A 54,747-nucleotide genomic window follows, 5' to 3' on the forward strand; every position below is an offset into this window, starting at 1 on the left:
AGCGTTCCCATTTCGTCGGGGTGGGTCAAGCGGCGATGAGCGGCGACATGGGCGGCGAGCCGCTCGCCCGAAAGGGCGCGGGCCAGGACCTGCGCGCGGGGAGTGATGCCGAGGCGTTCGAGGAAGGCGCCCTGCGTGGTCGTCGGGGTCACGGCGGCGGGCGCGGCGGCCTGGGCCAGGGCCTCGAAATCCACATGGGCCGTCAGGTCGGCCTCGCCCGGAGCCTCCAGCGGGTCGGCGTAGGCGTGGCGTCGGACGGCTTGGAAGCTGTCGCCCGTCAGGTGCCACCCGCCGTAGTCCACGAGGAGCGCCGTGCCGCCATGGGTGGCGATCCGGCGCCCGACCTCGCCCATGATGCCGGGAAGGGCGGGACAGACCTCGATCACGTCGCCGTCCCGCGTGTCGGTCAGGCGGTCGGCCAGAGCGGGAACGGCGGCCGGAGGGGCGAGGCCCCAGGCGAGCCGGCCCTCGGCGAGGCCGACCACCCGTTCGGCCCAGAGACGACCCTGCCGCACGAACTGGCGGATGGGGAGGGCGTCGAAGAACTCGTTGGCGAGGAGGAACAGGGGCCCCTCGGGGAGGTCGGCCACGGAGTCGTGCCATGTCGCCTGCGGCACGCGCCTGCGCTGCTCCTCGCGCAGGGTGGGTGACGCCTCGATGAAGTGAACCGTGGCGGCCTCGGCGAGGCCCGGCACCTTGGCGGTCGCGCGCAGGACATCCGCCATGAGGGTCCCTCGGCCGGGGCCGAGCTCCGCGAGGACGATGGAACCGGGCGCGCCCTGGTCGAGCCAGGACTGGGCGAGCGCGAGGCCCAGGAGCTCTCCGAACATCTGGCTGATCTCCGGCGCGGTGGTGAAGTCGCCGGCGGCGCCCAGGGGATCGCGGGTCGCGTAGTAGCCATGGTCCGGGTGCAGGAGGCTCTCGGTCATGTAGTCGGCCACCGTCAGCGGCCCTGTCGCCGCGATCCGCTGGGCCAGGAGACGGGCGAGAGGGGTCACGCCCGGACGAGCCTTGGGCGGCGGGCCCAGAGGATCAGCAGCACCCCCGCAAGCAGGAGCGGGATCGTGAGCGTCTGCCCCATGGTCAGGCCCCAGCCGTTCCAGTGGAGCGCGAGGCCCAGGGGGTTCCCGGGCGAGACGAACTGCGCGTCGGGCTGGCGGACGAACTCCACGAGGAAGCGCGAGACGCCGTAGCCTAGGAGGAAGGTGCCGGTCAGCAGCCAGGGCCGCCTGAGCGCGCCGCCCCGGAAGGCCAGGACGATCAGGAGCACCCCGAGGAGCAGGCCCTCCAGCCCCGCCTCGTAGAGCTGGGAGGGGTGGCGGAAGCAGGTGCCGACGACGCCGGGGCAGTCCTGCGCGGCCTCGCCCGGGAAGGTCACGCCCCAGGGGAGCGAGGTCGGCCGTCCCCAGAGCTCGGCGTTGATGAAGTTGGCGATGCGGCCGAGCAGGATCGCGGGCGGGGAGGCCAAGGCGATGGCGTCGGCGACGCCGCCCAGGGGCAGCCCTTCGCGCCAGGAGAAGATCGTGATGGCGAGGAGGACGCCGATCAGGCCGCCGTGGAAGGCCATCCCGCCCTCCCAGAGGGCCGGGATCTCCCAGGGGTGCTGAAGGTAGTGGACCGGGCGGTAGAGCAGCACGTAGCCGAGCCGCCCGCCGGCGATGATCCCGATGATGATCCAGGTCAGCAGCGCCTCGAGCTGGGGCGGCGTCATGGGGGACGTGCCTCCGGCCCAGAGGTGGGGGCGCTTCAGGGCCGCGACGCTGATGCGCCAGCCGATCAGGATGCCGACGATGTAGGCCAGCGCGTACCAGCGGAGCGCGAGGTGGAAGCCGAAGACCGTGACCGAAAAGGCCTCGGGCGAGATGTCGGGGAACGGGATGCCGGTCATGGCGCCTTTCCTGCGGAGGGGCCGTGGCGCTGTCAACCTTGCGTGGGTGTCGCGGTCCGACCATATCAGCGGGCATCACAGCCCGGAGGCGGCACTATGCAGACCAAGAACAAGATCCTCGACGACATCTCGCAGATCATGAACAGCGCCATGGGCGTGGCGCAGGGGGCGCGGGACGAGGCGCAGAATGCGCTCCGCTCCGTCGTGGATCGGATGCTGGCCGACCGGAACCTCGTCAACCGCGAGGAGTTCGAGGCGGTCCGCGCCATGGTCCAGAAGGCCCGGGAGGAGAACGACGCGCTGCACGCCCGGCTCGCCGCCCTGGAAGGGCAACTGCGGGGTTCCGCGGCTGTCTCGGCGGACGAGCGCTCCTCGGGGCCGACGACGCCCAGCCTTTGACCGCCGGGGTGTCGCAGGCGGATCGTCCCTGTGGATGTTCTCGTTTGTCCCCAAGAAAGAGCTTTACAGACTCGCTGGCAGGCCCACCATGTCTAGTAGGGCTCGGAGGCAAGCCCACCGAGCCCTGGAGCAGGCAAATGCGACCGAGGGGACGAACCCATCGGCGCTGACCATAGGGGGCCGCGCATGACCGTTTCCGAGACCTTCCTGGACGAGGGCGAAATCCACCCCATCGACGTGGTGGAAACGATCGCCACGCATTACGATTGGGATTTCGACCGCGTGGCCGAGAACCAGATCGCGATGACGCTCGAAGGCCAGTGGCGCTCCTATGCCCTCACCCTGGCCTGGTCGCCGTCCGACGAGACGCTTCGCCTGCTCTGCACCTACGAGCTCGACCCGCCGGCGGATCGCCTGCCGGCGCTCTACGAGCTGCTGAACCGCATGAACGACCTCTGCTGGGCCGGGTCCTTCACCTGGTGGGGCGAGGAGAAGATGATGGTCTTCCGCTACGGCCTCGTGCTGGCGGGGGACCAGGTCGCCTCGCCGGAGCAGATCGACACCATGATCCATGCCGCACTGATGAGCGCCGAGCGGTTCTATCCGGCCGTGCAGCTCGCCATCTGGGGCGGGCGGGAGCCGGCGGCGGCCATGGATATCGCCATCGCGGAGGCCTACGGGCGCGCTTGAAGCGCGTGGAACGTCCCCCTAGGGTCGCGCCGACCTTTTAGGGGGACGGCATGGCACTGGACGAAGTGGCGGCGCGGGGGCTCGTGCTCCTGGGCTGCGGGAAGATGGGATCGGCGCTGCTGAGGGGCTGGCTCGACCGGGGCCTTCCGCCGGGTGCGGTCCATGTGATCGAGCCCCGGCCTTCGGAGTGGCTGCAGGGGACCGGAGTGGCGCTGAACGTGCCGCTGCCTGAGGCGCCGGCGGTGGCGCTGGTCGCCGTCAAGCCACAGATGATGGGCGAGGCGCTGCCTGCGATGACCTCGCTCGGCGGCGGGCGGACGCTGGTGGTGTCCATCGCGGCCGGGACGCCGCTGAGGGCCTTCGAGGCGGCGTTCGGGGCGGGGACGCCGGTCGTGCGCGCGATGCCGAACACGCCGGCGGCCGTCGGCAAGGGGATCACGGCGATCATCGGGAATGCCGAGGCCTCCGAAGCGCATCTGGCGCTGGCCGAGTCGCTGCTGTCGGCGGTGGGCGAGGTGGTGCGGCTGGAGAGCGAAGGGCAGTTGGACGCGGTGACAGGCGTCTCAGGGTCGGGGCCGGCCTATGTGTTCCACCTGATCGAGGCGCTCGCGGCGGCTGGCGAGGCCGAGGGGCTTGCGCCGGAGCTGTCGCTGCGGCTCGCTCGGACGACCGTGGCCGGGGCAGGGGCTCTCGCGCAGGAGACCGGGACGGACCCGGCGCAGCTCCGGCGCGACGTGACATCGCCCAACGGGACGACCCAAGCGGGGCTCGGGGTGCTCATGGACGAGCAGGTCGGCCTGGGTCAACTGATCCGCCGGACGGTGCGGGCGGCGGCCGCGCGGAGCGAGGAGCTGGGACGCGGATGACGGACGAGATCAGCTTCGACGACTTCCTGCGGGTGGACGTCCGGGTCGGGCGGATCGTCCGGGCGGAGCCCTATCCCGAGGCGCGGAATCCTGCGGTCAAGCTCTGGATCGATTTCGGGCCCGGGATCGGCGAGAAGCGGTCCTCGGCCCAGATCACGGTGCACTACGCGCCGGAGACGCTGGTCGGGCAGGAGGTGCTGGCGGTGGTGAACTTCCCGCCACGGCAGATCGGCCGCTTCGTGTCCGAGGTGCTGGTCCTCGGCCTCCCCGACGAGAACGGCGCCGTGGTGCTGGTGCAGCCGGGGCGCGAGGTGCCGGTGGGCGGGAGGCTCCATTGAGGCTGCTGGTCACCCGGAGGCTTCCGCCCGCCAACATGGCCTTTGCGGCGGAGCGGTTCGACACGGTGTTCCGCGACGGGGACCGGGGTCTCACGCCCGAGGAGGCGGGTGCGGCTCTCCGGGAATATGACGCGATCCTGCCGACGCTGGGGGACCGGTTCGCCGCCTCCGCCTTCGACGGCGGGCCGTTCCGGTGCCGTATCCTCGCGAACTTCGGCGTGGGGGTGAACCACATCGACGTGGCGGCGGCCAAGGCGGCGGGGCTGGTCGTGGCCAACACGCCGGGCGCGGTGACGGACGCGACGGCGGACATCGCGATGGCGCTGATCCTGATGACGGCGCGGCGGCTGGGCGAGGGGGAGCGGATGCTCCGGGCCGGGCGCTGGACCGGGTGGGAGCCCACGCAGATGCTGGGGACCCATGTGACCGGCCTGACGGTCGGGATCGTCGGCATGGGGCGGATCGGGCAGGCCGTGGCGCGGCGATGCCACTTCGGGTTCGGGATGGAGGTCGCCTACTTCAACCGCTCGCCCAAGGCGGTGGAGGTGCCGGCGCGGCAGGTGGGGTCGCTGGACGAGCTGATGCGGCTCGCGGATGTCGTGGTCGTCGCGGTGCCGGGCGGGGCGGAGACGCGGGGGCTGATCGGGGTCGCGGAGCTGGCGGCGATGAGGCCCACCGGGTTCCTCGTCAACGTCGCGCGGGGGGACGTGGTGGTGGAGGATGCGCTGGTCGCGGCGCTGGAGGCGGGGCGGATCGCGGGGGCGGGGCTCGACGTCTATGCGCGGGAGCCGGAGGTGCCGGCGCGGCTGCGTGCCTTGGAGAACGTCGTGCTGCTGCCGCATCTGGGGACGGCGACGCTGAGAGTGCGCGAGGCGATGGGGCGGATGGCGCTCGACAACCTCGTGGCCTTCGCGGAGGGGCGAGCGGTGCCGAACCCGGTCTAGTCAGGCACCCCGGGGGCGCTGCCCCCGGACCCCCGGGATATTTGGAGCCAAGGAATAGGGCTCAGCGGTCCCCGACCGCCGCGCGCCAGTGACGGCGGCAGAGGCTCTCGTAACGCTCGTTGCCGCCGATCTCGACCTGGGCGCCTTGGGTCAGGACCGAGCCGTCGGGGCCGCGGCGGACGACCATCGTCGCCTTGCGGCCGCAGAAGCAGATCGTCCGGACCTCTCGCATCTCGTCGGCGAGCGCCAGGAGCGCGGCGGAGCCGGGGAAGAGCTCGCCCCGGAAGTCCACGCGCAGGCCGTAGGCCATCACCGGCACGTCCAGGTCGTCGACGACGCGGGCGAGCTGCCAGACCTGGGTCGCGCTCAGGAACTGGGCCTCGTCGATGAAGATGCAGGCGCAGGGGCCTTGGGCGAGGCGGGCGCCGATCCTGGCGAAGAGGTCGTCGGCGGGGCCGTAGGTGTCGGCCTCGGCCTCGATGCCGATGCGGCTCTGGATGCGGCCCAGGCCCGCGCGGTCGTCGAGCCGCGCGGTGAGGAGGTAGGTCGCCATGCCCCGTTCGTTGTAGTTGTAGCTCGCCTGGAGGAGCAGCGTGCTCTTGCCGGCGTTCATGGTCGAGTAGTGGAAGTGGAGCTTGGCCATGCGCGGGGGAGTAGCGGGGGAGAAAGGGGGAGTCGAGCCGTCACCGGCGGCGCGTGGATGACCACGCCGCAGGTCGCGCCCGACGGCCTGCTCGGCCGGGGTTCCGAGGCCCGGTCGCGGCAGGAAGCGCGTGCTCGACGCGCGGCGGCTGGGTCTTTGCGGGGTCCGCTCCCCCTCCCAGTCAGGCGGCGCACGACGGACCTGTGGGTCCCGCCTGTCAAAGAGCTCTTGCCCAGGGGTGCGCGCCCGGGGCCATGGACGGACTATGGGTGGGAGCCCGTGCGGGGGCTGTTCATCCAAGGCGCCCCGCACGGGGGAGCGGCTTTCAGATGCCCCCGGGAACACCTCTCCGGCCTGCACCCGTGCGGGTGGTCTCTGGTCCGGGAGGATCGGCCGGGGGTGCCGCTCCTGATCTCGTGGCAGGGAGAGTGCCGGGGGCGGGTTAACGAGAGGTGAACGGGGCGTTCGGTGGGGGGAGGGGGCGACGCAACACTCCGGGATTAAGCGACTGATGTGGCTCAGAAACGCTGTTGGAGATGGTGTTGCGTCGCCCCCGTGGGGTGGGGTTTCATAGCACTGCGAATCGGCCCCGCCAGGAGCCGTCCGACGATGGTGGGGTCGATTCCCGCCCCGGACCCAGAGCGGGCCGTGAGGTGGTTGGAGCGACGACCGTAGGGGGGTGGAGCCCGCCTCGGCGGGCGCAACCCACGTGGCCGGCGCTTCCGTTCATGCGTTGTGAGAGGGTCGGGCCGGGGACTGGCCCGGCGCTCGGGGGTGCATGCGGCCGTAGCGCAGGAGATCGAGACGGAGTAGAGCGGAGGTCGGCGGACACGCAGAGGCTCGCGGAGGCGCTCGACGTGTTAGTGGATGATTTGGTTTCAGGTGCTTGCCAACGCACCTCTGCCTGTTAGGTCTGCGTATGAAGAGAAATAATTTCTGGTACAGTCTAACTGGTTCATCCGGCAAGTCAGGCTGCTTTTGGCGGCAGAGCGATCCCGGGCTGGCGTCGTGGCTGGTGCCGGCGCCGCCGGCCCCAGACGAACGGATGCCGGTGATCGTTCCAGTAGACTGTTGCCCGCTCCACCGCTTGCGCGATCTCCTCCCAGCTTTCAAACCGCCGGCCCTTCAGCGCCAGGGAGCGCAGCACCTTCCACCACGGCTCGATCAGGTTGAGGTAGGCTGCGTACTTCGGCTGGAAAACCATCTCCCAGCGCGGATGCGTCAGCAGGAACAGCAGCACGTCCGTGGCGCGATGCGTGCTCAGGTTGTCGACGATCGCGTAGATCCGCTCGGTCTCGGCCGGTAGCCAGAGTTCGACCTCCTCCAAGAACGCCACCCAACTGACGGTGCTGCGCCCGAGATAGGGCCGGGTGAAGGCTTCGCCCGTGGCCGGTTGGAAAGCGCCAAAGATGTAACCTTTGCCGCGCCGACCGTAATCGATCTCCAGCTTGGCGCGTCCGGGACGGTCCTGCGTCTCGACCACGGCTTGACCGGGGTAGGTCTTGGCGCTCTCCGGGCCCATCTCGTCGAGGCAGACGACTAGGCTGCCTTCGGGCGGCGTGGTGTAGAGCGTCTCGATTCGCCCCTTTTTTCGGCGAAGGCGGGATCGACCCGCTCGCCGAACCAGGTCTCGTGCCGGCGCCAGCGCAAACCCTCGGCCAGGAGGATCTCGTCGATCCGGCTGCGCTTGATCGCAATCCCCTCCTGCTCGTTGAGATAGGCAGCCAGCCGGTCCAGCGTCCACGACGCAAACGGCAGATCCAGCGTCTTGGGGTCGGTGAGCGCGGTGGCGATCACGGTGGCGACCTGCTCGGGCGCATAGGTCGGCGGCCGGCCGGTGCGGCCTCGGTCCGCCAGACCGTCTAGGCCAGCGACCTGGAAGCGGTGGATCCAGACGCGCACGGTATGGGCGGCAAGGCCAAGCTGCGCAGCAATGCGCGCGACGTCTTCGCCCCGGCTAGCGTGCCAGATGATGCGGGCCCGTTCGACCTGCCGAGCGGGGGCCGTCCGCGAATGGGCCAGCCGCTCGATCGCCACCTGCTCCGCATCCGCCAACGCACGCAGTCGCAACTGTCGCATGGCCTCTCTCCAGCAAAGCACCGCTCACTGTACCATGACTTGCCGGATGAACCACTAACTGGTTCTTTCACAATTGGACTCTTAATTTTCATTATCTGGGCTGTATGGCCATTTCTACTCGGGTTCCTGTTTCCTTGGGAGGACATCAACCCAGGAACCTCTGGCGATATGTTCGGGAGCTTGACCGCTCTTTTTTCCGGGCTCGCATTTGCTGGTTTGATTTCAACTCTGCTGATGCAGAGTCGTGAACTCCAGCTGCAACGAGATGAACTCACCCAGACGCGCGAGGTGTTCTCTGTCCAGAGATTCGAGACCACTCTCTTTGGACTGCTGAGACTACTGAACGACCATGTTGCATCCATAGAGGTAGACTCAACTGGCTGGGTTCGTCCCGGTGCTTCGAAGGAGGACAGCAGAGTCGGCCGCCTCGCTCTCGAAGTTATGGCAGAACGGCTCCCCACTCAGTTTGAAAGGCAAACCGAACGCGACAACGTAACTGGAAGACCTAAGGTCGTTGGCCAGACGCAACGAACCTTGGAACAAATAGTGGACAGCTACGAGAAAATCTATAGAGAGCGATTCGAGATCGCGTTAGGCCCATACTTCCGTTTGCTTTATAATATATTTCGACTGATCGAAGAGGCAAAACTATCTGAGCTCGAGCCTGAAAACCGTGCTGCGAAGAACGAATATGGGCGTATCGTTCGTGCTCAGTTGTCGTCCTCCGAGGTCAAGTTGCTGATGTTCAATGGGGCATCGACTTATGGTGTTAAGTTCAAACCATGGATCATCAAGTATTCGCTCCTGAAGCACCTGCCGTCGCTCGACAGACAGAATTGCGCAACCGTTTGTTCGGATTTTCCACCTCAGGCATTTGGCGAGCACTAATCACGCCTGCAAGCTCCTCACCCCCACTTCCCCTTCCTCCCGCGCCCGGATCGCCAGCGCGGCTGCGTGAGCCCCCGCCGCCGTCGTGAAATACGGGATGCGCTCGCTCAGGGCCGCCGCGCGAATGTCGCGGGAGTCGCTCACGGCCTGGGTGCCCTCGGTGGTGTTCATCACCAGGGCGACGTGGCCGTCCTTGAGGCGGTCCACGATGGTCAGGCCGCCCTCGTAGACCTTGTTCACCACCTCGGCCTCGATGCCGGCGTCGTTGAGCCAGGCGGCGGTGCCGCGCGTGGCCAGGAGCTTGAAGCCGAGGGTCGAGAGGATGCGGGCGGCGTCCAGCATCTCGCGGCCCTTGTCGGCGTCGCGGATGGAGACGAAGACCGCCCCCTCGCGCGGGAGCTGGACGCCGGCGCCCATCTGGGCCTTGAGGAAGGCGCGCTCGAAGCTGCGGTCCCAGCCCATGACCTCGCCGGTGGAGCGCATCTCGGGGCCGAGGATGGTGTCCACGCCGGGGAAGCGGGCGAAGGGGAGCACGGCCTCCTTGACCGAGAACCACGGCATCTCTGGGTCCACGAGGGTCATGGGGTCGGCGTAGGGGAGCGGGGTGTCGTAGCTCGCGTTCGGGTACGGCTCGCGCAGGGGGAAGGCGTCGAGCGTCTCGCCGGCCATGAGGCGGGCGGCGATGCTGGCGATGGCGGAGTCGGTGGCCTTGGCGACGAAGGGGACCGTGCGGCTGGCGCGGGGGTTCACCTCGAGGAGGTACACGTCGCCGTCCTTGACCGCGAACTGCACGTTCATGAGGCCCACGACGTGGAGCGCGAGGGCGAGGGATTCGGTCTGGCGGCGGATCTCCCCGATGATCCCGGGCGCGAGGGTGTGGGGCGGCAGGCAGCAGGCGGAGTCGCCGGAGTGGACGCCGGCCTCCTCGATGTGCTGCATGATGCCGGCGACGTGGACCCGGGTGCCGTCGCAGAGGGCGTCGACGTCGACCTCGGTGGCGCCGGAGAGGTAGGAGTCGAGGAGGACGGGGGAGTCGCCGGAGACGTGCACGGCCTCGCGGATGTAGCGGTCCAGTTGGGCCTGGTCGCGGACGATCTCCATGGCGCGGCCGCCGAGGACATAGCTCGGGCGGATCACGAGGGGGAAGCCGATGCGCTCGGCGATGGCGAAGGCCTGGTCGGGCGAGGAGGCGATGCCGTTGACGGGCTGCTTGAGGCCCAGGCGCTCCACGAGCTGCTGGAACCTCTCCCGGTCCTCGGCGAGGTCGATGGCGTCGGGGGTGGTGCCGAGGATGGGGATGCCCGCCTCCTCCAGCGCGTTGGCGAGCTTGAGGGGGGTCTGGCCGCCGAACTGGACGATGACGCCGTGGAGGGTGCCGGCCTCCTGCTCGACGCGGAGGATCTCCATGACGTGCTCGAAGGTCACGGGCTCGAAGTAGAGGCGGTCGGAGGTGTCGTAGTCGGTGGAGACCGTCTCGGGGTTGCAGTTGACCATGATGGTCTCGTAGCCGGCCTTGGAGAGCGCGAAGCAGGCGTGGCAGCAGCAGTAGTCGAACTCGATCCCCTGGCCGATGCGGTTGGGGCCGCCGCCGAGGATGACGACCTTCTTGGCGTCGGAGGGGCGAGCCTCGTCCTCGACCTCGCCCATCGCGGGGGCTTCGTAGGTCGAGTACATGTAGGGGGTCTGGGCCTCGAACTCGGCGCCGCAGGTGTCGATGCGCTTGAAGACGGCGGTGACGCCGAGGCGCAGGCGGGCGCGGCGGACCTGGCCCTCGTCCCGGCCGGTGAGCCTGGCGAGGCGGGCGTCGGTGAAGCCCATCATCTTGAGGTCGCGAAGGCCGGATTCGGTGACGGGGAGGCCGTCGCGCTTGATGCAGGATTCGGCGTCCACGATCTCGCGGATGCGGGCGAGGAACCAGGGGTCGTACTTGGTGACGGCGTTGATCTCGTCGTCCGAGAGGCCGTGGCGCATGGCCTGGGCGATGGTGCGGAGGCGGTCGGGGGTGGCCTTGGAGAGGGCGCCGACGATGGCGGACTTCTCGGGCGCGCCGGGGATCTGGACCTCGTCGAAGCCGGTGAGGCCGGTCTCCATGGAGGCGAGGGCCTTCTGGACGGATTCGTGGAAGGTGCGGCCGATGGCCATGGCCTCGCCCACCGACTTCATGGCGGTGGTCAGCTCGGGCTTGGCGCCGGGGAACTTCTCGAAGGCGAAGCGGGGAATCTTGGTGACGACGTAGTCGATGGTGGGCTCGAAGGACGCCGGGGTGACCTTGGTGATGTCGTTGTCGAGCTCGTCGAGCGTGTAGCCGATGGCGAGCTTGGCCGCGACCTTGGCGATGGGGAAGCCGGTGGCCTTCGACGCCAGCGCCGAGGAGCGGGAGACGCGCGGGTTCATCTCGATCACGACCATGCGGCCGTCGGCGGGGTTGATGGCCCACTGGACGTTGGAGCCGCCGGTCTCGACGCCGATCTCGCGCAGGACGGCGATGGAGCCGTTCCGCATCTCCTGATATTCCTTGTCGGTCAGCGTCAGCGCGGGCGCGACGGTGATCGAGTCGCCGGTGTGGACGCCCATCGGGTCCACGTTCTCGATGGAGCAGACGATGATGGCGTTGTCCGCGCGATCGCGGACGACCTCCATCTCGAACTCCTTCCAGCCGAGGAGGGATTCATCGACCAGAATCTGCCCGACTGGCGAAGCGTCCATGCCGGTGCGGCAGAGGTGCTCGTATTCCGCGCGGTTGTAGGCGACGCCGCCGCCGGTGCCGCCCAGCGTGAAGGCGGGGCGGATGATGGCGGGGAGGCCAATGTGCTCAAGGGCTTCCATGGCGAGGCGCAGGCCTTCCTTGAGGTCGCGCTTGCCGTTCCCGCCCTTGGGGGCGGTGATGATCTCGGCCTTGGGGTTCTCGATGCCGATGCGGTCCATCGCCTCGCGGAAGAGCTTGCGGTCCTCGGCCATCTCGATGGCCTCGCGCTTGGCGCCGATGAGCTCCACGCCGAACCTCTCCAGCACGCCCATGTCGGCCAGCGCGAGCGAGGTGTTCAGGCCGGTCTGGCCGCCCATGGTGGGGAGGAGCGCGTCGGGGCGCTCGGCCTCGATGATCTTGGCGACGACCTCGGGGGTGATGGGCTCGATGTAGGTGGCGTCGGCCATCTCGGGGTCGGTCATGATCGTGGCGGGGTTCGAGTTGACCAGGATGACCCGGTACCCTTCCTCGCGCAGGGCCTTGCAGGCCTGGGCGCCGGAGTAGTCGAACTCGCAGGCCTGCCCGATGACGATGGGGCCCGCGCCGATGATCATGATGCTCTTGATGTCGGTCCGCTTCGGCATTTGTCCCCACCCCTCGCGCAAATTGACGGCGCTTATACGCGGGACGACCGGGGCCGCAAGGCCGCTTCCCCTCCCGTCCCGGAACCGTAGGGCGAAGACCGGGTTGTGCCGCAGCGACGGCGCGCTCCGCCGCCGCCGGCCACGAGAGGGGAGCAACCATATGGGATTCATCTGGACCATCATCATCGGCCTGATCGCCGGCATCCTCGCCAAGCTGATCCATCCGGGGCGCAACGAGCCGCAGGGCTTCGTGCTGACGGCGATCCTCGGGATCGTGGGGGCCCTTCGTCGCGACCTGGTTGGGGCAGGCGCTGGGCTGGTACGGGCCCAACGAGGGCGCGGGGCTGATCGGCGCCACGGTGGGGGCGATCATCGTCCTCGTCATCTGGGGCGCGCTGGCGAAGCGCACCTGACGTCTTCAACGTCCAACAGGAAAGGCCATCGACATGGCACGCAGCGGATTTCCCTCGATGACGGCGCTTCTCGGCCTGCTGGCCGTGGCGGGCTACCAGAACCGGGACAAGATCCAGGGCTGGCTGAACCAGCAGCGGCAGGGCGGCATGGGCGGCCCCGGTGGGCAGATGAGCGGCCAGATGGGCGGCTTCGGCGGCCAGATGGGCGGGCAGACCGCAGGGATGCCCGGGGGCCTGGGCGGGCTGCTCGGCGGCCTTATGGGCGGTGGCGCCTCGGGCGGGCTGGGCGGACTCCTCGGCGGCGGGCTGGGGGAGCTGAACCAGCAGATGCGCCGGAACGGGCGGGGCGACGTGATGGATTCCTGGGTCGGCACCGGCCAGAACCGTCAGGTCGAGCCGCATGACCTCGAGGCGGCGCTGGGACCCGACGTGCTGGACGACCTGACCGAGGCCACGGGCCTGTCGCGGCAGGAGGTCCTGAGCCGGCTCTCGCGCGAGCTGCCCCAGGCGGTGGACCAATACACGCCGCAGGGCCGGCTGCCCGAGCCGCACGAGTTCGGCTGAACGACGAAGGGCCGGGGCGAACCCCGGCCCTTCACCATTGCGCCGGACGTGGATCAGGCCCGGTTGCCCATGGTGGAGCCCGGGGCCTCGGTCGCGGTCTCGCCCACGGCGCGCTCGGCGGCGGCGATGACGGCGGCGCGACGCGCGATCTCGTCCCCGATGGGCGGGCCCTTGAAGCGGCGGTTCTCGATCAGGACCCAGATGATCAGCGCCAGGATGATGAAGCCCACCGTGATCTCGAGCGCCCAGTCGTTCGGGGGCTGGATGCCGATGAAGAAGATCAGCGCCATGGCGACGATGGAGAGGACCGCGATCACCTTGTAGGCGCCGATGCCCATGTTCCAGGGGCCCATGACCGGCCACTTCGGCCCGCCGATGTTGACGAGGCCGAGAGCGATCGGGACGGTGAAGCTGAGGAACAGGAAGATCACCGTGCAGGACACGACGATGGAATAGGCCGGCGTTCCCGCGATGGTGATGGAGGACGTGAACCAGACGAAGAGCGTCGCGAGGATCGAGGCCGTCCAGATCGACGCGACCGGCGTGCGGTGGCGGGGGCTCACCGTCGCGAGCGGGCGGGAGACGAAGGGCATCCCGCCGTCGCGCGAGAAGGCGAAGAGCATCCGCGAGGCCGAGGTCACGGTGGCGAGGCCGCAGAGCCACTGGGACACGAAGATGGCGATGTAGAGCAGGACCTTCACCGCCGGGTTCACCTGGGGTGTCCATCGCCCAGAAGAACACGTTCCAGCCCTGCTTGGCCGCATCGTCCATGCTGGGGATCATCAGCACGAAGGCGCAGAGCATGATCCAGCCCGCGAAGCCCGACCACCAGACCGACGAGACCATGCCGCGCGGCACGGAGTGGGCGGCCCGGATCGTCTCCTCGGAGGTGTGGGCCGAGGCGTCGTAGCCGGTGATCGTGTAGATCGGGAGGAGGAGCCCCAGCAGGAAGGCCATGAGGCCGCTGACCGTCACGGGCCAGACGGCGCTCGCCCCTTCGGTGCCGGTGTAGTTGGCGAAGGTCCAGAGGCGGGACCATTCCCAGGTGTCGGCGGCGAGGAGGCAGACGACCGTGAGCACGGCGGCGGTGACGAGGATCAGGTAGCCCGAGAAGTCGGTGAGCCTGGCCGTCAGCTTGATCCCGTAGTGGTTCACCAGCGCCTGCGCGGCGGTGATGATCGCCATGAAGGCCACGCGGTTGACGAGCGTGTCCTCCATCCCGAACCAGGGTGCGCCGAAGGCCCCGAAGAAGAAGTAGTAGGTGCCGACGTTGATCGCGCCCAGCACGGTCACGAGGCCGAGCAGGTTCAGCCAGGCCGAGAGCCAGCCGGTGAAGCGGTTCCCGAGGATCGAGCCCCAGTGGTAGAGGCCCCCGGCCGTCGGATAGGCCGAGGAGATCTGCGCGAGCGCCAGCGCGAAGACGCCCGAGATCGCCGCGCCGATGGGCCAGCCGATGCCGACGGCCGCCCCGCCCGCGCCCGCAGTGGCCTGCCCGAGCGAGTTGATGCCCCCGGACAGGATGCAGATGATGGAGAAGGAGATGGCGAAGTTCGAGAAGCGGCTCATTGACCGCTCCAGCTCCTGCGCATAGCCCATGCCGTGGAGGACGTTGATGTCCTCTCGCCGGTCGTGGTCGGAATAGTCGCTCAAGTGAGACCCTCCTGTTGTCCTGCAAGCGGTATTGGCCTCCGCTCTGCCTCCAGTAGGCACGACGTTGACGCGTGCGGCAAGCGGAGTCCCGCCCATGGCTCGCTTTGCTTGGGCGGGCGGGACCGTTGAGTCGCAGGCCGGAGGTCGTGGTCGAGCACGGGCCCGGCGGGCGGCCCGCCGCCTTCGCGGGGCGGAGGAGGTCGTCGTCGCCTGGGAGCCCGGGCAGGTCGGCGCGGTGCTGGAGCGGCTCGACTCGCTGCGGAGGTCGGGGGCCTGGGTGGCGGGATGGATCGCCTACGAGGCGGGCGCGGCGTTCGAGCCGAGGCTGGGCGAGGTCTGGCGAGGAGGTGGTCCGCTCCTGGCCTTCGGCGCGTTCCCCGAGGGGCCGCGCGGGGTGGAGCTTGGGCGCCCGGGATCGGTGGAGCTGACCCGGCCCGAGCCGCTGATCTCGCGCGAGGACTACGACCGGGCCATCGGGCGGGTGCTCGACTACATCGCGGCGGGGGACTGCTATCAGGCGAACCTGACCTTTCCGCTGGAGGCGCGGCTGGAGGGCGAGCCCTGGGACCTGTTCCTGCGGCTGCGGGAGGCGCATCCGGTGGGGCATGGGGCCTTCGTGGACCTGGGCGCAGGGCCGGCCGTGGTGTCCATGAGCCCGGAGCTGTTCGTGCGGGTCGCGGACGGCGTGATCGAGACGCGGCCGATGAAGGGCACGGCGCCGCGGGACGCCGATCCGGCGCGCGATGCGGCGCTGGCGCGGGAGCTGCTCGCGTCCGAGAAGGCACGGGCGGAGAACCTGATGATCGTGGACCTGCTGCGCAACGACCTGTCGCGGGTCGCGAGGCCGGGCACGGTTCGTGTGCCGAAGCTCTTCGCCATCGAGGGCTATGCGACGGTGCATCAGATGACCTCGACCGTGACGGGGGAGCTGGACGGGCCGTCGTCGCTCTCGCGGCTGATGCCGGTTCTGTTCCCCTGCGGGTCGGTGACCGGGGCGCCGAAGATCCGGGCCATGCAGATCATCCGGGAGTTGGAGCCGCATCCTCGGGGCGTGTATTGCGGCTCGGTCGGGTGGATGGCGCCGGACGGGGATTGCGACTTCTCGGTGGCGATCCGCACGCTGTCCGTCGAGGGCGGACGCGTGACGATGAACGTGGGCGGCGGGATCGTGGCGGACTCCACGGCCCAAGGCGAATGGGAGGAGGCGCTGTGGAAGACGCGCTTCGTCGGGCCGGCGCTGAGCCGGGGCTGAGGCTGGTCGAGACGTTGGCCTGGGACGGCGAGCAGCCGGTGCGGGAGGAGCGGCATCTGCGGCGGATGGCGCGGTCGGCCGAGGCGCTGGGCTGGGGGTTCGACGCCGGGGCCGCGCGGCGGGCGCTGCGGGCGGGGCGGCGGCAACCGGCGCGGCTGCGGCTGACGATGGACGCGGTCGGCGACCTCGTGGCGACCGAAGGGCCGCTGCCCGGTCCGGCGAACCTCTGGCGTCTGGCGGTGCACCCGGCGCGGCTGTCGTCGGGCGACCCTTGGCTGCGGCACAAGACGACGCATCGCGCGCTCTACGACCTCGCCAGGACGGAGCTGCCCGAGAGCGTGGAGGAGTGGGTGTTCCTCAACGAGCGGGGCGAGGCCTGCGAGGGGACGATCACCACGCTGTTCTTCGACCGGGGCGAGGGGTGGCGGACGCCGCCGCTCGGCTGCGGATGCCTGCCCGGCATCCTGCGGGAGGAGATGCTGGAGAGCGGCGCGGCGCGCGAGGAGGTGCTGCGGGCGGAGGACCTGGGCCGGGTGCGGCTGGCCGTCGGGAACGCGCTCCGGGGCCTCGTGCCGGCGGCGCTGGCCTGAGGGCGGGCCGTCGTCGCCGGATCGCGCGTTCCGAGAGGTGACCCGGGCCCCGCTTGACTTCCCGGCCCCCCCGCGATGTATCGGCCCGACGTTTCCGGAGGACCGCCCATGCACGCCTATCGCACCAAGACCTGCGCCGAGCTGCGCGCCTCGGACGTAGGGGAGACCGTGCGGCTGGCCGGATGGGTTCACCGGGTCCGGGACCACGGCGGCATCCTCTTCGTCGACCTGCGGGACCATTACGGGATCACGCAGTGCCTGGCCGACCCCGACTCCCCGGCCTTCGCGGCGGTCGAGAAGCTGCGGGCCGAGTCCTGCATCCGCATCGACGGGACGGTGAAGGCGCGGGACGCTTCGCTGGTGAACCCGAAGATCCCGACCGGCGAGGTGGAGGTCTTCATTCGCGACGTGGAGGTGCTGGGGCCGGCGGGCGACCTGCCGCTGCAGGTCTTCGGCGACCAGGAATACCCGGAGGAGACGCGGCTGCGGTATCGCTTCCTGGACCTGCGGCGGGACGAGATGCAGCGGAAGATGACGCTGCGGTCGGACGTCGTGCGCAGCCTGCGCGAGCGGATGTGGGGGCAGGGGTTCCGCGAGTTCCAGACGCCGATCATCACGGCGTCCTCGCCCGAGGGCGCGCGCGACTTCCTCGTGCCGTCGCGGCTGCATCCGGGCAAGTTCTATGCGCTGCCCCAGGCGCCGCAGCAGTTCAAGCAGCTCCTGATGGTGTCGGGCTTCGACCGCTACTTCCAGATCGCGCCCTGCTTCCGCGACGAGGACCCGCGCGCGGACCGGTCGCCCACCGACTTCTACCAGCTCGACATGGAGATGAGCTTCGTCACGCAGGAGGACGTCTTCGCGGTGGCGCAGCCGGTCATCCAGGGGGTGTTCGAGGAGTTCGGGGGCGGGCGGACGGTCGATGCCGACTGGCCGCGCATCTCCTACCGGGATGCGGCGCTGTGGTACGGGACGGACAAGCCGGACCTGCGGAATCCGATCAGGATGCAGGTGGTGAGCGAGCATTTCCGGGGCGGCGGCTTCGGCATCTTCGCCAAGCTGCTGGAGCAGGACGGGACCGAGGTCCGCGCCATTCCCGCGCCCAAGGGCGGGTCGCGCAAGTTCGCGGACCGGATGAACGCCTGGGCGCAGAAGGAAGGGCTGCCGGGGATGGGATACATCTTCTGGCGGCAGGCCGAGGACGGGTCGGGTGTGGAGGCTGCGGGGCCCGTGGCCAAGGCGCTCGGACCCGAGCGGACGGAGGCGATCCGGACGCAGCTCGGGCTGGGCCTGGGCGACGCGGCGTTCTTCCTCGGCGGCAAGCCCGATGCCTTCGAGAAGATCGCGGGGCGGGCGCGGACCGTCATCGGCGAGGAGCTGGGCCTGACCGACAAGGACCGCTTCGCCTTCTGCTGGATCGTGGACTTCCCGATGTACGAGAAGACCGACGACGGGCGGATCGACTTCTCGCACAACCCGTTCTCCATGCCGCAGGGGGGGCTGGAGGCGCTGCAGGGCGATCCGCTGCAGGTCCATGCCTACCAGTACGACCTCGCCTGCAACGGCTACGAGCTGATCTCGGGCGGGATCCGGAACCACCGGCCGGACATCATGTTCAAGGCCTTCGAGATCGCGGGCTACGACCACTCCGAGGTCGAGAAGCGGTTCGGGGGCATGGTCAACGCCTTCCGCTACGGGGCGCCGCCGCACGGGGGCTGCGCGGCGGGGATCGACCGCATGGTGATGCTTCTCGCCGACGAGCAGAACATCCGCGAGGTCATCCTCTTCCCGATGAACCAGCGGGCCGAGGACCTGCTCATGGGCGCGCCCTCCGAGCCCACGCCGACCCAGCTTCGCGAGCTGGGCCTGCGGGTCGTCGCCGAGGCGAAGTAGCGCCGTATCGCCGCCGTCGCCGGGATCGCCTATATCAGGGGGGTCCCCGCGACGGAGCCACCCTTGCCCTTCGACCCGATCCTCGCCGCGATCCGCTTCGGCACCGGGCTGTCGCCCCGGGTCGCGCCGCCGGGGAGCGCCCGGGCCATGCTCGAGCGGCTGAGGGGGCCGGACGAGGCCGCCGCTGCCTGGCCGATTCCCACCTACGACTCCCTCCGCCCCCGCTTCGAGGAGTTCCTGGCGACGGGCCGCGCCGTGAACGAGGCCAGAAAGGGCGGAGGCGAGGCGCCGGTCGAGGTGCAGGAGCGGCTCGCCTCGCTGCGCCGGGAGGCCCATGCCGAGCGATCCGCCGAGTTCCGCGCCACCCTGGCGCGGCTGGCCTGCGCCGAGGACGGGCTGCGCGAAAGGCTCGTGCTGTTCTGGGCGGACCACTTCACGGTGCGGGGCAAGAGCGGCGCCTGGGACCGCTACATCACGCCCTATGTGGAGGAGGCGATCCGGCCCCGCGTGGCGGGGCGCTTCGGCGACCTGCTCTTTGCGGTGACGACGCATCCGATGATGCTGAAGTACCTGGATCAGGACAGGTCGGTCGGGCCGGGGAGCCGTGGCGGCCAGGCCCGGGGGCGCGGGCTCAACGAGAATCTCGCGCGCGAGCTCATGGAGCTGCACACGCTGGGGGTCGATGCGCCCTATCGGCAGCGGGACGTGCGGCAACTGGCGGAGCTGCTGACCGGGCTGACCGTCAACGGCGTGAGCATGGCCTATCGACCGGCCTGGGCCGAGCCGGGGCGGGAGACCGTGCTGGGCCGGACCTACTCCGCGGAGGCGGACCTGGGCACGATCCGCGCGGCGCTGGACGACCTGGCCCTGCATCCGGCGACGGCGGGGCACATCGCGCGCAAGCTCGCCGTGCATTTCGTGGCCGACGAGCCCGACCCGGACCTCGTGGAGGCGATGCGGCGGGCCTACGGGGAGACGGGCGGGCGTATCGGAGCGGTGGTGCAGGCCATGCTGGCGCATCCGGCCGCCTGGGCGCCCGAGAAGCGGAAGGTCCGGCAGCCGATCGAGTTCCTCGCCGCCTCCCTGCGGGCGCTGGGCGTCGAAGGGGCGTGGCTCCTCGGGCGGGACGAGGGTCAGACCGACGAGCTGTTCCAGACGCCCCTGGCCGAGATGGGGCAGGCCTGGCAGCAGCCTCCGGGACCCAACGGCTGGCCGGAGGAGGCCGAGGCCTGGATCACGCCGCAGGGCCTCGCGGCCCGGATCGACTGGGCCATGACGGTGCCCGAGCGCATCCTGGCCGAGCTTCCCGACCCCCGCGCTTTCGTCGAGGCGGCGCTGGGGCCCGATCTGCCGCGCGAGGTCTCGGTCGCGGCCCATGCGGCGGAGCGGCGGGACGAGGGCGTGGGCCTCGTGCTGGCCTCGGCCGAGTTCCAGAGGAGGTGACGCATGGCGATCCTGCTTGACCGGCGGCGCTTTCTGGGAGGCCTCGCGGTGGGCTGCTCGGCCGCCGCCTCTCCCTTGATGACGCCGGTCGTCTTCGCCAGCGCGCCCTGGGAGCAGCGGCTCGTGGTGCTGATCCTGCGCGGGGCGATGGACGGGCTCGACGTAGTGCGGCCGGTGGGCGACCCGGCCTATCGCGCGATGCGGCCCACGCTGGCGCAGGGGGGGCTGCCGCTCGACGGGTGGTGGGAGCTGCATCCGGCGCTGGAGCCCCTGCTGCCGCTCTGGGAGGCGGGAGAGATGGGGGCGGTCCATGCCGTCTCCACGCCCTACCGCGACCGGCGGAGCCACTTCGACGGGCAGGACATCCTCGAGGCCGGGACCGGCGAGGAGGGGCTGGCGGGGGCCAAGGACGGCTGGCTGAACCGGATGCTGCAGGCGGTGCCGGGCATCGAGGCGCAGACGGCCTATGCCATCGGGCGGGAGGAGCTGAAGATCCTCGTGGGGGCGGCGCCGGTCAGCAGTTGGTCGCCCGACGCGCGGCTGGAGCTGTCGCCCCAGGCGCGGCGGCTGCTGGAGGTGCTCTATCACGACGACCCGCTGTTCCGGGCGGCCTCGGCGGAGGCGCTGGGAATCGTGGACGAGCTGCACCGCGAGGGCCAGTCGGGGGGCGGCGAGCTGGCGGGGCACGTCCAGCTCGCGCAGTTCGCGGCGGCGCGGCTTCGGGGCGAGACGCGGATCGCCAGCTTCTCGCTCGGGGGCTGGGACACGCACGGCGACCAGAGGCGGACGCTGGCCCGGGCGCTGAGGACCCTGGTCGAGACCATCCAGGCGCTGCGGGAGGACCTCGGGCCGGTGTGGGGGCATACGGCGGTGCTCTGCATGACCGAGTTCGGGCGCACGGCGCGCGAGAACGGGTCCAAGGGGACCGACCATGGGACGGGGGGCGCGATGCTCTTCGCCGGGGGTGCGCTGCGCGGCGGACGGGTCGTGGGCGACTGGCCGGGGCTGGGCGACGGCGACCTCTATGCGGGGCGCGACCTCATGCCCACGAGGGACGTGCGGGCGCACGCGGCCTGGGTCATGCGGGGGCTCTTCGGGCTCGGCAGGGACGTTCTGGACGGGGCGGTGTTCCCGAGGCTCGACCTCGGGAGCGATCCGGGGCTGGTGCTGTAGGGCGGGCATCGGGGACTCCTTTCGGGGCCAGGATGCGACTCGGAGGTTAACGATCCGTTACACGAACGGGCGTTGCGTCCCCTGGGAGATTGCGCTTGCGGGTGTGGCCAATAGGCTGCGCCGCGCGAGGCATGGGGGACGGGATGACGGAGAAGCGATTCGGGGAGCCGGTGACGGGCTGGACGCCGCCGGCGCGGCCGGGGCCGGAGGCGATGGAGGGGCGCTGGGCGCGGCTGGAGCGGCTCGACCCCGCGCGGCACGCGGGGGAGGTCCACGCGGCGAACCTCGGCTCGGACGCGATCTGGGACTACCTGCCCTATGGGCCGTTCCGTTCGGAGGCCGAGTGGTCCGCCTGGGCCGGGAGGATGGCGCCGCAGGAGGACCCGTTCTTCTACGCGATCCGGGACCTCCGCACCGGCCGGGCGGCGGGCGTGGCGAGCTACCTGCGGATCGGCCCGGAGGCGGGGTCTATCGAGGTGGGGCACATCAACCTCGCGCCCGCGCTGCAGCGGACACCAGCGGCGACGGAGGCGATGTTCCTGATGATGCGATGGGCCTTCGAGGCGGGCTACCGGCGCTACGAGTGGAAGTGCGACGCGCTGAACCTGCCGTCGCGCCGGGCGGCGCAGCGGCTGGGGCTGTCCTACGAGGGGGTATTCCGGCAGGCGACGGTGGTGAAGGGGCGCAACCGCGACACGGCCTGGTTCGCGGCCATCGACAAGGAGTGGCCCCGGCTGCGGGCGGCGTTCGAGGCGTGGCTCGCGCCGTCGAACTTCGACGCGGAGGGGCGGCAGCGGGTGGCGCTGGCGGCGCTGACGGAGGGCATCCTCGTGGCGCGGGACCCGGCGCCGGCCTGAGCGGCTTGCGTTCGCCGCATGGGGGCGGCAGAACTCCGGCATGATCGGACGCCTGAACCATGTGGCCATCGTGGTCCCCGACCTTTCGGAGGCCGCCGCGCGCTATCGGGACGCGCTGGGGGCCGAGGTCGGGCCGCCGATGGAGCTGCCGGAGCATGGGGTGCGGGTGGTCTTCGTGACGCTGCCCAACACCAAGGTGGAGCTGCTGGAGGCGCTTGGGGGGGAGAGCCCGGTGGCCGGGTTCCTCGGCAAGAACCCATCGGGCGGCATCCACCACGTCTGCTACGAGGTCGAGGACCTGCTCGCCGCGCGGGACCGGCTGACCGCGAGCGGGGCGCGGGTGCTGGGGGGCGGGGAGCCGAAGGTGGGCGCGCATGGAAGCCGGTGCTGTTCCTGCACAAGGACTTCAACGGGACCCTGATCGAGCTGGAGCAGGTCTGACTCTGCGGCGTTCGGGCGCCTTGGAGCGCCGCGCGGGGCAGGCTATTCGAGGCGGGCCTGCGAGGAGCCGCCCATGACCATCACCGCCGCCATCGTCCTGTTCTCCATGATATGGTTCATGGTGTTCTTCGTCGTCCTGCCGTTGCGGCTGGTGACGCAAGGCGATGTGGGCGAGGTCGTGCCGGGAACGCATTCCTCCTCGCCGCATGACGCGCAGCTCGGACGCAAGGCGATCATCACCACGGCGGTGGCGGTGGTGCTCTGGTGCGGGGTCGCCGCGGTGATCGTCTGGGGACCCTGGGGGGTGCGCGACCTCGACTGGTTCGGGCGGATGCGGCCGCCGCTTCAGGCGGACTGACGCCCCTTCAGGCGGTGGTAGAGGTGCGTGAAGGTCGCGGCGCCCAGCGTCGGGACCAGGAGGTTCAGCACCGGCACCGCGAGAGGGGCCGCCATGAGGCAGCCCGCCAGCCAGACCCGGCCCTGGTTCGCCCGCAGCATCCGGCGCGCGCCCTCCGGTCCCTCGCGGCGGAGGGCGGCGACCAGGAAGTATTCGCGGCCCAGCAGGAAGCCGTTCAGCGCCACGAAGATCAGCGGCGCGAGAGGCGCGAGCAGCAGGTAGGCGACGAGGGCGACCGCGTTGGCGAGGAGGACGACGCCGAAGGCGCCAAGGGATTCGCGGAGGGCCTCGCCCCAGGACTGGGGGCGGACATGCGGCAGGCCGGGGTAGTGCCGGTCCTCCACGGCCTCGGCGACCTCGTCGAGGAAGAGCGAGGTCATGGCGGAGGCCACGGGCACCATGAGGAGCACCGACAGGACCAGTAGGACCGGCACGGCCGCCCATTCGGTGAGGTCGTCGATCCAGGTCACGGGGCCGACGAAAGTTAGGGTGAGCGTGTCGGGGAGCGCCCAGGCGAGGAGCCAGAGGAGCGCGGCCGAGGCGGCGGCCAGCAGGAGGAGCGCGAGGCCCACGCCGCGCCAGAGCACCCTCTGGAAGCGCGGGTCGCCCATCTGCCCCAGCGCGAGGGCGGCCTCGCGGATCACGCGGTGACCCAGGTCACGAGGCGCGAGAGGTCCGGGCGGGGTCGGTCGGGCGTCTCGGCGGTGGGGGTGCCGATGTGCACGATGCCGGCGACGGTCTCGCCGGGGGCGAGGCCCAGGCCCTCCTGCCGGAAGGTCTCGTCGTAGACGGGCCAGCCGGTGAGCAGGTTCGCACCCCAGCCGGCGGCGGTGGCGGCGTTGAGGAGCTGCATCAGGACGGCGCCGGTCGAGTAGGTCTGCTCGATCAGGGGGACCTTCTCGGTCGGGCGCGGGACCTGCACGACGACGATGGCAAGGTCGGCCATGGAGTATTGCGAGGCGGACTTCGCGATCCTCTCGGGCTCGACGCCGAGGGCCTGGCCGCGCTCCTCGACCAGCCGGGCGAGGCGGTCGGTGCCGGGGCGGGCGAGGACGAGGAAGCGCCAGGGCTCCAGCTTGCCGTGGTCGGGGACGCGGGTGGCGGCGGTGAGGAGCTCACCCACCTGCTCCTGCGTGGGCACGGGAAGGGCCAGCGTGCGCGCGGGGCGGGAGCGGCGCGAGAGGAGGAACTCGAGGGCGGCGCGGTTGGCGATGGTCATGGGTCGTCCTTGATGGCGGTGCCACCGAGGTAGCGATCCGAGCGGCGGGGTGAAAGGGGTGGGACGTCGGTCGCGCCTTGCTTTCGGCCGCTCGCCGACGGCGCGGCCGATCGGGGTTGGCCCAGGGGCTCGCCGGTGGGGCGGCCATCAGGCGGGCGAACGCGGCACGATGGTCGCGGCCGACATGGCGACGATCAACGGGGCCGCCGCAGGCGGGGAGGGGACCGCTCGGCAACCGGCGGGCTACGAGCAGGCGCAGTCCGGGGTGACCGACGGCACCCGGGGCGCGCGTGGGTGCCCCGGCGATCCCGCGACGGATGGGGGACGCCTCAGGGATTGGCGGGGTTCGGGGTGGCGACGCCGGCCGTCGCTGCCGCGCTGGCCTCGGTCTTCTTCTCGAAGAGGTCGCTGAAGACCAGGGCGAACATCGCGCCGAAGGCCGATTCAAGGAAGAGGAACCCGCCGTTGAGCTGATCGACCGTGAGATGCATGGGATAGAAAAGCAGCGGAAGCGCGATGTGGGGAACGATCATCGCGATCGCCACGATCGTGACCATGCTGACATAGCCCTGGTTCACGGGCTCCCCCACCAGCCTCTTCTGGTTCGCGATCATCCAGTTCACGAAGCCCAGGGCATAGATGATGGTGACCGGAAACGTGATCTCCTTGACCGTCGCGGCATTGGGCAGCTCGACGAACCAGAGGTAGATGGACACCACGATGTGGGAGAGGAGGATCAAGGTCCCCACCCGCGTCGCCAGCTTGAACTTGTCGTACATTCCAGTTCTCCCTGCTGCGAGAAATCATCTTCCGGATGTCCTGAATGCCCCCAGGAGATTGGCGTAGGCTATGACCTCGTGATAGGTCAGGTTGCTCTTCTTGTCCCAATCCTGATCCACCTGGAAGCTCTTCATGAAGTTCACGAGCGCGTCGTTGAAATGGACCAGTTTCGGCGAGGAGGAATAGGTCGTCGCCGGCCTGAGATTGTCCGAGAGGTCGCCGCCTTCGACGATGGGCAGATCGGCTACGCTCTCTCCCGCGTAGATCTTCGCGCAGCTCACGCCCACCATGGCGACATCGAGCATCTCCTTCACGTTGGTGGAGCTGGTCCTGGTCACGTCGTAGGTGCCGGATGCGACCAGATCGCCGACCGAGTCGAAATAGGTCGAGCTCATGCTGATGCAATCGAGGTAATGCCGCTGCTCCTTCAGGGTGTTGAGGGTCTCGAGCATCGGCAGCCGGAGGTCCATCGGATTGCCGCGATAGGCGGCTTCCATCGCGTCCAGGACCTTGTGGCTGGTGATCGTGACGTGATCGGCGCCCTCGGGGCATCCAGCGCGAGCATCTGGTTGTAGAACCGGATATAGAACTCCGCGTAATCCAGGAAATTCTGGCTTCCCCCGCTCAATCCGGAGTAATGCCCCGCGAGATAGGCGAAGAGCGCCGCCCTGCTCTCCCCGTCGAGGTTTCGGATCGCCTCCTTGTGGCTCTCGAGGAAGCCGCCGAGAAGTTCGTATCCCGCCTTGTCGGAGAGCAACTTCTCGTCGAACAGCAGGGTGATCGCCGAGACGACCAGCAACGGCGAGTAGTTGAACTGCTGCCCGAGCATTGCGGCCCCGTTTCCGAACGTCTCCTCGAGACCGTCGATCACGCTGTCCCTCAGGATCGGCGTCAGGGTGAGGGCCCCGTTGTGAACGGGATCCGACAGGGGGACCAGGATCAGCCCGCTGGCCCGGACGGGAACCTGGTTCCTGAGCGCGATGACCTGAACGAAGCCTTGCTGCACCGCGTCGGCTTCCTTGATGGCGTCGAACTCGTCGCTGAACTCGAACGTCAGGGCGCCGCGACGTGCCGCGCTCACGTCCAGGGTGTCGCTGGCTATGTTCCCGGCTTCCACTTCTCCGCCGATGGGGAACCAGAAGACGACCCTGACCTGATCCTCGATCGCGGGCTTGATGTCCGCGACCCTGATGGTGACATCCCTCATCTGGGCGCAGGCCGGCGGGCCGAGCATGGCGGCAAGGGCCAGGATGAGCGTCGGGAGCACGAGCTTCATGGCGCGGCCTCACCGGATTGCCAGTGGCGTGTTGCTTATAGCATTTTTCCCGAGTTCTGCATAGCTGCAAGCACGGGTTGCGCCCAAGGAGGCATCCGCCACCAGACGTGGCACCTCGGGGGCGTCCGACCCGCCGCAAGGCGGGGATGAGATCGCCGCGCGGCGTCGTCCCTCGACCTTTCGTGGGGCGGTGCCGGAGCGACACCGGGCGTCGTTCCCGTCGCGCCGGGGCGCGGCGCGTCCCGCTATGCACGCGCCATGGACGGGGAGTTCGACTTCATCATCGTCGGGGCGGGATCGGCGGGCTGCGCGCTGGCCTATCGGCTTTCGGAGGACCCGGCCTGTCGGGTCCTCGTCGTCGAGGCCGGGGGGCACGACCGGCGCCTCTTCGTCCATATGCCGCTGGGCTACGGGAAGCTGTTCCACGACCCCTCGGTCAACTGGTGCTACCGGACCGAGCCCGACCCGGGGCTGAACGGCGTCGCGGACCACTGGCCGCGGGGAAAGATCGTCGGCGGGTCATCCTCGATCAACGCGATGGTGTGGATCCGCGGGCATCGCGCCGACTACGAGGACTGGAAGGCGGCCGGGAACCCCGGATGGGGGTGGGCGGACGTGCTGCCGGCCTTCAAGGCGCTGGAGGACAACGAGGCCGGCGCGGACGAGTGGCGGGGGACGGGCGGGCCGCTCCATGTCGGGGCGGGGAACCGGGACGTGCATCCGCTGATCCACCGGGCGCTCGCGGCCTGCGAGCTGGCGGGGCTGCCCTTCAACCCGGACTTCAACGGGGCCCGCATGGAGGGTGCCGGGCTCTACCAGATGACGATCAAGGGCGGGCGGCGGATGAGCGCGGCGCGGGCTTTCCTGCGGCCGGCGCAGAGGCGAGGCAACGTCGCCCTGATGACCGGCGCCCATGCGACGCGCGTCCTCTTCGAAGGGCGACGCGCGGTGGGCGTGGAGCTCGTGCGCGGCGGGCGGACCATGAGCCTGAGGGCACGGCGCGAGGTGGTGCTGTCGGCGGGGGCGGTGGGGACGCCGCAGCTACTGATGCTGTCCGGGATCGGCGACGGGAACGCGCTGCGGGGGATGGGACTGCCGGTGGTGACGGCGAACCCGAACGTGGGCCGGCACCTGAGCGACCACCAGGGGATCAACTACACCTGGCGGATGAAGCAAAGGACCTACAACGACATCCTGCGGCCCTGGTGGGGCAAGGCCTGGGTCGGGGCGAAGTGGATCACCACGGGGCGCGGGCCGCTGGGGATGTCGATCAACCACGGGGGCGGGTTCTTCCGGACGGACCGGGGGCTGAGCCGGCCCAACATGCAGCTCTACATGCAGGCCTTCTCGACGCTGATCCCGAGGGAAGGCGAGCGGCCGGTGCTCTCGCCCGACCCCTGGCCGGGGATGTCGCTGGGCCTCTCGAACTGTCGGCCGACGAGCCGGGGAGATCACGCTCCGCTCTCCCGACCCCTTCGCGCCGCCGCGCATCGTGGCGAATGCCTATGGCACCGAGGCGGACGTGCGGGAGATGCTGGCGGCGGTGAAGATGCTGCGGCGGATCGCGGCGCAGGCGCCCTTCGCGGAGGTCGCGGCCGAGGAGCTGCGGCCGGGCGAGGGGGTGCGGACCGACGAGGCGCTGATCGACGACCTGCGGGCGCGGTCGGGGACGGTCTACCACCCCTCCTGCACGGCGCGGATGGGGCCGGAGGCGGCCACGAGCGTGGTGGACGCGCGGCTGCGGGTTCACGGGGTCGACGGGCTGCGGGTCGCGGACGCGAGCGTGTTCCCGACGCTGCCCGGCGGGAACACCAACGCGCCGAGCATCATGGTCGGCTGGCGGGCGGGGGAGATCGTGGGGGCGGAGGCCCGCGCTACTCCTTGACGCGGACCTTGTAGACCCCCTCGGGCAGGTTCAGCGCGGCGCGGAGGTCGCGGATCTGGGCCATGGAGAGGGTGACCTTGACCACCTCGTCCCGGCGTTCGTCGTATTGCTCCACGGTGACGCATTCCTCGAAGAGGCAGATCGTCACGTCCTCCTGAAGCGGGGCGGGGCCGTCGTCCACGAGGGTGACGACGGTGGCGTCGAAATCATGTTCGATGGTGAGCATGAGGCGGAGGGTAGGGCGGCGGCGCGGCGGGGGCAACCGCACCTTGGGCAGCGCGATGCCGATCTCGTGAACGATCCGTGTTCCGACTGGCAGCGGCCCGGCGGCTTCGCGTAGGTTAAGGGCTGCGTCGTTCCTCCAGCTTCCTCGGTTCCGATGAGCCTGCGCCCCCTTGCCGCCCTGGCGGTCAGCCTGACCCTTGCCGCCTGCGCGCGCCCGGACCCCGTGATTCCTCCGGGAAGGACGCCGGAGGCGCAGGCGATGAGCTTCGTCGAGGTGGCGCGGCGGGTCGAGCCCGTGGCCGAGGTGGAGTGCCTGAGGATGAACCCCGGCGCCAACTGCGACTTCCGCATCGTTGTGGACGACCGGCCCACCATGCCGCCCAACGCCTATCAGACGCTGGATTCGTCGGGGCGGCCGGTGCTGGCCTTCACGGCCGCCCTGATCGCCATAGTCCGCAACGGGGACGAGCTGGCCTTCGTCATGTCGCACGAGGCCTCGCATCACATCCTGGGGCACCTCGAGCGCATGGACCGGAACGCCTCGGAAGGCGCGGCGGCCTTCGGGCGGATCGCGCGGGAGACGGCGGGGGCGACGCCCGACCAGATCCGCGAGGCGGAGCTGCTGGGCGCGCAGGTGGGCGCGCGGAGCTACTCCAAGGAGTTCGAGCTGGAGGCCGACCGGTTCGGGACCCGGGTGGCGGCGGAGGCGGGGTTCGATCCGCTGCACGGGGCCGAGTTCTTCCTCCGCCTGCCCGATCCGGGCAACCGCTTGATGGGGACGCATCCGTCCAATGGGGAGCGGATCGCCACGGTGCAGTCGGCGGCGGCCGAGCTCGGCCTTGGGCCGTTCAGGCGGTGAAGGTGCCGAGCGCGATGGCCGCGAAGAAGCAGCCGGAGGCGGCGAGCACGAAGGCGTGCCAGATGGCGTTGGAGAATTTGAGGCTCTCCCAGGCGAAGAACACGACGCCCAGCGTGTAGAGCCCGCCCCCCACCAGCGTCAGCAGCAGCGCGGGCGGCGGCAGCGCGGCGGCGAGCGGCCAGAGGAGCAGGACGCCGAGCCAGCCCAGGCCCAGGTAGAGCGCGAGGCCGCGCCGGCCGGGCTCTCGCCAGAAGAACATCCGCGAGGCCGCCCCGAGGAGCGCCAGCGCCCAGATCAGCGCCAGCACCGCCCAGGCGAAGGCGCCGTTCACCAGGACGGCGAGCGGCGTGCAGGTGCCCGCGATCTTGAGGTAGATCGCCGCATGGTCGATGCGCCGGAGCGTGGGGCGGACGTGCTCCCACGGGGTCATGTGGTAGCAGGCCGAAGCCACGAAGGTGCCCATGAGCGCGAGGCCGTAGACCGCCACCGCGAGGGCCCGGCCGCTGTCGGCGTGCAGCATGGCGAAGGTGGTCAGGATCGTGGCCCCGGCCAAGGCGAAAGTGACGCCGATCGCGTGGACGACGCCGTCGGCGATGCGCTCGGATCGGGCGTAGGCGGGGTAGGCGGAGGGCGCGTGCTCCATGGGCAACCCGGTTCGGTCGGGGACGCCCGGAGTGGGGCGCCCGGAATGTTGTCGGCGGGACGAGGTGTCATGCGGATAACGCGGTCCCGGCCCGCTCGGGTCCCTGCCGGGCAACGATCTCTGGATCGGATCGCGCCGTGACGGAGCGGAGGTCCCGACGACCTTCCGAGCGCCGAGGCGGCACCGAGTCGAGGGCGCGATCCCAGGTGCCGGGCCGCCGAGTCCTGGCGACGGGACCCAGGCGGGCCGGGCGTCAGGCCTGCCCGGGAGAGGGCGGCGCCACCCGATCCCCGAGTGGCGCCCGGGCGGCCTGCGGCCAGGCGGGCGCGGCCATGACGGCGTCGCGTCCGGAGGCCTTGGCGGCGTAGAGGGCGCCGTCGGCGCGGGCCAGGAGGTCGTCGGGCGTCAGGCCGGCGCGGAGATCCTCGGCGGCGGCGGCGGCCACGCCGATGGATAGCGTGACCCGGACGCGGAGCGGCTTCGGCTCCGAAGGCTCGGACGCGAGGGCGGCGAAGCTCTGGGGCGCGACGCAGAAGGCAGGCGCGGCGTGGCCGAGGTCGATGACGAAGGGCCGGTCGGCGACGGCGCGGCGCAGGCGCTCGGCCGTGGCGCAGGCCTCGTCCAGCGTGGCGCCGGGGAGAGCGGCGAGGAACTCCTCCCCCCCGATGCGGGCCAGGAGGTCGCCGGCGCGGAGGCCCGAGCGGAGGCGGCGCCCGACCTCGATCAGGACGCGGTTGCCGGTGGCATGGCCGTAGCGGTCGTTGAAGGACTTGAAGTGGTCGATGTCGAGCATCAGCACGGCCAGGTGGCCGCCGTCGCGGCGGGTGGACTCCGCCATGCGCCGGAGCTCGGGGTCGGCGTGGTGCAGGTTGTGCAGCCCCGTCAGCGGGTCGGTCAGGGCGGCGCGAAGCTGCGAGCGGATCTGGTCCCGCTGGCGTTCGGCCTGGGCCCGGCGGCCGAGGAGGGCCCGGGCTCGCAGGGCGATCTCCTCCGGCCCCACGGGCCCGACGGCCACGTCGCCGGCCCCGAGATCGAGCGCGAGGGCCGCCGTCTCCACCGCGCAGGCGGGCAGGAGGACGAGGGTCGCCGCGTCGCGGGTGGCCGGGCGGCCCCGCAGGTCGGCGATGGAGGCGAGGAGGGCCGCGCCCTGGGCGAGGTCCCCCGCGAGGCCCAGCCCGTCGACCACCACGAGGTCCGGGGCGCGCGGGGCGGCGACGGACGGGACGCCCTCGTTCCGGAGGGGGATCGCCTCGGCGCCGAGGCGCAGGGCGAGGTCGTCGACCGGCGAGGGGCCCGCCGCGGGAGCGGGCGACAGCAGAGCCAGGCGGAGGCGCTGCCCGTCCCCCCGGCGGGACGAGGGAGCGGAGACGAACGGCGTCGCCCCTTCGGCCAGGCCGTGACTGAGCGGTATGGCGACCTCGGCGGGCGAGTCGTGGAGGGCCTCGCGGTGGCGCAGGAGGCTGCGGAGCCGGGCCTGGAGCACCCGGGGAGCGGTGTCGCGGTCGGTCGCCTCCTCCGCCCCGGCGCGGAGCGCGGCGAGGCGCAGGTCCGGCCGATCGACCGGCACCAGGGCGATGACCGGCAGGGACGGGAGGCCCGGACGCGCGCGCATCCGGCGAAGGGCATCGAGCGCCTCCTCCTCGGGCCCTCCGAGGTCGAGCAACGCGAGGCCCAGCCCCTCGTCGCCAGCCCGGGCGGGGAGACGGGCGGGGTCGTCCATCTCCCTCACCTCCCCAGGGGCGAGGGCCAGCGCGGCCCTGAGGGCGTCCCTTCGGGACGGCTCCCTATCGACGATCACGACGTGGCGACCCATCTCTTCCATCCTTTGTCGGCCATCGCCCCTGTCCCTTTCGACTAGGTTCCGACAAAAAGGTTAAGAAATCCTTTCCAGCCGGGTGAGCCCATTCATGAACCTTGACCGTGCAGAAACCATAGCGCTCCAGGCCCTGGCCTGGATCGCCGCCGACGAAGAACTCCTGCCGCAACTGGCGGGCGCCACGGGAATGAGCTTGGGGGACGCCAAGGAGCGAGCGCAAGACCCTGCTTTCCTTGCAGGAATACTCGAGTTCCTTTGCATGGAGGACCGCTGGATCCAGCGCTTCTGCGACGAGCACGGGCTGCCCTACGACGCGCCGATGAAGGCGCTCATGGCGCTTCCGGGCCAGCAGCGGGGCGAGTGGCCCTAACTTTAAGACAGGGTCCGAAACTGAGGCAGGGATCGGCGGGATGACGCTCATCAAAGGTATCGTGTTCGACAAGGACGGCACGCTCTTCGACTTCCAGGCGACCTGGGGGGCCTGGAGCCGCGAGATGATCCTGGCCGAGTCGGGGGGCGATCCGGCGATGGTCGCGCGCCTGGCCGACTCGTTGGGATACGACATGGGGACGGGGCGATTCCGGCCGGACAGCGTGGTCATCGCCTCGACCGTGGAAACCGTGGCCGAGCGCATCCTCGACGTGCTGCCAGAGCTGGACAAGGACGCGCTCATTGCCCGGATGAACGCGCGGGCGGCCGAGGCGCCGCAGGTCGAGGTGCCCCGGCTTCGCGAGGCGCTGGAGCGGCTTGCGGGGATGGGGATCTCGCTCGGGATCGCGACCAACGACACCGAGGCGCCGGCTCGCGCGCATTTGCAGGCGGCCGGGGTCGAGGAGATGTTCGGCTTCATCGCGGGCTACGACAGCGGCCACGGCGGCAAGCCGGGACCGGGTCAGCTCCTGGCCTTCGCGGAGGCGGCGGGGCTTCGGCCCGGGGCCTGCGCCATGGTGGGGGACAGCCTGCACGACCTCGCCGCCGCGCGGACGGCGGGGATGGTCGGGGTCGGCGTGCTGACCGGCGTCGCGGGGCGCGCGACGCTGGAGCCGGCGGCCGACGTGGTGCTGGGGTCCATCGCGGAGTTGCCGGACTGGATCGCGGCTCAGGGCTGAAGGGCGGCGCGGAGGCGGGCGGCGAGGACCTCGAGCTCCGCGCGCCGGGGCCTGGGGCGGTCGAGCAGCACGAGGGGGAGCGTCCGGCCGCGCAGCACGAGGACGAGCTGGAGCCGGTCGCCGCCGTCGGTGTCGTAGTCCTTGCGGAGCGCGACCTCCTCGATGTCCTCGAAGGGGATGCGACGGCCCCAGCGGCCAAGCCAGCGGGCGCGGCCGGTGTCGATCACCAGGCGGGCCATGGGGTCGACGCGGATCTCGCGCTCGGGCCCGAGGAGGGCGGCGGCGGCGAGGAGGACGCTGATCGTGGCGGCCCCAAGCACGATGGGGCCGAGGATGAGCAGCCCCGCGACGCTCAGGATCGCGGGCCAGGGCTCGATCGCCAGCTCCCGGACCGCCATGAGCGGGACCGGCGCGAAAAGGCCGAAGAGCGCCCGTTCGACCGGGTTGAGGGTTTGCCGGCTCAGGAGCCAAGAACCGTCGGCGGACTGGTCTTCCATGCACCGAGGATGGCAGGGCCGCGTGTCGCCACGATGACAGGAAAGCGACCTTCCTTGTCGCATCGGGGTCCGACCGCCGGACGCCGGGGTGTCAGTCTCGCGACCGAGACCAAGGGAGACCTCACATGGCCGACGACCTGCTCGATGCCGCCGCCCCCGCCCGCAAGCGTCGCGCCGGAGGGCGGGCCGGGAATGCCGCGCGGCGGGGCGGGCATGTCATGGAGCAGATGCCCTGGCGCATCCCCGTCAACCACGACCGTCCCATCGAGCCTCTGGACGAGTCCGGGGTGGAGGCGATCCACGACGGGGCCATGCGCATCCTCGAGGAGATCGGGATCGAGTTCCTGAACGAGGAGGCGCTCGGGCTGTTCCGGCAGGCGGGGTGCAAGGTGGAGGGCACCAACGTCCGCATGGGGCGGGACTGGGTGATAGAGATGGTCCGGCGCGCGCCCTCGGAGTTCACCATCACGCCGCGCAACCCCGAGAGGGAGCTGCCCATCGGGGGCCGCCACCTGCTGTTCGGGAACGTGTCCTCGCCGCCGAACTACTGGGATCTGGAGACCGGGCGGAAGGTGCCCGGGACGCGCGCCCATTGCGCGAACCTGTTCCGGCTGACGCAGCACTTCAACTGCATCCACTTCGCGGGCGGCTACCCGGTCGAGCCCGTCGATATCCACCCGAGCGTCCGGCATCTCGACGTGCTGTTCGACAAGCTGACGATCACCGACAAGGTCGCGCACGCCTATTCGCTCGGGAAGGAGCGGGTCGAGGACGCGATGGAGATGGTGCGGATCGCCGGCGGCCTGTCGGAGGAGGAGTTCCGCGCCAAGCCCCGGATGTATACCAACATCAACTCGACCTCGCCGCTCAAGCACGACCAGCCGATGATCGACGGCTGCCTTCGGATGATCCGGCGGGGGCAGGCGGTGATCGTGACGCCCTTCACGCTGGCCGGAGCCATGGCGCCGGTGACCATGGCGGGGGCTGTCGCGCTGAGCATCGCCGAGGCGCTGTCGGCCATCGCGCTGTTCCAGTGGGTCGCGCCCGGCTGCCCTTGCGTGATCGGCACCTTCACCTCGAACGTCGACATGAAGAGCGGCGCGCCCGCCTTCGGGACGCCGGAATACATGCGCGCCACGCAGATGACCGGGCAGTTGGCGCGGTTCTACGGGCTGCCGATGCGGGCCTCGGGCACCTGCGCGGCGAACGTCCCGGACGGGCAGGCGATGTGGGAGACCTGCAACTCGCTCTGGTCGGCGGTCCAGTCGCGCACGAACATCGTCTACCACGCGGCCGGCTGGCTGGAGGGGGGCCTGATCGCCTCGCCCGAGAAGTTCGTGATGGACTGCGAGGTCCTGCAGATGATCCAGCGGTACATGGAGCCCGAGGTCTGGGCGACCGGGCCTGACGAGATCGCGCTCGACGCGATCCGCGAGGTCGGGTCCAAGGGCCATTACTTCGGCATCCAGCACACGCAGGACCGCTACGCGACGGCCTTCTACCAGCCCTTCGTGTCGGACTGGCGCAACTATGAAGCCTGGGAGGTGGCGGGCAGCGTTTGGACGCAGGAGCGCGCCCATCGGCTCTACAAGGAGATCATCGCCGAGTTCGAGGAGCCGCCCATGGACTCGGGCACTCGGGAGGAGCTGGCGGAGTTCGTCGCGCGGCGCAAGGGCGAGGGCGGGGCGCCGACGGATTTCTGAGCCTGGCCCAAGCAGCGGCCGAGGGTTCGCCGTCGGCCTGTGGTGCACTCACGTTCTCGTGATCGCATTTTCTTGAGGGCGCTGAAACTCAGCGCTCCCTCCCGCCGTGGCTTCGGTCGTTCCCGGGGACGAACCCGGGCGATCCAGTCACGAAGTCAGGGAGACCGACACCATGAAGACCCTTCTTGCCGCCACCGCCATGGCCCTTCTGGGCAGCGTCGCCTTCGCCCAGGACAACCCGATGGTCGGAGGCGCGGAGATGCCGGCCACCAACGACATCGTCACCAACGCGATGAACTCGGCCGACCATACGACGCTGGTCGCCGCCGTGCAGGCGGCGGGCCTGGTCGAGACGCTGCAGGGCGAGGGGCCGTTCACGGTCTTCGCGCCGACCAACGAAGCCTTCGCGGCGCTGCCCGAGGGGACGGTGGATACCCTCCTCAAGCCCGAGAACAAGGAGATGCTCACCCAGGTCCTGACCTGCCACGTCGTGGCCGGCGACGTGACCTCGGCGCAACTCATGCAGATGATCACCGACGGCGGCGGCAAGGCGATGCTCGACACGGTCGGGGGCTGCCCGCTGACCGCCACGATGAACGCGGCCGGCGATGGCATCGTCGTCACCGACGAGAACGGCACCGCCGCCAACGTCACCATCCCCGACGTGAAGCAGTCGAACGGCGAGATCCACGTCATCGACGCGGTCCTCACCCCCAAGGCGTCCTGACGAGTGCGGGGGCCGGGCCATGACGGCGCCGGCCCCGTTTCTCGCCCGATCCGAATCCCAGGAGATCACAAGATGAAGACGCTTCTTTCCGCCGTGGCCCTCGCCGCGCTCGCCGTTCCCGCCTTCGCGCAGATGGCCAACCCGATGGTTGGCGGCGCCCCCATGTATGCCGACAAGACCATCGTGGAGAACGCGGTGAACTCGGCCGATCACACCACGCTCGTGGCGGCGGTGCAGGCGGCGGGGCTCGTGGACACGCTGAGCGGGGCCGGGCCCTTCACCGTGCTCGCGCCCACCAACGAGGCCTTCGCCGCGCTGCCGGCCGACACGCTCGCCGCGCTGATGCAGCCGCAGAACAAGGACAGGCTGACGCAGATCCTGACCTGCCACGTCATCCCGGCCGAGGCCTTCTCCTCGGACATCGTCGGCATGATCCAGGCGGACGGCGGGACCCATGCGATCCAGACGGTGGGCGGCTGCGTGCTCCAGGCCTCGCTGCAGAACGGCATGGTGGCGATCACCGACGAGCAGGGCCGCACGGCCCATGTGACGATCGCCGACGTGGACCAGTCGAACGGCGTGATCCACGTCATCGACCAGGTGCTCCTGCCCTCGGTCGCATCGCAGCAGTGACCTCACGCAGGCCCCGCAATGGGGCCGCGATCCGGGCCCTTGCTGACGCAGGAGGGCTCGGTGACCTGGCCGTCGGATCCGTCCCCAAGCCGGTCCGGCGGCTTCTTCATGCCCCGAGGCAGGATTCCAGCGCGGCGGTGAGGTTCGCGATGAGCGTGGGATAGAGGTCCGGTCCGGGGTCGAGGGTGAGGCCCTCGGGATCGACGGTTGCGGTGCTGAGCGGCGCGCCCTCGGCCAGCGTGTCGGCCCAGGACGGGTCGGTCTCGGCGTCGAGGAGGAGGCACCGGACCTGACCCGAGGCGACGAGGTCGCGCAGGGCGGCGATGTCGGAGGGCGCGGGCTCGGAGCCGTCGGATGGCGCGATGGCTCCGGCGGGAGCGAGGCCGACGGCGCGCCCGAAGTAGCGGTAGGCGTCGTGTCCCACCGCATAGCCGGTCTCGCCGAGGGGCGCGGGGCGCTGCCGGAGGTCGGCCCCGAGCGTCGCGAGGCGCTCCGCGGCCCCCGCCGCGTTGCGACGATAGGTTTCGGCGTCCTCCGGGTCGGCCTGGGACAGCGCCGAGGCGATGTGGCCGAGCCAGGCCGCCGCGACCTCCGGGTCGAGCCAGGCGTGCGGGTCGATGCCATCGTCGCCATCGGCCGGGAGGGGCTCCCATCCGTCGGTGGAGAGAAGGCTGTGAACCTCCGCCTGCGGAGCGAGGGAGGCGATGCTCTCGCCGAGCCAGGGGAGGAGGGCGTCGCCGGTCCATACGATCACGTCAGCCTCGGTCAGCGCCTGCGCCTCGGAGGGGGTGAGGCTCGCGTCGTGGGGCGAGGTGCCGGGCGCGACGATCAGTCCGGGGGTGCCGAGGTCGCCCATGACCATGGCGACGAGGCTTTGCACCGGGGCGGTGTCGGCCAGGACGTTCGGCGGCTCGGCCCGGACGGGCGCGGCGGCGAACAGCAGGGCGGCGAGGAGGGGCGGGGTCATGGACGCTCCTTGGGTCGGACCGGGCGGTCCTAGCGCGGGCGTTACACTGTAACAAGGGCTCAGGTGATATTGTAACGCGAACCTTGCGACGGGCGGCCCTGCGGCGCTAGGGCTCGTCATCCTGTCACGGGCTCCCCCATGTCCCACGCCTTCGACCGACACGACCACCGGACCTGCATCGCCCGCGCCCTCTCGGCCGCCGAGGGCTGCTGCGCCGAACGGGCGCTGAGCCTGACGCCGCTCCGGCGCCGGACCTTGGAGATCCTGCTCGAGTCTCACGTGGCGCTCGGCGCCTACGACGTGCTCGCGCGGCTGGAGGCGGAGGGTTCGGGTCGAAGCCGCCGGTCGCCTACCGGGCGCTGGGCTTCCTCGTGGAGAATGGCTTCGCGCACCGGATCGAGGGGCTCTCGGCCTATGTCGCCTGCGCGCGGCCGGGGGCTGAGCACGCGCCCTCCTTCCTGGTCTGCCGCTGCTGCCGTCGCGTGGCGGAGGAGGCCATCGCCGCGCCGCTCGGGCCCGAGGCGGAGGCCGAGGGCTTCGCCATCGAGCGGACGGTGGTCGAGGCGCAGGGGCTCTGCCCGGCCTGTCGGGGCCGCGCGTGATGGCGCTGATCGCGGCGGAGGGCCTGGATGTGCGGTTCGGTCGCCAGCAGGTGCTGTTCGACGTGTCGCTGAAGATCGAGACGGGCGAGATCGTCACGATCGTGGGGCCGAACGGCTCGGGCAAGTCCACGCTGCTGCGTTGCCTGATCGGCGCGCAGAGGCCCACGAAGGGCCGCATCCTCAAGGCGGCGGGGCTCAAGGTCGGCTACGTGCCGCAGAAGCTCCACATCGACCCGACGCTGCCGATCACCGCGCGGCGGTTCCTCGACCTGCCTAAGCGGGTCCCCAGGGGCCGAGGCGCGGGAGGCGCTGGAGCGGGCGGGCGCGGAGGGGCTCGCGGACCGGCAGCTCGCCGACCTGTCGGGCGGGCAATTCCAGCGGGTGCTGCTGGCGCGGGCGATCCTGGGGCGGCCCGACGTCCTGATGCTGGACGAGCCCACGCAGGGTCTCGACCAGCCGGGGGCGGCCGCCTTCTACCAGAGCCTCGAGCACATTCGGGACCGCCTGGGTTGCGCGGTCCTGATGGTGAGCCACGACCTCCATGTGGTGATGAGCGCCTCCGACCGCGTGATCTGCCTCAACGGCCACGTCTGCTGCGAGGGGCATCCGGCCGTGGTCTCGGCGGCGCCGGCCTACCGCGAGCTGTTCGGCACCGGGACCAGGGGGACCTTGGCGCTCTACCAGCACCACCACGACCACGCGGACCACGCGGCGCATCACCATCACCATCACGAGGAGGCGTGATGCTCCTCGATTCGTTCCTCCTGCGGGCGGCGCTCGCCGGCCTTGGCGTGGCGCTGGCGGCGGGGCTGCTCGGCTGCTTCGTCGTGTGGCGGCGCATGGCCTATTTCGGGGACGCGACGGCGCACGCCTCGATCCTGGGCGTGGCGCTGAGCCTGGCCATCGGGGTGCCGGTGACGCTTGGCGTCCTTCTGGTGGCGGGGGCGGTGGCGCTGCTGGTGTTCTGGCTCACCGACCGGAGCTTCGCGGCGGACACGGCGCTGGGGGTGATCGCGCATGGGGCGCTGGGGATCGGGCTCTTCGCCGTCGCCCTGGCACCCGGGCCGCGCGTGAACCTGGAGGGTTTCCTGTTCGGCGACGTGCTGACGGTGGGGCGCGCGGACCTTGCGCTCATCTGGGGCGCCGCCACGGTGGCAGGGCTGCTCGTCTGGCGGAACTGGGGGCTCCTGCTGACCTCGACGCTCTCGCCGGACCTCGCGCGGGCCGGGGGGATGGACCCGAGGCGGGGGGCGCTGCTCTTGTCGCTGCTCCTCGCGGGGCTCGTCGCCGTGGCGATCCAGGTCGTGGGCGCGCTCCTCGTGACGGCGCTCCTCATCATCCCGGCGGCGGCGGCCCGAGGGCTGGCGCGGACGCCCGAGGGGATGGCCCTGGCGGCCTGCGGGATCGGCGCGGGAGCGGCCCTCGGGGGGCTGGGGCTCGCCGTGGCGGCGGATGCCGGCGTGGGGCCCTCGACCGTCACGGTGGCGCTGCTGGCCTTCGGCCTTGTCACGGCGGCAACCCGCCTGCGTTCCGGCTGATCGGATTCGCCGCTTGACTTAGGGTCATTTCGTGCTCCTTTTGTTCTCATCCAATCAGGGTGAGAACGATGGCGGACGGTCAGCACCTCGCGATCCGCGCGCGCGGGATGGTCAAGCGCTTCGGCGACCTCACGGCGGTGGCGGGGATCGACCTCGACGTGCCGGCGGGGATGATCTTCGCGATCCTCGGGCCGAACGGGGCAGGGAAGACGACCCTCCTGCGGATGCTGGCGACGCTGCTCCGCCCCGACGCGGGCGAGGCCGCGCTGATAGGGCGGGACCTCCGCGCCGACCCCGACGGCGTGCGCGAGGTCATCAGCATGACCGGGCAGTTCGCCTCGCTGGACGAGGACCTGACCGGGCGCGAGAACCTCGTGCTGCTGGCGCGTCTCTGGGGCTTCCGGGGGGCGGCCGCGCGCGGGAGGGCGGTGGCGCTCCTCTCGGCCTTCGACCTGGCGGAGGCCGGGGGGAGGCAGGTCAAGGCCTATTCCGGGGGGATGCGGCGACGGCTCGACATCGCGGCCTCGCTGATCGTCACCCCGGGGATATTGTTCCTCGACGAGCCGACGACGGGGCTCGACCCGACAGCGCGGGCGGGGGTCTGGAGCCTCATCAAGGGGCTGGCGCAATCGGGCGTCACGATCCTGCTGACCACGCAGTACCTCGAGGAGGCGGACCAGCTCGCTGGGCGGATCGCGGTCATCGACCACGGGCGCAAGATCGCCGAGGGGACGAGCCGCGAGCTCAAGGCGCAGACGGGCTCCGGGATGCTGCACGTGTCGCCGCTCGGGGACCACGACCGCGCGGCCCTGGTGCTGGAGCGGGTCGTCGGCGTCCCGGCGCACCGCTCGGCCGAGGGAGGCGACCTGTCGGTGCCGGTGGCCGACGCCGCGCGAGCCACGGCCGCCATCTCGGCGCTGGTGGCCGAGGGGATCGAGGTCGGCGACTTCCGCATGGGGCAGCCGAGCCTCGACGAGGTGTTCTTCGCCCTCACCGGAGGGCCGGGCAGGGAGGATCGGCCATGAACGACATGGCTTTGGACCGGGCAGGCGTGACGGTGGCGCCCGCGCCGGGGCGACTCGCGCGGGTCGAAAGGCCGCCGCGTCCCTCCGCGCTGTCGAACGCGCTGGTCTTCGGCTGGCGGGCGGTGCTCAAGTTCCGCCACGTGCCGGAGCAGCTCTTCGACCTCGTGATGACGCCCATCATGTTCACGCTGCTCTTCACCTTCGTGTTCGGCGGCGCGCTGGCGGGATCGCCCCGCGAGTATCTCCAGTTCTTCCTGCCGGGCATCCTCGTGCAGACGGTGATCTTCAACTCGGTCTATTCAGGGGTGGGGCTCTGCACCGACCTGCAGAAGGGGCTCTTCGACCGCTTCCGCAGCCTGCCGATCTGGTCGCTCGCGCCCTTCGCCGGGCTCATGGTCGGCGACATCCTGCGCCATGCCATCGCCGGGGGGATCATCCTGGGGATCGGTCTCCTGCTGGGCTACCGGCCCGAGGCGGGGGTGCCGGGGGTCGTCGCGGGGTTCCTGCTGCTGTTCGTCGTGGGATTCGGGGTGGGCTGGGTGTTCATGACCATCGGGCTCCTCGTGAGCACGCCGATGACGGTGATGACCTTCGGCTTCACCTTCATCTTCCCGCTGGTCTTCGCGTCGAACATCAGCGTGAACCCGGAGACGATGCCGGGCTGGCTCGAGGCCTTCGTGAACGTGAACCCGGTGTCGCACATCACCACGGCCTTGCGGGGGCTCTTCGGCGGGACGGTCACGGCGGGGCAGGTCGGGCTCGCCCTGCTGGCGCCGGCGGCCCTGACGCTGCTGCTCGCGCCCGTGGTGCTGGCGCTCTACAGGCGCAAGTGACGCAGGCGGCGTCGCCTTGAAGTCGGGGCGCCCGCCCTGTATCTCGGTGCGTCACTGATTTTTCGTAGGGGGGCGCGATGTCCTGGACTGACGAGCGCGTCGAGACGCTGAAGCGGATGTGGTCCGAGGGGGCCTCCGCGAGCCAGATCGCCAAGGAGCTGGGCCAGGTCACGCGCAACGCGGTGATCGGCAAGGTGCACCGGCTGGGCCTGTCGAACCGCGTGGCGCTCAATGGGCAGCCCGAGGGCGAGGAGCCCGCCGTCGCCGAGGCCGCCTCCGCTCCGGCCACGGCCCCCGCGCCGGTCGACGACGAGGACGATGCGCCCGAGGACGAGGAACTCGCCGCCGCGCCCGAGCCCGAGGCGGATGCCGAGGACGAGGAGGAGGTTGAGGCGCCGGTCCCGTTCCGCCGCCCGATCATCCCCGCCGGCCAGCCGCTGCCGCCCCAGCCCTCGGCCAACGAGATCAGCCCCGAGGCGCAGGCGGCTGCGCTCGCGGTAGAGAAGGCGGCCAAGCGGCTGTCGCTCATGGAGCTGACCGAGAAGACCTGCAAATGGCCGGTGGGCGACCCCGCGACGCCGAACTTCTGGTTCTGCGGGATGCCCGTGCAGCAGGGCAAGCCCTACTGCGAGGCCCATGTCGGCGTGGCCTTCCAGCCCATGAGCGCCCGGCGCGACCGGCGGCGGTAGGGGCGCTCCTCCATCGGGGCGCCATCCTGGGCCGTGGGGGGCACCTCGCCACGGCCCTTTTGTCCAGGGGCTGTTCCTTCGGGACGAATCGGCGCGACGTGATCGGGCCCCGCCCCCGTCGCGCGCTTCCTCCCGGCCGTTGACGATTCCTTAACCTTTCTCTGCCATGGTGATGCCTGTCCCTGGGTCGCCGCCCGGCGGGGTAGGGGAAGTTGCGCGCCCGGTCCGCGCCACGCCGCCGTCGGATGCGCCCGTGGCCCTAGTTCACCGCCACTGGCTTCGAGCGGAACCGCGCCACCGTCTCGCGCTCCGCCCGCTTGCAGACCTGGGGCGGCAGGCCACGGTCGAGGAGGCTCAGGTCCTCCATGACCATCTCGCCCATCCTCTTGAAGGCGATGTCGAGCGCGCCCGCGCGATGCGCCGAGAGGAGGAATCCCGGCAGGGAGCGCACGGGGTGATCCGCTGGCAGGGGCTCCTCCGGGAAGACGTCGCTCGCCGCCGTGAGGTGCCCGGAGCGAACCGCTTCCATCAGGGCCGGGAAGTCCACCACGGCGGCGCGCGACAGGAGGATCAGCGAGGCGCCGCGCGGCATCCGGGAGAAGGCCGCGGCGCCGAGGAAGCCCTGGTTCTCGCTTGTCACCGCGGCCGTGACGAAGAGCGTCTCGGACTGGGCGAGCAGCGCGTCGAGGTCCATAGGCTCGGCGCCGAACGAGCGGGTGACCGATGGCGCCTGCCAGGGGTCGTGGGCGAGGAGGCGAGGGCGGAAGCCCTGGAGCACGCGGGCCACGGCCTGCCCCAGCGTCCCCATGCCGAGGATGCCGATGGTCGAACCGGTGAGGAGCCGTGCGCCCTGGTTGCCTCGCCGCCCCATCTCTCCTCTCCCCGCCGGAAATCGGCGTCCGCGCCGTGGATGTTGCGGGCGAGGGCAAGCGCGAAGCCCAGGCCGATCTCGGCCACGGGCTCGGCGAAGACGGCGTTGGGGATGACGACGTGGATGCCGCGCCGGAAGACCTCCTCGTAGGGCATGTTGGGGAGGAGGTTGGACTCCACGTTGAAGATGCAGCGGAGCGACTCCATTCGCGCCAGCAGATCCTCGGTCAGCGGCGGCTGGCCGATGATGTAGCGGGCCTCGCGCAGGGTCTCGTCGGGGAGCGACGGGAGCGCCTCGTCGGTGGTCTCGACCACGTCGTAGCGATCGTAGAGCTGGTGCAGGAGGTCGGGCGCGAAGAGCAGCGGCAAGGTGCGCGGCAGCGGGCAGGCGAGGATCACGGGGCGGTCGTTCATGGAGGCCTCCTGGGGTCGGAGGCATCTGACCCGGGGCGCGCGGGCGTGGCAAGGCGTCCCACTTTTCATGTGCCGCCGGAGCCGCTATGTCCGCCCATCCCGTCCGAGGCTTGCCGCATGACCCTGAACCCGCCGAACCTCCGTCCCGACATCGCCCCCAAGGCGCGGCTCGTGGAGCCTGCCCGTCCCGGCCAGCCCACGATCGGCATGGTTTCGCTCGGCTGTCCCAAGGCGCTTGTGGACAGCGAGCGCATCCTGACGCGGCTTCGGGCCGAGGGCTACGCCATCTCGCCGGACTATCAGGGCGCCGATGCGGTGATCGTGAACACCTGCGGGTTCCTCGACAGCGCCAAGGCCGAGAGCCTCGAGGCCATCGGCGAGGCCATCGCGCAGAACGGCAAGGTGATCGTGACGGGATGCCTGGGGGCCGAGCCCGAGTACATCACCGGGGCCCATCCCCGCGTCCTCGCCGTGACGGGGCCGCACCAGTACGAGCAGGTGCTGGACGCGGTCCACGGCGCGGTGCCGCCGAGCCCCGATCCCTTCGTCGACCTGCTGCCCGCGACGGGGGTGCGTCTGACGCCTCGGCACTACAGCTACCTAAAGATTTCCGAGGGTTGCAACCACAAGTGCAAGTTCTGCATCATCCCCGACATGCGCGGCCGGCTCCAGTCGCGTCCGGCCTTCGCGGTGATGCGCGAGGCGGAGAAGCTGGTCGCGGCCGGGGTGAAGGAGCTGCTGGTCATCTCTCAGGATACGTCGGCCTACGGGGTCGACATCCGCCACGCCGAGGAGCGGGGGCACCGGGCGCACATCGTGGACCTCGCGCGGGACCTCGGCAGCCTCGGCGCGTGGGTGCGGCTCCACTACGTCTATCCGTATCCTCATGTCCGCGACCTCATCCCGCTGATGGCCGAGGGGCTGGTGCTGCCCTATCTCGACATCCCGTTCCAGCACGCCCACCCGGACACGCTGCGCCGCATGGCCCGACCCGCCGCCGCCGCGCGGACGCTGGACGAGATCGCCGCCTGGCGCTCGGTGTGCCCGGAGATCGTGCTGCGGTCGACCTTCATCGTGGGCTACCCCGGCGAGACCGAGGCCGAGTTCGAGACGCTGCTCGACTGGCTGGACGAGGCCCGGCTCGATCGCGTGGGGTGCTTCAAGTACGAGAACGTCGCGGGCGCGCGGTCGAACGCGCTGCCGGACCATGTCCCCGAGGACGTCAAGCAGGAGCGCTGGGAACGCTTCATGGAGAAGGCCCAGGCCATCTCCGAGGCGAAGCTGGAGGCCAAGGTCGGGACCCGGATGGAGGTCCTCGTGGACGAGGTGGACGAGGACGGCGCCACCTGCCGCACCAAGGGCGACGCGCCGGAGATCGACGGGAACCTCTTCATCGACGAGGGCTTCGAGGGGCTGCAGGCCGGCGACCTCGTGACCGTCGAGGTCGAGGAGGCGGGAGAATACGACCTTTGGGGACGGCGGGCCTGACATCGCCAATTTGAGAGACTAGACGACCGACACGACATTTGTTGCCATCTGACGATCCTAGTATCATATCATTGATGTCAGAGCGGCGAAACGGCGGCCAGTTAAAGTGGATATTGAGGACTTCAAGCGCGACTATCGACGTGTGGCGGCACAAATCACTCAGGAATTCACGATCAGCCCACAGTTCGGTCGTGACAAGGAAGTTTACATTAGCCCACGGCGGTCTCACGCCGGCATACGCTTTAAGCACAGTTTGAACGCTGGTCGGGCCTGTGTCATATTTCCAAAGGACTGGCGGGATGCTGCTCTAAACTTTGACGGTCTGCCTGAGGGCGTCAGTCGGACGCTATTCAGTAGCGAAACGCACTTCTGCATGAAGGTGCCGGTTCTGGACCTCGGCCGGACTCCTGATGAGCAAGTGGCGGCAGTTAAAGTCGCCTTCGACGCACTTCAGGCCCTTTCAAAGTTGTCTTGGCAGGTTACAGGCTAATTGCCTCTGGGACGATGTGTTGCCGGAAAGCAGAGTGTCTGCGGCTACCCGGGCTTGACGGGCAAACGCTCCTGTTGCTGGTCTCCCCCAGCAACCCAGGGAGTCGCCCATGCAAGACGCCATCGCCGCCATGACGCGCCAGCTTTCGGCGCTGAGGGGCCTGCTTCAGAAGGCCGAGGATCACTGCGCCGCGCGTCGGATCGACCCGTCCGTGCTGCTCGGCTGCCGGCTGTTCCCGGACATGTATCCGCTGAGCCGGCAGGTGCAGATCGCCTGCGACCATGCCAAGGGGGCGGCGCATCGGCTGGCCGGTCGGGAGGTGCCGTCCGTGCCGGACGTGGAGACGACCTTCGCGGAACTGCGTGACAGGATCGACCGGACCGCGACGCTCGTCCGCGAACTGCCGGCCGAAGCCTACGAGGGCGCGGAAACGCGAACCGTGACCCTGAAGATGCGGACGGGCGAGGTGACCTTCACGGGGCGCGACTACCTTTGGAAGTTTGCGCTCCCGAACCTCTACTTCCACGCGGCGACGGCCTACAACATCCTGCGCCACAATGGCGTGGAACTCGGCAAGCGAGACTTCCTGGGCGCGTCCTGAGAGGCCTCAGCTCTGCCGGACCCCGGTTCCGATCGGCCCGTCGAGCTTGGGCGCGCGGGCCGCGCGGGCGGCCTCGCGCTGCTCCTCGGGCAGGTTCGAGAGCAGGAGCTCCCGCCCGCTCGTCAGGTCGCCGGCGATCTGGGCCGCGAGGCGGTCGGCGTCGCGGGTGCGGACCTCGTCGAGGACCTGCTCCACCGCTTCGGGCGTCTCGCCGAGGTCGTCGAGCGCGCGGCCCCCGAAGGCCAGCGCGGATTCGAAGGTCTCGCGGAGCTGGTAGTCCACGCCCGCCCGGATCAGCGCGAGGGCGTGGGCGCGATCGAAGGCACGGGCGAGGACGGGGACCAGCGGGAACTCGGCCTTTGCGATCTGGGCGATGCGGGTCGCGGCCTCGGAGTTGTCGATGCAGATCAGGATGGCGCGGGCTTCGGCGGCGCCGGCGGCCTGAAGGATGTCGAGGCGAGCGCCGTCGCCGAAGTAGACCTTCATCCCCATGAAGCCCGCGACCGTGATCATCTCGGTGTCGGTGTCGATGATCGAGACCGACCAGCCGCGACCGAGCAGCACCTGCGTGACGATCTGGCCGAAGCGGCCGAAGCCGATGACCAGGACGGCGTTTCGGAGGTCCTGTGGCTGCTCGAACCCCTCGCCGTCGTCCACGCGGGCGTGTCGGGCGAACCGGTCATGCAGGGCGAGCAGGAGGGGGTTGAGGCACATCGACAGGATGACGACCGCTGTCAGCGACGCCGAGCCACGCGAGTCGATGAGGCCCACGCCCAGGGCGGCGGCATAGAGGACGAAGGCGAACTCGCCGCCGTGGGCCATGACGGCGGCCCGCTCCAGCGCCTCGGCGTGCGATGCGCCAAAGAGCCGGGCCGCGCAGTACACGCCCAGGCCCTTGAACAGGACGAAGGCCGCGACCGCAAGAAGGATCATCCGCCAGTCCTGCGCGACGGCGGAAAGGTCGAGCGACATCCCCACGGCGAGGAAGAAGAGGCCGAGAAGGAGGCCCCGAAAGGGCTCGATGTCGGCCTCGAGCTGGTGGCGGAAGGTGGATTCGGAGAGGAGGACGCCCGCCAGGAAGGCGCCCATCGCGGTCGACAGGCCGCCGAGCTGCAGGAGCAGCGCGGAGCCCAGGACCACGAGGAGCGCCCCCGCCGTCATCACCTCGCGCCCCCCGAAGGCGGCGAGGCCTCGGAACATCGGGTTGAGCAGGTAGCGCCCGGCCGCGATGAGGATCGCGACGGCGCCGAGGCCGATGGCGACTCCGGCCATCCGCTCCCCTGTCGTCGTCGTCTCGCCGCCAGGGGCGAGGAAGGCCACCAGGGCGAGGAGCGGGACGATGGAGAGGTCCTCGAGCAGCAGGATCGAGACGATGCGCTGGCCCTTGGGCTTGGAGAGGTCGCCCCTCTCGTCGAGGACCTGCATCACGATGGCGGTGGATGTCAGGACGAAGCCGGCCCCGAACACGAGGGAGGAGGGCAGCGGATAGCCCAGCGCCCAGCCGATCCCGCCCAGCAGCACGAGCCCGGCAAGGACCTGCGTCAGGCCGAGACCGAAGATGTCCCGCCGCATGGACCAGAGCCGCCGCGGCTCCATCTCGAGGCCGATGATGAACAGGAAGAGGACGATGCCGAGCTCGGCGACGTGGAGGATCGTCTCGGGCTCCTCGATGACGCCAAGGCCGAAGGGCCCCATGGCGAGACCTGCCGCGAGATAGCCCAGGACGGAACCCAGCCCCGCGCGCCGGAAGAGCGGCACCGCGAACACGGCGGCGCCGAGCAGCATCACCGCGGCGGCGAGGTCGGTGGGGGGAGCGGCCTCGGCAGCCATGCGGGTCTCCTTCCGGCGAACCGGGGGAGCCTAGCGGGCCGTTACGCCGGGGTCAAAAGGCGTTGACGAGCAGGAACCAAGTCATCTTGGCGAGAGCGTAGACGACGCCCCAGGCCACGAGCAGCGCGATGGCGCCCACCGCGATGCCTCCGCCGATCCAGAACCCGTCGCGCTCCAGCACGCCCAGGGCGATCAGGCAGATCGCGATGCCGGGCAGCATGTTGCCCAGCGGGACCGGCAGGACGAGCACGATCGACAGGATCAGGCAGAAGGCGCCGATGAGCCGCTCGGCGATGGGGTCACCCAGGACGCTGAGGCGTGGCGCGGTGAAGCGGTCGGCCCATTCGAGCCAGGGGTTCACCCGCTCCACGAGGTTGGCGAAGTCGTCCCGGGACATGGACCGGAGCGAGACGACCTTGGGAAGCCAGACGGGCTTGCCCAGCATCATCTGGGCCGACAGGAACAGGAGCGGCAGGCCCAGGATGCTGGAGGTGCCGGGGATCGCGGGGATGGCGTTCGGAAAGGCGAAGATCAGCAGCAGGGCCCCGAAGGCACGGCCGTGCATCGCCTGGATGATGTCGGCGATGCAGACGCGCGTCCGCGAGGTGTCGGCGGCGATCTCTTCGAGGATCTGGGACAGCTTCCTGCGCGGGCGAAGGGACTTGAGCCGGCGCCGCCGGGTGGCGTGATCGGAGTCCTCGGCCTCGTCCCAGAAGGGATCGTCCTGACGCATGAGCACACCCCCCACCCCGGCGCCCATTAAGGCGCGGGCGCGGGCACCCGCAAGCCCGGCCGGAGGTCTTGCGTCAGAAGGTCCTCAGAATGTCGCGCAGACCTTCCTCGTCCACCATCCAGGCGGCCTTTTCCGGGCTGACCCAGACGCGGTCGCGGCGATGCGCCTCCGGGTAGTCGTGCGCCTCCTCGCGCACCTTGATGGCGTAGACCTTGAGCAGGCAGGGCACGTCGTCGCCCTGAGGCGTCCGCTTGGTGGCCATGTAGGCCCCGAGAGGCTTGCGCGAGGCCTTGCCCCGGACGACGCCGCCTTCCTCCCAGGCCTCCGTCAGCGCGGCCTCGGAAGGGGACTTGCCCTCGATGGGCCAGCCCTTCGGCAGGATCCAGCGGCCGTTCGACGACGTGACGAGGAGCACCTCCCGCCCATGCTCCCCCTTGCGCCAGCAGAGCGCCGCGAGCTGCGCGAGCTGCGGCTGGGTGTGGCGGAGAGGGGCGCGGCCCTGGGACGGAATGGGACGGACGAGCGACATGACGGGCCTGTATGGGCGAATATTGTTGTGCTTTTCCCGAAATGTAGTGCGTCCTTGGCTCGGTTTCAAACGAAGGGTGCCGCGATCCGGGCGCTTGCCGCGGATTTGTGCAGCGCAGTGCGCAGTTGCCCCGGGCGCGGCGACGGCTACTGTGACGGAACGAGAAGGGGAGGACGGGATGCGGGACACGACGGCGAGCCTGGGGCTCTATGGCCTGGGCGTGATGGGGTCGGCGCTGGCGCTCAACATCCTCGAGCGGGGGTTTCCGCTGCACGTGGCCAACCGGACGGCCTCCAAGGTCCCCGGGTTCCTGCAGGAGGCCGGGCCGCTGGGAAGCCGCGCGATCGGGCACGAGAGCCTCGCCGCCATGGCGGCGGCGATGCCGGCGCCCCGGGCGATCATCCTCATGGTGGATGCCGGGCCGGCGGTCGATCAGGCCATCGACGCGCTGCTGCCGCATCTGCGGCCGGGCGACACGGTCGTGGACTGCGGCAATGCCGACTTCCACGATACCCGCCGCCGCGCCGCCGAGATCGAGGCGCGAGGCCTCAACTACCTGGGCGTCGGAGTCTCGGGCGGGGAGGAGGGCGCGCGGCATGGGCCCGCGATCATGGCGGGCGGGCGGATCGAGGCCTGGGAGCACCTGGCTCCGGTCTTCGAGGCGATCGCGGCCAAGTACGAAGGCCAGCCCTGCGCGGCGCTGATGGGGCCGGACGGGGCGGGGCACTTCGTCAAGACGGTGCACAACGGCATCGAATACGCGGACATGCAGCTCATCGCGGAGGTCTATGGGCTGATGCGCTACGGCATGGGGCAGGCGCCCGCCGGGATCGGCGAGGTCTTCGCCCGCTGGGACCAGGGGCGGCTCAAGAGCTACCTCGTGGAGATCACCGCGGCGGTCCTGCGCGCCGTCGACCCGGCGACGGGCGGGCCCGTGGTGGACGTGATCGAGGACCGGGCGGGGCAGAAGGGCACCGGGCGCTGGACGGTCGTGGAGGCCCTGGCGCTGGGACAGTCGGCCTCGACCATCGAAGCGGCGGTGGGCGCGCGGGGCTGGTCGGCCGAGAAGGAGACTCGGGCGGCCGGCGAGGCGATCCTGGGAAGCCCGCGCGGACCCGTGCAGGTTTCGGAGGGTGACCTGGAGGGGGCGCTGCTCGCCGGGCGGATCATCGCCTACGCGCAGGGGTTCCGCATCCTTCTGGCGGCCTCCGAGAACTACGTCTGGGGACTCGATCAGGCGCGGGTGGCCGAGACCTGGCGCGCGGGCTGCATCATCCGGTCGGCGCTGCTGGGCGACATCGCCGCGGCGTTCCGGGGGGAGATGCCGATGGGGCAGCTCGTCCTCGCGCCGGCTTTCGCGGCGGACCTGAGGGCCTCGCTGCCGGCGTTGCGCCGGGTCGTCGCGGCGGCGGCCCTGGGCGGACATCCGGTCCCGGCGCTCTCGGCGGCCCTGGCCTTCGCGGACACCTTCGCGCAGGGGCGCGGGACCACGGACCTGATCCAGGGGCAGCGGGACTACTTCGGCCGGCATGGGTTCGTGCGGCTCGATACGGGGGCGGTGCATCAGCACGGGCCTTGGGCGGGCTGACATCCTTCACGTTCCCCGAGGCTTGGCGCGGAGGGTCGGCTCGGCCTCCCAGGGGCTCTCGGGCCAGGGGTGGCGGGGGTAGCGGCCGCGCATCTCCTTGCGGACCTCGGGGTAGGACGAACGCCAGAAGCCGGGGAGGTCGGAGACGACCGCGATGGGCTTGTGCCCAGGCGAGAGGAGCGTCACGCGGATCGGCTTTCCGGCCGCCAGCGGGTGCGCGGTGACGCCCAGCATCTCTTGCAGGCGGACCTCGATCTCGGGGCCGTCGGAGGCGTAGGTGATCGGGATGCTGCGGCCGAGGGGCGTCGTGAAGTGGCCGGGGACGAGGCGGTCGATCTCCTGCTGCTGCGCGCGGGTCAGCATCGAGCGGAGCGGGGGCAGGAGGTCGAACCTGCGCCAGTCGGTCTCGGTGCGGACGCCGTCGAGCCAAGGGAGGAGCCAGTCCTCCAGTGTCTCCATCAGCGCGACGTCGGAGAGGTCGGGGAGGTCTCCGCCGGCGAAGCGGGCGAGGGCCACGCGGGAGCGGAAGCGTTCGGCGGCGTCGGAGGGGCGGAGGCCGAGGGTCCGCGCGCCGTCGAGCATGGCGCGGGCGATGGCCTCGGGCGGGGCATTCTCCCAGGGGCGGTCGGAGAGGACAAGGGCGCCCAGGCGCTCCTGCCGGCGGGCCTGGACGCGGGACTCGCGCGGGGACCAGGCGGCTTCCTCGACGGTGACGATGCGGTCGGCGAGGACGCTTCGCAGGTCGGCGTCCGACACGGGCAGGGCGGCGCGGATACGGGCCTCCTCTCCGGCGCCGTCGAGATCGGTGACGACGAGGAGCCTTTGCGCGCCGAGGGGGTCGCCGGGGGTGGCGATGGCGCCGCGACCGCCGGACAGGAGGAAGCGGGGCGCGTCGCCGGGGCGGCGAAGGGCGATGCGGTCGGGATAGGCGAGGGCGGCCATGGCGCCGGGGTCCATGGTGGGACGGTCGGGGGCGAGACGGGCGAGGCGGCTCGTCTCGCGCCGGAGGCGGTCGCGGGATTCGGGGCGGAGCTTGCCTTCCAGCAAGGCCGAGAGGTCGGCCGAGCCGGGCGGGGGGCGCTCGCCCTCGGAGAGTATCGCGGCGAGCGGGGCGGCGGGCTTCCCGGCCCTGAGGAGCATGTGTGCGAGGCGGGGATGGACGGCGAGGGCTGCCATCTCCTTGCCGTGCGGGGTGATGCGGCCGTCCCGAAGGGCGCCGAGATCGGTGAGGAGGCGGCGCGCCTCGTTGAGCGCGCCGACGGGCGGGGGCGTCAGGAAGGGGAGGTCGTCGCTGCCCCAGAGGGCGAGGTCGAGCGCCAGCGGGGCGAGATCGGCGGCGAGGATCTCCGGGGGCGGGAAGGGCTGGAGGCCGCCCTCCTCGCCGCGCGTCCAGAGGCGCCAGGCGGTGCCGGGGGCGACGCGACCGGCGCGGCCGGCGCGCTGGGTGGCCTCCGCGCGGGTGACGCGCTCGGTGACGAGGGCGGACATGCCGGAGGCGGAGTCGAAGCGGGAGCGGCGGGCGCGGCCGGCGTCCACCACGGCGCGGATGCCGGGGATCGTCAGCGAGGTCTCGGCGATGGAGGTGGCGAGGACGACCTTGCGCGTCTCGGCGGGCTCCAGCGCCAGGCGCTGGGCGGAGGCGGGGAGGGCGGAGTAGAGGGGGCGGACGGCCACGTCGTCGAGGTTCGCGAGGAGGGATTCCGTGCGGCGAATCTCGCCCTCGCCGGGGAGGAAGGCGAGGACGTCGCCGTCGGTCTCGGCCAGGGCCTCGCGGATGGCGCTCGCGGTGGCGGTCTCGATGCGGGTATCGCCGAGGGGGCGGGGGAGCCAGCGGAGGTCGACGGGGTAGGCGCGGCCCTCGGCGGTGACCACCGGCGCGCCCATCAGGTCGGCCACGGGCTGCGCGTCGAGGGTCGCGGACATGACGAGGAGCCGGAGGTCGGGGCGGAGGGCGGCGCGGGACTCGAGCGAGAGGGCGAGGCCTAGGTCGGCGGCGAGGCTGCGCTCGTGGAACTCGTCGAAGATGAGGGCCGAGACGCCGGGGAGGTCGGGGGCGTCCTGGATCATGCGGGTGAGGATGCCCTCGGTCAGGACCTCGATGCGGGTCTGGGGCGAGACGCGGGATTCGCCGCGCATCCGGTAGCCGACGGTCTGGCCGACGGGCTCGTTCAGGGTCTGGGCCATGCGCTCGGCGGCGGCGCGGGCGGCGAGGCGGCGGGGCTCGAGCATGACGATGCGGCCGGGGGTGCCGGCGTCGAGGAGGGCGAGGGGCACGCGCGTCGTCTTGCCAGCGCCGGGCGGGGCCTGGAGGACGGCCTGGCCATGGCGGGTGAGGGCGGCGAGGAGGTCGGGGAGGACCGCGTCGATGGGCAGGGGCTCGGGCATGGGGCGGATATGAAGGGTCGGAGGGCGGATGTGTAGGGCAAGGGTCATGCGAGGGAGATTCGCAGGCAAAGCTTAACGAATTGTGTGAGGTGCGTTCGGTGGGGGGGCGGGGGACGCAACACCTCCGGAGCAAGTGCACGAGATCGCAGAAGAATTCATCGAGCGGGGGTGTTGCGTCGCCCTATGGGGTTGGGCCGCGAATCGGCGCATCGGGGCCGACTGGGATAGTGGCGTGGGATCCCACGCTACGCCGGCTCGGTCGCGCGTGGGGGTCGGTTCGCGTAGCGTGGGCGCCAGCTTGACGCGCGACGGCGGCAATGGAGGTTGGCCGGGGATGGCGGGCTGAAGCCCGTCCTGCGGCGGAGTGCCAGGGCCCGCGCTGGACAGCCTCGGACGCGCGGTGTCTATGGGCGGCATGACCCTGCATGACCCTGATGAGCTTGCTTTCGCGGTGGCCCGAGGCGACCGCCGGGCGCTGGCGCGGGCGATCACGCTCGTGGAGAGCGCGCGGGCGGATCACCGGGCGCGGGCGGAGGCGCTGCTGGCGGCGCTGCCCCGGGACCGGACGGCGCTGCGGCTGGGGCTCTCGGGGACGCCGGGGGCGGGGAAGAGCACGCTGATCGAGGCGCTGGGGGTGATGCTCACCGGGCGGGGGATGCGGGTGGCGGTGCTGGCGGTGGACCCGTCCTCGGCGCGGTCGGGCGGGTCGATCCTGGGGGACAAGACGCGGATGGAGCGGCTGTCGCGCGAGCCCTCGGCCTTCATTCGGCCCTCGCCGGCGGGGGGGCAGCTTGGGGGCGTCGCAAGGCGGACGCGGGAGGCGATTGCGCTCTGCGAGGCCGCCGGGTTCGACGTGGTCATCGTGGAGACGGTGGGGGTCGGGCAGTCCGAGACGGTGGTCGCGGACATGACCGACGTCTTCGCGCTCGTGCTGGCGCCGCATGGGGGGGACGACCTCCAGGGCGTGAAGCGAGGCGTGATGGAGGCGGCGGACCTGATCCTCGTGAACAAGGCGGACCGCGATCCGGGGGCGGCGAACCGGACGAAGGGGGACTACGCGGCCGCGCTTCGGCTGATGCGGCACCGGCCGCAGGACCCGCAGGGGTTCCCGGCCGTGATGACCGTCTCGGCGCTGGAGGGAGCGGGCCTCGCGGAGGCCTGGGATGCGGTCGAGCGGCTCTTCGCGTGGCGGCGCGAGGCGGGGCATCTGGAGCGGCTCCGGGGGGAGCAGCGGCTCCGCTGGTTCGAGGAGGAGCTGGTGGCGCAGGCGCTCCAGCGGCTCCATGCGGACCCCCGGCTGGCGGCGGAGCTGCCGGGGCTGAGGGGAGAGGTCGAGGCGGGTCGGATGTCGGCTCCGGAAGCGGCAAGGCGGGCGCTGGGGGCGTGACGGCGGAGGTCGTGTTCGACGGGGAACGGCTGCGGGCCGTGCTGTGGCGCGGGCGGTCGGATCGGCTGGTCGTGACCTTCGACTACCGGATGGACGGGCGCGAGGGGTTCTCGGCGGACAACCACTCGACGGGGTTCGCGCGGCAGGGGTTCTCGCAGCTCTCGATCAAGACGCGGGCGAACGACTGGTTCGTGAACGCGGAGACGCCGGCGCTGGAGGAGGCGCTGGGGCGCGTCCGGGCGGAGCACCGGCGGGTGCAGGCGCTGGGCTTCTCGATGGGCGGATATGGGGCGCTGCGGTTCGCGCGGGCGCTCGGGGCGGCGCAGGTGGTCGTGGTGTCGCCGCAGGTGTCGCCGGAGGCGGAATGGGACGTGCGGTATCGGGGGGAGACCCCGGGGTGGGACGAGGGGCTTGGGGACCTTAGGCCCCGAGCGATGCCGACGCTTGGGGGGCTGCTGGTGTTCGATCCCTTCGTGGCGGAGGACCTGACCCATGCCCGGGCGATCCTGCGGCTGTTCCCGGGGCTGAGGCCGATCCGGCTCGGCTTCGGAGGGCATCCGGCCATCCGGACCCTGCGGGGCGCCGGGAAGATGTGGGTCGTGCAGCAGGAGGCGGGTGCGCGGAGGGCCTCCGGGGAGGCGATCCGGGCCGCGCATCGTGGGGCGCGGGCG

General features: G+C 70.9%; 53 protein-coding genes and 5 pseudogenes (2 of these 58 cut by a window edge). 35 read left to right on the top strand and 23 right to left on the bottom strand.

Going from position 1 to position 54,747, the window contains the following annotated elements:
* Both RUMESO_RS16500 and lgt read right to left on the bottom strand, forming a co-directional pair.
* Positions 1 to 998, bottom strand: the 5' portion of a protein-coding gene (locus RUMESO_RS16500) for a class I SAM-dependent methyltransferase (protein ID WP_037281663.1). Its footprint begins 61 nt before the window's first position; only the first 998 of its 1,059 coding nucleotides appear in the window; it begins with the start codon at positions 996 to 998; its stop codon lies beyond the left edge, outside the window.
* A complete protein-coding gene (lgt, locus tag RUMESO_RS16505) occupies positions 995 to 1,888 on the bottom strand; it encodes a prolipoprotein diacylglyceryl transferase (RefSeq protein WP_037281664.1) in 894 nt (297 codons plus the stop codon). Before lgt ends, RUMESO_RS16500 begins: the two co-directional genes overlap by 4 nt.
* Positions 1,889 to 1,984: 96 nt before the next feature.
* Here lgt and RUMESO_RS16510 point away from each other — a divergent pair, with 96 nt between their 5' ends.
* The 5 genes from RUMESO_RS16510 to RUMESO_RS16530 all read left to right on the top strand — a co-directional run bounded on the left by RUMESO_RS16510 (position 1,985) and on the right by RUMESO_RS16530 (position 5,125).
* Positions 1,985 to 2,287 (top strand): accessory factor UbiK family protein, encoded by a 303-nt coding sequence (locus tag RUMESO_RS16510; protein WP_051521412.1) that lies wholly within the window; start codon positions 1,985 to 1,987, stop codon positions 2,285 to 2,287.
* A 186-nt stretch (positions 2,288 to 2,473) separates the two neighbouring features.
* Entirely contained in the window at positions 2,474 to 2,977 is a 504-nt protein-coding gene (locus tag RUMESO_RS16515; RefSeq protein ID WP_037281665.1) for a type III secretion system chaperone family protein, read from the top strand.
* A gap of 50 nt (positions 2,978 to 3,027) precedes the next feature.
* Complete coding sequence (proC, locus tag RUMESO_RS16520; RefSeq protein ID WP_037281666.1) at positions 3,028 to 3,843, top strand: pyrroline-5-carboxylate reductase; 816 nt, start codon at positions 3,028 to 3,030, stop codon at positions 3,841 to 3,843.
* The gene (locus RUMESO_RS16525; RefSeq protein WP_037281668.1) at positions 3,840 to 4,181 is read left to right on the top strand and encodes a tRNA-binding protein; all 342 of its coding nucleotides are present in this window, start codon (positions 3,840 to 3,842) and stop codon (positions 4,179 to 4,181) included. The genes proC and RUMESO_RS16525 overlap by 4 nt, the downstream gene beginning before the upstream one ends.
* Positions 4,178 to 5,125, top strand: coding sequence for a 2-hydroxyacid dehydrogenase (locus tag RUMESO_RS16530; RefSeq protein WP_037281669.1), 948 nt, complete (start codon positions 4,178 to 4,180; stop codon positions 5,123 to 5,125). The genes RUMESO_RS16525 and RUMESO_RS16530 overlap by 4 nt, the downstream gene beginning before the upstream one ends.
* Before the next feature lie 61 nt (positions 5,126 to 5,186).
* Here RUMESO_RS16530 and RUMESO_RS16535 read toward each other — a convergent pair whose 3' ends face one another.
* From RUMESO_RS16535 to RUMESO_RS16545, 3 genes are all read right to left on the bottom strand, one after another.
* Positions 5,187 to 5,768, bottom strand: coding sequence for a thymidine kinase (locus RUMESO_RS16535; RefSeq protein ID WP_037281670.1), 582 nt, complete (start codon positions 5,766 to 5,768; stop codon positions 5,187 to 5,189).
* 967 nt (positions 5,769 to 6,735) lie between these two features.
* Positions 6,736 to 7,413, bottom strand: a complete 678-nt coding sequence (locus RUMESO_RS16540; protein WP_245639311.1) for an IS630 family transposase — start codon at positions 7,411 to 7,413, stop codon at positions 6,736 to 6,738.
* The gene (locus RUMESO_RS16545) at positions 7,308 to 7,805 is read right to left on the bottom strand and encodes a helix-turn-helix domain-containing protein (protein ID WP_211262904.1); all 498 of its coding nucleotides are present in this window, start codon (positions 7,803 to 7,805) and stop codon (positions 7,308 to 7,310) included. The genes RUMESO_RS16540 and RUMESO_RS16545 overlap by 106 nt, the downstream gene beginning before the upstream one ends.
* Here RUMESO_RS16545 and RUMESO_RS24405 point away from each other — a divergent pair.
* A complete protein-coding gene (locus tag RUMESO_RS24405; RefSeq protein WP_211262905.1) occupies positions 7,782 to 8,735 on the top strand; it encodes a putative phage abortive infection protein in 954 nt (317 codons plus the stop codon). The two genes, RUMESO_RS16545 and RUMESO_RS24405, sit on opposite strands and share 24 nt — an antisense overlap.
* On the opposite strand, the gene carB is transcribed toward RUMESO_RS24405, so the two are convergent.
* Positions 8,736 to 12,065: a carbamoyl-phosphate synthase large subunit gene (carB, locus tag RUMESO_RS16550; RefSeq protein WP_037281674.1), complete on the bottom strand. Its 3,330-nt coding sequence runs from the start codon at positions 12,063 to 12,065 to the stop codon at positions 8,736 to 8,738.
* Positions 12,066 to 12,364: 299 nt separating this feature from the next.
* Here carB and RUMESO_RS28615 point away from each other — a divergent pair, with 299 nt between their 5' ends.
* A complete protein-coding gene (locus RUMESO_RS28615) occupies positions 12,365 to 12,478 on the top strand; it encodes a GlsB/YeaQ/YmgE family stress response membrane protein (protein ID WP_245639308.1) in 114 nt (37 codons plus the stop codon).
* Positions 12,479 to 12,511: 33 nt separating this feature from the next.
* Complete coding sequence (locus RUMESO_RS16560) at positions 12,512 to 13,042, top strand: YidB family protein (RefSeq protein WP_082484162.1); 531 nt, start codon at positions 12,512 to 12,514, stop codon at positions 13,040 to 13,042.
* A gap of 53 nt (positions 13,043 to 13,095) precedes the next feature.
* On the opposite strand, the gene RUMESO_RS27930 is transcribed toward RUMESO_RS16560, so the two are convergent.
* A complete protein-coding gene (locus RUMESO_RS27930) occupies positions 13,096 to 13,755 on the bottom strand; it encodes an amino acid permease (RefSeq protein WP_211262906.1) in 660 nt (219 codons plus the stop codon).
* Between the two features lie 76 nt (positions 13,756 to 13,831).
* Positions 13,832 to 14,788 (bottom strand): annotated as a pseudogene (locus RUMESO_RS28620) (amino acid permease); the annotation flags it as partial.
* On the opposite strand from RUMESO_RS28620, the gene RUMESO_RS16570 reads away from it, so the two are divergent.
* From RUMESO_RS16570 to RUMESO_RS16605, 8 genes and pseudogenes are all read left to right on the top strand, one after another.
* A complete protein-coding gene (locus RUMESO_RS16570; RefSeq protein ID WP_156362989.1) occupies positions 14,787 to 15,944 on the top strand; it encodes an aminodeoxychorismate synthase component I in 1,158 nt (385 codons plus the stop codon). The pseudogene RUMESO_RS28620 and the gene RUMESO_RS16570 overlap by 2 nt on opposite strands.
* Positions 15,902 to 16,534: an aminotransferase class IV family protein gene (locus RUMESO_RS16575; protein WP_037281677.1), complete on the top strand. Its 633-nt coding sequence runs from the start codon at positions 15,902 to 15,904 to the stop codon at positions 16,532 to 16,534. The genes RUMESO_RS16570 and RUMESO_RS16575 overlap by 43 nt, the downstream gene beginning before the upstream one ends.
* Before the next feature lie 108 nt (positions 16,535 to 16,642).
* Positions 16,643 to 18,424, top strand: a complete 1,782-nt coding sequence (gene aspS, locus RUMESO_RS16580; protein ID WP_037281678.1) for an aspartate--tRNA ligase — start codon at positions 16,643 to 16,645, stop codon at positions 18,422 to 18,424.
* Between the two features lie 63 nt (positions 18,425 to 18,487).
* A complete protein-coding gene (locus RUMESO_RS16585; protein ID WP_037281679.1) occupies positions 18,488 to 19,867 on the top strand; it encodes a DUF1800 domain-containing protein in 1,380 nt (459 codons plus the stop codon).
* A gap of 3 nt (positions 19,868 to 19,870) precedes the next feature.
* On the top strand, positions 19,871 to 21,040 hold the full coding sequence (locus RUMESO_RS16590; RefSeq protein WP_037281680.1) for a DUF1501 domain-containing protein: 1,170 nt from the start codon (positions 19,871 to 19,873) through the stop codon (positions 21,038 to 21,040).
* Between the two features lie 143 nt (positions 21,041 to 21,183).
* A complete protein-coding gene (locus RUMESO_RS16595; RefSeq protein WP_037281682.1) occupies positions 21,184 to 21,897 on the top strand; it encodes a GNAT family N-acetyltransferase in 714 nt (237 codons plus the stop codon).
* A 40-nt stretch (positions 21,898 to 21,937) separates the two neighbouring features.
* Positions 21,938 to 22,338 (top strand): annotated as a pseudogene (gene mce / locus RUMESO_RS16600) (methylmalonyl-CoA epimerase).
* A gap of 73 nt (positions 22,339 to 22,411) precedes the next feature.
* Positions 22,412 to 22,696: a DUF1467 family protein gene (locus RUMESO_RS16605; RefSeq protein WP_037281683.1), complete on the top strand. Its 285-nt coding sequence runs from the start codon at positions 22,412 to 22,414 to the stop codon at positions 22,694 to 22,696.
* Here the strand turns inward: RUMESO_RS16605 and RUMESO_RS16610 are convergent.
* From RUMESO_RS16610 to RUMESO_RS16630, 5 genes are all read right to left on the bottom strand, one after another.
* Positions 22,684 to 23,379 (bottom strand): EI24 domain-containing protein, encoded by a 696-nt coding sequence (locus RUMESO_RS16610; protein ID WP_342670793.1) that lies wholly within the window; start codon positions 23,377 to 23,379, stop codon positions 22,684 to 22,686. The two genes, RUMESO_RS16605 and RUMESO_RS16610, sit on opposite strands and share 13 nt — an antisense overlap.
* A complete protein-coding gene (locus RUMESO_RS16615; RefSeq protein WP_037281685.1) occupies positions 23,376 to 23,954 on the bottom strand; it encodes a nitroreductase family protein in 579 nt (192 codons plus the stop codon). The genes RUMESO_RS16610 and RUMESO_RS16615 overlap by 4 nt, the downstream gene beginning before the upstream one ends.
* A 329-nt stretch (positions 23,955 to 24,283) precedes the next feature.
* On the bottom strand, positions 24,284 to 24,733 hold the full coding sequence (locus tag RUMESO_RS16620) for a hypothetical protein (RefSeq protein ID WP_037281686.1): 450 nt from the start codon (positions 24,731 to 24,733) through the stop codon (positions 24,284 to 24,286).
* Between the two features lie 24 nt (positions 24,734 to 24,757).
* On the bottom strand, positions 24,758 to 25,231 hold the full coding sequence (locus RUMESO_RS16625; RefSeq protein WP_156362991.1) for a hypothetical protein: 474 nt from the start codon (positions 25,229 to 25,231) through the stop codon (positions 24,758 to 24,760).
* The gene (locus RUMESO_RS16630) at positions 25,162 to 26,010 is read right to left on the bottom strand and encodes a hypothetical protein (RefSeq protein WP_037281688.1); all 849 of its coding nucleotides are present in this window, start codon (positions 26,008 to 26,010) and stop codon (positions 25,162 to 25,164) included. Before RUMESO_RS16630 ends, RUMESO_RS16625 begins: the two co-directional genes overlap by 70 nt.
* Positions 26,011 to 26,268: 258 nt before the next feature.
* On the opposite strand from RUMESO_RS16630, the pseudogene RUMESO_RS27365 reads away from it, so the two are divergent.
* Positions 26,269 to 27,093, top strand: a pseudogene (locus tag RUMESO_RS27365) (GMC family oxidoreductase); the annotation flags it as partial.
* Positions 27,094 to 27,502: 409 nt separating this feature from the next.
* Positions 27,503 to 27,895, top strand: a complete 393-nt coding sequence (locus RUMESO_RS27370) for a GMC oxidoreductase (protein ID WP_245639312.1) — start codon at positions 27,503 to 27,505, stop codon at positions 27,893 to 27,895.
* On the opposite strand, the gene RUMESO_RS16640 is transcribed toward RUMESO_RS27370, so the two are convergent.
* Positions 27,885 to 28,121 carry a hypothetical protein gene (locus RUMESO_RS16640; RefSeq protein WP_037281689.1) on the bottom strand — a complete coding sequence of 79 codons (237 nt, stop codon included), beginning with the start codon at positions 28,119 to 28,121 and terminating at the stop codon, positions 27,885 to 27,887. The genes RUMESO_RS27370 and RUMESO_RS16640 overlap by 11 nt on opposite strands.
* A 258-nt stretch (positions 28,122 to 28,379) precedes the next feature.
* Between RUMESO_RS16640 and RUMESO_RS16645 the strand changes: the two genes are divergently transcribed.
* Entirely contained in the window at positions 28,380 to 28,979 is a 600-nt protein-coding gene (locus RUMESO_RS16645) for a M48 family metalloprotease (protein ID WP_342670794.1), read from the top strand.
* Here RUMESO_RS16645 and trhA read toward each other — a convergent pair.
* Entirely contained in the window at positions 28,969 to 29,622 is a 654-nt protein-coding gene (gene trhA / locus RUMESO_RS16650; protein WP_037281691.1) for a PAQR family membrane homeostasis protein TrhA, read from the bottom strand. The genes RUMESO_RS16645 and trhA overlap by 11 nt on opposite strands.
* 253 nt (positions 29,623 to 29,875) lie before the next feature.
* Positions 29,876 to 31,435 carry a diguanylate cyclase gene (locus tag RUMESO_RS16655; RefSeq protein WP_051521413.1) on the bottom strand — a complete coding sequence of 520 codons (1,560 nt, stop codon included), beginning with the start codon at positions 31,433 to 31,435 and terminating at the stop codon, positions 29,876 to 29,878.
* 94 nt (positions 31,436 to 31,529) lie between these two features.
* Here RUMESO_RS16655 and RUMESO_RS16660 point away from each other — a divergent pair, with 94 nt between their 5' ends.
* Together RUMESO_RS16660 and RUMESO_RS16665 are read left to right on the top strand one after the other, a co-directional pair.
* A complete protein-coding gene (locus RUMESO_RS16660; RefSeq protein WP_037281693.1) occupies positions 31,530 to 31,808 on the top strand; it encodes a DUF3572 domain-containing protein in 279 nt (92 codons plus the stop codon).
* Positions 31,809 to 31,848: 40 nt separating this feature from the next.
* Entirely contained in the window at positions 31,849 to 32,547 is a 699-nt protein-coding gene (locus tag RUMESO_RS16665; protein ID WP_037281694.1) for an HAD family hydrolase, read from the top strand.
* Here RUMESO_RS16665 and RUMESO_RS16670 read toward each other — a convergent pair.
* Complete coding sequence (locus tag RUMESO_RS16670; RefSeq protein WP_037281695.1) at positions 32,538 to 33,044, bottom strand: hypothetical protein; 507 nt, start codon at positions 33,042 to 33,044, stop codon at positions 32,538 to 32,540. The genes RUMESO_RS16665 and RUMESO_RS16670 overlap by 10 nt on opposite strands.
* Before the next feature lie 125 nt (positions 33,045 to 33,169).
* On the opposite strand from RUMESO_RS16670, the gene RUMESO_RS16675 reads away from it, so the two are divergent.
* The 3 genes from RUMESO_RS16675 to RUMESO_RS16685 all read left to right on the top strand — a co-directional run bounded on the left by RUMESO_RS16675 (position 33,170) and on the right by RUMESO_RS16685 (position 36,107).
* On the top strand, positions 33,170 to 34,747 hold the full coding sequence (locus RUMESO_RS16675) for a trimethylamine methyltransferase family protein (RefSeq protein ID WP_037281696.1): 1,578 nt from the start codon (positions 33,170 to 33,172) through the stop codon (positions 34,745 to 34,747).
* A 172-nt stretch (positions 34,748 to 34,919) separates the two neighbouring features.
* Positions 34,920 to 35,474 carry a fasciclin domain-containing protein gene (locus RUMESO_RS16680; protein WP_037281697.1) on the top strand — a complete coding sequence of 185 codons (555 nt, stop codon included), beginning with the start codon at positions 34,920 to 34,922 and terminating at the stop codon, positions 35,472 to 35,474.
* Between the two features lie 72 nt (positions 35,475 to 35,546).
* Complete coding sequence (locus RUMESO_RS16685) at positions 35,547 to 36,107, top strand: fasciclin domain-containing protein (protein WP_037281698.1); 561 nt, start codon at positions 35,547 to 35,549, stop codon at positions 36,105 to 36,107.
* Between the two features lie 106 nt (positions 36,108 to 36,213).
* On the opposite strand, the gene RUMESO_RS16690 is transcribed toward RUMESO_RS16685, so the two are convergent.
* A complete protein-coding gene (locus RUMESO_RS16690; RefSeq protein WP_037281700.1) occupies positions 36,214 to 37,074 on the bottom strand; it encodes a zinc ABC transporter substrate-binding protein in 861 nt (286 codons plus the stop codon).
* A 138-nt stretch (positions 37,075 to 37,212) separates the two neighbouring features.
* On the opposite strand from RUMESO_RS16690, the pseudogene RUMESO_RS16695 reads away from it, so the two are divergent.
* From RUMESO_RS16695 to RUMESO_RS16720, 6 genes and pseudogenes are all read left to right on the top strand, one after another.
* A pseudogene (locus RUMESO_RS16695) lies at positions 37,213 to 37,676 on the top strand (Fur family transcriptional regulator).
* A pseudogene (locus tag RUMESO_RS26480) lies at positions 37,676 to 38,420 on the top strand (metal ABC transporter ATP-binding protein). The pseudogenes RUMESO_RS16695 and RUMESO_RS26480 overlap by 1 nt, the downstream one beginning before the upstream one ends.
* Entirely contained in the window at positions 38,420 to 39,214 is a 795-nt protein-coding gene (locus RUMESO_RS16705; protein WP_037281701.1) for a metal ABC transporter permease, read from the top strand. Before RUMESO_RS26480 ends, RUMESO_RS16705 begins: the two are co-directional and overlap by 1 nt.
* 68 nt (positions 39,215 to 39,282) lie before the next feature.
* The gene (locus RUMESO_RS16710; protein ID WP_037281702.1) at positions 39,283 to 40,239 is read left to right on the top strand and encodes a daunorubicin resistance protein DrrA family ABC transporter ATP-binding protein; all 957 of its coding nucleotides are present in this window, start codon (positions 39,283 to 39,285) and stop codon (positions 40,237 to 40,239) included.
* A complete protein-coding gene (locus RUMESO_RS16715; RefSeq protein WP_082484168.1) occupies positions 40,236 to 41,072 on the top strand; it encodes an ABC transporter permease in 837 nt (278 codons plus the stop codon). Before RUMESO_RS16710 ends, RUMESO_RS16715 begins: the two co-directional genes overlap by 4 nt.
* A gap of 77 nt (positions 41,073 to 41,149) precedes the next feature.
* Positions 41,150 to 41,761 carry a GcrA family cell cycle regulator gene (locus RUMESO_RS16720; RefSeq protein WP_037281703.1) on the top strand — a complete coding sequence of 204 codons (612 nt, stop codon included), beginning with the start codon at positions 41,150 to 41,152 and terminating at the stop codon, positions 41,759 to 41,761.
* A 259-nt stretch (positions 41,762 to 42,020) separates the two neighbouring features.
* On the opposite strand, the gene RUMESO_RS28200 is transcribed toward RUMESO_RS16720, so the two are convergent.
* Positions 42,021 to 43,070 carry an NAD(P)-dependent oxidoreductase gene (locus tag RUMESO_RS28200; protein WP_342670796.1) on the bottom strand — a complete coding sequence of 350 codons (1,050 nt, stop codon included), beginning with the start codon at positions 43,068 to 43,070 and terminating at the stop codon, positions 42,021 to 42,023.
* Between the two features lie 92 nt (positions 43,071 to 43,162).
* Between RUMESO_RS28200 and rimO the strand changes: the two genes are divergently transcribed.
* Positions 43,163 to 44,533 (top strand): 30S ribosomal protein S12 methylthiotransferase RimO, encoded by a 1,371-nt coding sequence (rimO, locus tag RUMESO_RS16730; protein ID WP_037281704.1) that lies wholly within the window; start codon positions 43,163 to 43,165, stop codon positions 44,531 to 44,533.
* 599 nt (positions 44,534 to 45,132) lie between these two features.
* Entirely contained in the window at positions 45,133 to 45,624 is a 492-nt protein-coding gene (locus RUMESO_RS16735) for a DUF1993 domain-containing protein (RefSeq protein WP_037281705.1), read from the top strand.
* Positions 45,625 to 45,630: 6 nt separating this feature from the next.
* Here RUMESO_RS16735 and RUMESO_RS16740 read toward each other — a convergent pair whose 3' ends face one another.
* The 3 genes from RUMESO_RS16740 to RUMESO_RS16750 form a co-directional block, all read right to left on the bottom strand.
* Positions 45,631 to 47,454, bottom strand: a complete 1,824-nt coding sequence (locus RUMESO_RS16740) for a monovalent cation:proton antiporter-2 (CPA2) family protein (RefSeq protein WP_082484170.1) — start codon at positions 47,452 to 47,454, stop codon at positions 45,631 to 45,633.
* Positions 47,455 to 47,506: 52 nt separating this feature from the next.
* Positions 47,507 to 48,187, bottom strand: a complete 681-nt coding sequence (locus RUMESO_RS16745) for an exopolysaccharide biosynthesis protein (RefSeq protein WP_037281707.1) — start codon at positions 48,185 to 48,187, stop codon at positions 47,507 to 47,509.
* Between the two features lie 73 nt (positions 48,188 to 48,260).
* The gene (locus tag RUMESO_RS16750; RefSeq protein WP_037281708.1) at positions 48,261 to 48,716 is read right to left on the bottom strand and encodes an NUDIX hydrolase; all 456 of its coding nucleotides are present in this window, start codon (positions 48,714 to 48,716) and stop codon (positions 48,261 to 48,263) included.
* Positions 48,717 to 48,894: 178 nt separating this feature from the next.
* On the opposite strand from RUMESO_RS16750, the gene gndA reads away from it, so the two are divergent.
* Entirely contained in the window at positions 48,895 to 50,304 is a 1,410-nt protein-coding gene (gene gndA, locus RUMESO_RS16755; protein ID WP_037281709.1) for an NADP-dependent phosphogluconate dehydrogenase, read from the top strand.
* A gap of 6 nt (positions 50,305 to 50,310) precedes the next feature.
* On the opposite strand, the gene hrpB is transcribed toward gndA, so the two are convergent.
* A complete protein-coding gene (gene hrpB, locus RUMESO_RS16760; RefSeq protein WP_037281710.1) occupies positions 50,311 to 52,689 on the bottom strand; it encodes an ATP-dependent helicase HrpB in 2,379 nt (792 codons plus the stop codon).
* 415 nt (positions 52,690 to 53,104) lie between these two features.
* On the opposite strand from hrpB, the gene meaB reads away from it, so the two are divergent.
* Together meaB and RUMESO_RS16770 are read left to right on the top strand one after the other, a co-directional pair.
* Entirely contained in the window at positions 53,105 to 54,076 is a 972-nt protein-coding gene (gene meaB / locus RUMESO_RS16765; protein ID WP_037281792.1) for a methylmalonyl Co-A mutase-associated GTPase MeaB, read from the top strand.
* Positions 54,073 to 54,747 carry the 5' portion of a hypothetical protein gene (locus tag RUMESO_RS16770; protein ID WP_051521414.1) on the top strand. It continues 126 nt past the right edge of the window, so only the first 675 of its 801 coding nucleotides appear in the window; its start codon is at positions 54,073 to 54,075; its stop codon lies off the right edge, out of view. The genes meaB and RUMESO_RS16770 overlap by 4 nt, the downstream gene beginning before the upstream one ends.

It is taken from the genome of Rubellimicrobium mesophilum DSM 19309 (assembly GCF_000600335.2).
Classification (GTDB): Bacteria; Pseudomonadota; Alphaproteobacteria; order Rhodobacterales; family Rhodobacteraceae; genus Rubellimicrobium; species Rubellimicrobium mesophilum.

Coding starts and splice junctions, on each gene's coding strand:
- RUMESO_RS16655 (WP_051521413.1), bottom strand. CDS start 31,435: ATGGGTCGCCACGTCGTGATCGTCGATAGGGAGCCGTCCCGAAGGGAC.
- RUMESO_RS16715 (WP_082484168.1), top strand. CDS start 40,236: ATGAACGACATGGCTTTGGACCGGGCAGGCGTGACGGTGGCGCCCGCG.
- trhA (WP_037281691.1), bottom strand. CDS start 29,622: ATGGAGCACGCGCCCTCCGCCTACCCCGCCTACGCCCGATCCGAGCGC.
- RUMESO_RS28200 (WP_342670796.1), bottom strand. CDS start 43,070: ATGCCTCCGACCCCAGGAGGCCTCCATGAACGACCGCCCCGTGATCCT.
- rimO (WP_037281704.1), top strand. CDS start 43,163: ATGACCCTGAACCCGCCGAACCTCCGTCCCGACATCGCCCCCAAGGCG.
- RUMESO_RS16710 (WP_037281702.1), top strand. CDS start 39,283: ATGGCGGACGGTCAGCACCTCGCGATCCGCGCGCGCGGGATGGTCAAG.
- RUMESO_RS16515 (WP_037281665.1), top strand. CDS start 2,474: ATGACCGTTTCCGAGACCTTCCTGGACGAGGGCGAAATCCACCCCATC.
- RUMESO_RS16675 (WP_037281696.1), top strand. CDS start 33,170: ATGGCCGACGACCTGCTCGATGCCGCCGCCCCCGCCCGCAAGCGTCGC.
- RUMESO_RS16595 (WP_037281682.1), top strand. CDS start 21,184: ATGACGGAGAAGCGATTCGGGGAGCCGGTGACGGGCTGGACGCCGCCG.
- meaB (WP_037281792.1), top strand. CDS start 53,105: ATGACCCTGCATGACCCTGATGAGCTTGCTTTCGCGGTGGCCCGAGGC.
- RUMESO_RS16645 (WP_342670794.1), top strand. CDS start 28,380: ATGAGCTTCGTCGAGGTGGCGCGGCGGGTCGAGCCCGTGGCCGAGGTG.
- RUMESO_RS16615 (WP_037281685.1), bottom strand. CDS start 23,954: ATGACCATCGCCAACCGCGCCGCCCTCGAGTTCCTCCTCTCGCGCCGC.
- RUMESO_RS16670 (WP_037281695.1), bottom strand. CDS start 33,044: ATGGAAGACCAGTCCGCCGACGGTTCTTGGCTCCTGAGCCGGCAAACC.
- RUMESO_RS16525 (WP_037281668.1), top strand. CDS start 3,840: ATGACGGACGAGATCAGCTTCGACGACTTCCTGCGGGTGGACGTCCGG.
- RUMESO_RS24405 (WP_211262905.1), top strand. CDS start 7,782: ATGGGCCAGCCGCTCGATCGCCACCTGCTCCGCATCCGCCAACGCACG.
- carB (WP_037281674.1), bottom strand. CDS start 12,065: ATGCCGAAGCGGACCGACATCAAGAGCATCATGATCATCGGCGCGGGC.
- lgt (WP_037281664.1), bottom strand. CDS start 1,888: ATGACCGGCATCCCGTTCCCCGACATCTCGCCCGAGGCCTTTTCGGTC.
- RUMESO_RS16625 (WP_156362991.1), bottom strand. CDS start 25,231: ATGGAAGCCGCCTATCGCGGCAATCCGATGGACCTCCGGCTGCCGATG.
- RUMESO_RS16560 (WP_082484162.1), top strand. CDS start 12,512: ATGGCACGCAGCGGATTTCCCTCGATGACGGCGCTTCTCGGCCTGCTG.
- RUMESO_RS16690 (WP_037281700.1), bottom strand. CDS start 37,074: ATGACCCCGCCCCTCCTCGCCGCCCTGCTGTTCGCCGCCGCGCCCGTC.
- RUMESO_RS16620 (WP_037281686.1), bottom strand. CDS start 24,733: ATGTACGACAAGTTCAAGCTGGCGACGCGGGTGGGGACCTTGATCCTC.
- RUMESO_RS16735 (WP_037281705.1), top strand. CDS start 45,133: ATGCAAGACGCCATCGCCGCCATGACGCGCCAGCTTTCGGCGCTGAGG.
- aspS (WP_037281678.1), top strand. CDS start 16,643: ATGCACGCCTATCGCACCAAGACCTGCGCCGAGCTGCGCGCCTCGGAC.
- RUMESO_RS16590 (WP_037281680.1), top strand. CDS start 19,871: ATGGCGATCCTGCTTGACCGGCGGCGCTTTCTGGGAGGCCTCGCGGTG.
- RUMESO_RS16630 (WP_037281688.1), bottom strand. CDS start 26,010: ATGAAGCTCGTGCTCCCGACGCTCATCCTGGCCCTTGCCGCCATGCTC.
- RUMESO_RS16510 (WP_051521412.1), top strand. CDS start 1,985: ATGCAGACCAAGAACAAGATCCTCGACGACATCTCGCAGATCATGAAC.
- gndA (WP_037281709.1), top strand. CDS start 48,895: ATGCGGGACACGACGGCGAGCCTGGGGCTCTATGGCCTGGGCGTGATG.
- RUMESO_RS16705 (WP_037281701.1), top strand. CDS start 38,420: ATGCTCCTCGATTCGTTCCTCCTGCGGGCGGCGCTCGCCGGCCTTGGC.
- RUMESO_RS16740 (WP_082484170.1), bottom strand. CDS start 47,454: ATGGCTGCCGAGGCCGCTCCCCCCACCGACCTCGCCGCCGCGGTGATG.
- RUMESO_RS16605 (WP_037281683.1), top strand. CDS start 22,412: ATGACCATCACCGCCGCCATCGTCCTGTTCTCCATGATATGGTTCATG.
- RUMESO_RS16640 (WP_037281689.1), bottom strand. CDS start 28,121: ATGCTCACCATCGAACATGATTTCGACGCCACCGTCGTCACCCTCGTG.
- hrpB (WP_037281710.1), bottom strand. CDS start 52,689: ATGCCCGAGCCCCTGCCCATCGACGCGGTCCTCCCCGACCTCCTCGCC.
- RUMESO_RS16745 (WP_037281707.1), bottom strand. CDS start 48,187: ATGCGTCAGGACGATCCCTTCTGGGACGAGGCCGAGGACTCCGATCAC.
- RUMESO_RS16535 (WP_037281670.1), bottom strand. CDS start 5,768: ATGGCCAAGCTCCACTTCCACTACTCGACCATGAACGCCGGCAAGAGC.
- RUMESO_RS16680 (WP_037281697.1), top strand. CDS start 34,920: ATGAAGACCCTTCTTGCCGCCACCGCCATGGCCCTTCTGGGCAGCGTC.
- RUMESO_RS16570 (WP_156362989.1), top strand. CDS start 14,787: ATGGCTCGCTTTGCTTGGGCGGGCGGGACCGTTGAGTCGCAGGCCGGA.
- RUMESO_RS16685 (WP_037281698.1), top strand. CDS start 35,547: ATGAAGACGCTTCTTTCCGCCGTGGCCCTCGCCGCGCTCGCCGTTCCC.
- RUMESO_RS16665 (WP_037281694.1), top strand. CDS start 31,849: ATGACGCTCATCAAAGGTATCGTGTTCGACAAGGACGGCACGCTCTTC.
- RUMESO_RS16750 (WP_037281708.1), bottom strand. CDS start 48,716: ATGTCGCTCGTCCGTCCCATTCCGTCCCAGGGCCGCGCCCCTCTCCGC.
- proC (WP_037281666.1), top strand. CDS start 3,028: ATGGCACTGGACGAAGTGGCGGCGCGGGGGCTCGTGCTCCTGGGCTGC.
- RUMESO_RS16660 (WP_037281693.1), top strand. CDS start 31,530: ATGAACCTTGACCGTGCAGAAACCATAGCGCTCCAGGCCCTGGCCTGG.
- RUMESO_RS16720 (WP_037281703.1), top strand. CDS start 41,150: ATGTCCTGGACTGACGAGCGCGTCGAGACGCTGAAGCGGATGTGGTCC.